This is a genomic window from Sphingomonas sp. P3_C6 (genome assembly GCF_056402595.1).
The window spans coordinates 1-55,273 of the sequence record NZ_JBFUHB010000026.1; the positions used below are offsets into that span (position 1 = coordinate 1).

A 55,273-nucleotide genomic window follows, 5' to 3' on the forward strand; every position below is an offset into this window, starting at 1 on the left:
GTCGTGTCCTGGATGGCAAGGATGCGCCGACCAGAAACCCTCTCCTGCGTACCCTCGCGTGCCGACCCGATCATCTCCGACGACGTCACGCGCGCGTTGCGCAAAAAACGCGTAATCCGCATCTCTCCAGCACGGCTCCCACCAAGCGAGCGTACCCGTACCCGCGCCGCGCCGGTGCCCACCAACCGACCCAGCAAAAACGCCCCCCTTTTTGAAGGCGCAGGTCCCCAAAACAGCCCAGCCCTGACTCCATCACTTGCCCTCCGATCAAACCCCTCAACGGAATCAGATCGAACACCGAACCGCAAGATGTGTGAACGTCCTAGGGCCTTCGCCGGGGAACAAGTTAGAGTACATGCTCGAACGAGATAACCACCGAACAAGTCCGGGGTGAAGGGCAGTATTTACTGCCGCACCGCCGTCACGAAATAATCCAGTTTCATGTCATCCGATACGACGAATCCCTTCGTCACCGAAAAGCTCAGCCCCCGCGTATCGACGACCGTCAGCCCGGCCGCCTCGACCAGCGGAATCAGTTCGTCCGGCGTCAGGAACTTGTCCCAGTCATGCGTGCCCCTGGGAATCCGGCCGGTGCCTTCGCCGATGGTGATCATCGCCAGCCGTGACAGCGCGGTGCGGTTGGGTGTCGACAGCACCATCAGCCCGCCGTCGGCCAGCGCGCTCGCGAGCCCGGCGATGAACGCCGCCGGGTCGGTGACATGCTCGATCACCTCCATGCTGGTCACCAGGTCGAAACGCGCAGTGCCAAGTCCCTCGATCCCGCCGGTGCGGTAATCGATGGTCAGTCCCGACTGTTGCGAATGGGCATAGGCAGCCGCGATATTCTCCGCCGCCGCGTCGATCCCGGTCACCGCCGCGCCCAGCCGGGCAAGCGGCTCGCACAACAGCCCGGCACCGCAGCCGACGTCGAGTGCCGTCTTGCCGGCCAGCGGCGTGAAGCCGGTCTCGTCCAGCCCCCAATGCGCGTCGATCCGTTCGCGCAGATAGCCGAGCCGTACCGGGTTCAGCCGGTGAAGCATCGCCGACGATCCCTTCGGATCCCACCAGTCGGCGGCCATCGCGCCGAAATGCGCTGCCTCGTCCGGATCGATCGTCGTTACGGGGCTGTTTGCGGTGCTTGCTATACTCATGGCTGCTTCCTATCAGGGCGCCCCGCTCACCCCAAGGAATTCTGCACCTCCATGGCTCGTATCGTGATGAAGTTCGGCGGCACCTCGATGGCCGGGATCGAGCGGATCCGGAGCGTCGCTGCGCGCATCAAACGCGAGGTCGAGGCTGGCAATCAGGTCGCGGTCGTCGTCTCGGCGATGGCTGGCGAGACCGACCGGCTGGTCAATTTCTGCCGCGAGGCGTCTTCGCTCTACGATCCGCACGAATATGACGTGGTGGTCTCGGCCGGCGAACAGATCACCAGCGGCCTGCTGGCCATCGCGCTCCAGGCGATCGGCGTGCCGGCGCGCAGCTGGCTCGGCTGGCAGTTGCCGATCCGCACCTCGGACGGCCATGGCTCGGCCCGCATTGCGGAGATCGACACCACGGCGCTCAACCTCTCGCTCGAAAAAGGCGAGGTCGCGGTGATCCCGGGCTTCCAGGGTGTTGCTTCCGGAGAGCGCGTCACGACGCTCGGCCGGGGCGGATCGGATACCTCGGCGGTCGCGATGGCGGCGGCGATGAAGGCCGATCGCTGCGACATCTATACGGACGTCGACGGCGTCTACACCACCGACCCCCGCATCGTGCCCCGTGCGCGCAAGCTGAAGCGGGTCACCTATGAAGAAATGCTCGAGCTCGCCAGCGTCGGAGCCAAGGTGCTCCAGACGCGCTCGGTGGGTCTTGCGATGAAGGAACAGGTCCGCGTTCAGGTGCTCTCGTCCTTCACGGGCGAGGACGCGCCGATGGCGGATACATTGCCCGGTACGATGATCGTGGGCGAAGAGGAGATCGACGATATGGAACGCCAGCTCATCACGGGCATCGCGCACGACAAGAACGAAGCGAAGATCACGCTGACCGCCGTTCCCGACCGACCCGGCTCGGTCGCCTCCATCTTCGTGCCCTTGGCCGATGCCAATATCAACGTCGACATGATCGTGCAGAACGTTGCGCATTCGACCGGCTCGACCGACGTGACGTTCACCGTGCCCGGCGCCGATCTCGCCCGGTCGCTCGAGGTGCTCGGCAATGCCCAGGGCGATATCGGCTATACCGGCCTCGTGCACGACACCCGCGTCGCGAAGATCTCGGTGGTCGGTGTCGGCATGCGCAGCCATGCCGGCGTCGCGGCGACGATGTTCAAGACGCTCGGCGAGCGCGGCATCAACATCCAGGCGATCACCACCTCGGAGATCAAGGTCTCGGTGCTGATCGAGGAAGATTATACCGAGCTGGCGGTGCGCGTGCTGCACACGGCATACGGACTTGATGCTGAGGACGCGGCGTAAGAACTTCTCCTAATCTACTTCTCTTAATCTCCCTCTCCCCTTGTGGGAGAGGGAAGGGGCCCATCGCACTTGCGATGGGAAGGGTGAGGGGGACGCTCGTTTAAGAGTGTCCCGAACCTCACTCCCCCTCATCCTTCCGTCGCTTCGCTCCTCCCTCCTTCTCCCACAAGGGGAGAAGGAATAGGTGCGCTCCGCACGACTTCGTCAGTTCTCCCGATTGCCGAACGCGCTCCGGACGGGCAAGGAACCGGACATGACTGAAAACACTTCCCCTACCGTAGGACAGGAACGCCTCGCCCGCCGCATGGCCCGCGGCGCGGCCTTTCTCGGCTCCGAAACCGCCATCCTCTGCGGCGCCATGTCCTGGGTGTCGGAACGCAACCTCGTCTCCGCCATCTCCAACGCCGGCGGCTTCGGCCTGATCGCCTGTGGGGCGATGACCCCCGAGCTGCTCGATGCGGAGATCGCCGGCACCAAGGCGCTCACCGACAAGCCGTTCGGTGTGAACCTCATCACCATGCACCCGATGCTGTTCGACCTGATCGAGGTCTGCAACAAACACGGCGTAAGCCATGTCGTGCTCGCGGGCGGCCTGCCGCCGACCGGGTCGATCGATGCGATCAAGGCGAATGGCGCGAAGCTGATCTGCTTCGCCCCCGCGCTTTCGCTTGCCAAGAAGCTGATCCGCTCGGGCGTCGATGCGCTCGTGGTCGAGGGCATGGAGGCCGGCGGCCATATCGGCCCGGTCTCGACCAGCGTGCTCGCGCAGGAGATCCTGCCCGAAGTGTCCGAGCAGGTGCCGGTGTTCGTCGCGGGCGGCATCGGCCGGGGTGAGGCGATCGCCGGCTATCTCGACATGGGTGCGGCGGGCGTCCAACTCGGCACGCGCTTCGTCTGTGCGACCGAATCGATCGCGCACGCCAATTTCAAGAAGGCGTTCCTGCGCGCCTCGGCCCGCGATGCGGTGGCGAGCGTGCAGATCGACCCGCGCCTGCCGGTTATCCCGGTGCGCGCGTTGAAGAATGCCGGCGGCGAGCTGTTCACGGCAAAGCAGCGCGAAGTCGCGCAGTTGCTCGACGAGGGCAAGGTCGAGATGGGCGAGGCGCAGCTCCAGATCGAGCATTACTGGGCCGGCGCGCTGCGCCGCGCGGTGATCGACGGCGATGTCGAGCATGGCAGCCTGATGGCCGGCCAGTCGGTCGGCATGGTCACCAAGGAAGAGCCGGTTGCCGAGATCATCGCCTCGCTGATGGCCGAGGCGGCGCACGCGCTGGAGAAGCGCGCGGCCTGACCTGCGCCGCTGCCGACTCCCGCGTCCGAGTCGACTGCGCTCGGGAACGCACGCGTGGGGCCGGAAAGAAAAACTGCGTGGGAATCAGGCTCTGGCAGGGTGAGACGGCGGCCTCTGCTTTGGACGAGAAACATAGGTGAGCTTCCGAATCTTCAAGCCGCTTCTGGCGGGCGCCCGGTTCGGCGACCGTATCGTCGCGAGCGTCGGCGCGGCGATCTGCCTGGCGCTGACCATTGTCGTGTGCGCGCAATTCCCGCTGGTCCTCAAGAACCTGCCCGTCATCGTCGCGCCGCTGGGCGCCTCCGCGGTGCTGGTCTTCGCCGTGCCGTCCAGCCCGCTGGCGCAGCCTTGGTCGGTCGTGGGCGGCAATACCCTTTCGGCGCTCGTCGGGGTGATCGCTTTCCAGAGCGTTCCCAATCCCACGATCGCCGCCGGCCTTGCGGTCGGCGGTGCGATCCTCGTCATGTCGCTCTGCCGATGCCTGCATCCCCCGGGCGGCGCGGCGGCGCTGACGGCGGTGATCGGGACCCAGGATATTCATGCCGCCGGTCTTTCCTTCGCCTTTGCGCCGGTGGCCATCAATTCGATCGCGCTCGTCTCGCTGGGCATGTTTTTCCACCGCGTGTCGGGGCACAGCTATCCGCATGTCGCGCCATCGGGAGGGGCGTTGCTCCCGGCGTCGGGCCTGCATCTCGAGGATATCGACCAGGCACTGGCCGAATTGCCCGACAGCTTCGACATCAGCCGCGAGGATCTCGACGTGCTGCTCTCGCGCGCCGAAGTCCACGCGATGGCGCGTCGCACCGGGCGAGTCTCATGACGTCGGAGCCGGCCGACCGCCAGTCGCCAGGCGGACTCCGTCCGGCATCTACCGGGCCGCTGGCGCTTGGGCTGTCCCGGCGACAATGCCGGTGTGCCATATCTCCCTGAAACGGCAACGCGGCTGCGTCGATTCAACCTGACTTCAGTCGCCGCCGTTTCTCGGGGGGCGAGTCGTCACCCCTTCGGCGTGCTGCCGATCGACCAGAGATGACCGAACGGATCGGTAAGCTGGCCATAGCGGTCGCCCCAAAACTGGTCGTCGACCGGCATGGTGACGGTGGCGCCCGCTGCGACCGCGCGCTCTGCCCAGGCATCGGCATCGTCGACCTGCAGGTGAAGCCCCACGCCCTTGGGCTCGGGCTCGTCATGGCCGCGCCACTCGGGGAACTCGTCGGACAGCATGATCCAGCCGCCATTGATCTTCAGGCCCGCCTGCATCAGTCGCTCGCCATCTTCGGCCAGGTTCCGCTCGGTCACTTCGGCACCGAACGCGCGGGTGTAGAAATCGAGGGCTTCCTGCCCGCGCCTGCCACGGATGGTGAGGAAAGGGGTTACGCCGTTGGTGGGCCGATCGACCATCGAAACTCTCCTGGAGCGTGAGTCGGATGGGGAATTCTACCCCGCCCGTCCGATCCGCGTCAGGCGAAAAATGCGCCACCGATTCAATGACTGGCTGATCATCGACCAGCCATCAGTCGCTCGGGGCCGCCCTCAGCCGACGGAATAGACCGAGATTGCCGCAAGACCGCCGAACACCGCGGCGACGAGTAGCGACAATATGCTGCCGACCACCGATCCCGATCGCCGGCGTGCGAAGCTGGCGCGCTTGCCCGGCTTGCCCAGCTTCAGCTCGATATAGCCCGATATGCTCCCGCCGATCGCGGTGCAGAGCAGGGTAGCCAGCGCGCCGAGCGGCGTCTGCCGCGCGATCACGATCGGCAGGATCACCGCGAACGATGCCGCCATGGCAAAGGCGGCCAGCAGCTTCACCCGGTCGATCGCGGCCTTGGAGACCGGCGCGACGGCAAGCAGGTCGGGCGCGTCCTCGGCCGAGACGGTCAGCCAGGCGAAGCTCCCGACAAGCTGGCCGGCGATCAGCACGCTGGCCAGTGCAAGGCCCGGCGCGATCGGCACGGCCTGGTTCCTCCCAAAGGCGAAAAACACCAGCGGCGCCAGGTAGATCAGCCGCAACAGGATCTGGAAGGCGAGCGCCGGATCCCGCACCAATAGCCGCCACTCCTTGGCGAAGACCGACCGGAACAGCGAGGCGTGGAACAGCCGGCCGGTTGCCCGGCCGGTCGGCTTCGCCCGGGAAAGGCGCGTGCCGCCGTCCTGATAGCCGGTCAGGAACATCCGCTGCAGCGTCGCGCCGGCCAGCGCGAACAGCAACAGCCCGATGCCGAGCAGGATGAACAGCGCGATCGGATCGCCAAAGGCGGCGCGGCCGGGCAGGGCGGAAAGGCCGATAGTACCCACGCCCCGCTCACTGAAACGCTCGAACAGGATCATCACGCTCGATTCGCGCCGACCGCTTTGGTTGGCGAGTTGCGATAAGATAAAGACGCCGCCGCCCATCAGCGCCGCGGCGATCTGCCCGACGGTGCGCGCCGACCGGGGGCCGGCCAGCCTGGCCAGCGCCAGGGTGATCGCCAGTCCGGTCGCGGCAGCGGCGAGCGCCAGCGCCGCCAGCAAGGCGACAAGGCCGAACAGCCGGGGATGGCCCATTACCGCGACCGGCACCGCCAGCGTCAGTAGTAGCACGGCATAGGTCAGCACGATCGTGCCGGCGATGCCGAGCAGCTTGGCCAGCAGCACCGTCCGCCCCCCGATCGGGGCGGAAAAGAGCAGGTCGAGATCGCCATTCTCGTACAAGGTGCGCTGGCTGCCGATGATTGCCTGGGTGGTCATGAAGCTGAAGGCGACGATGCTGCCGGCCAGGATCGCCGTCATCACCGCGGGCAGTGCCGGGATCGGTACGTCGCGCAAGGCCCAGCCAAGGAAGCAGCCGAACCCCAGCCAGGCCAGCATCAGCACATAGCCGATCCAGCGCGTGGCGCCCTTGCGCGGCCGCGCCCGCCACGCCAGTCGGATCTCGTGCAGGGCAAGCCAGGCGAAGCTGCCAGGCGCCGGCCCCCAGGCCCCGCTCGCGCTCACGCGCCGCTCGTCAGGCGGATGAAAATATCCTCCAGCGTCATCCCCTCGGTGCCGGCGCTGGTCCGCAGTTCCTCCAGCGTGCCCTCGACGAGCAGCCTGCCGCCGGCGATGATGCCGATCCTGTCGGCCATGCGCTCGGCCACTTCCAGGATATGCGTCGTCACGATCACCGTCTTGCCGGCATCGACCTGGGCGCGCAGCGCATCCTTCACCGCACGGGCCATGGCGGCATCCAGGCCGGTCAGCGGCTCGTCCAGGATCAGCAGCTTCGGGTCGTGGATCAGGGCGGCGGCCAGCGCGACCTTCTGCTTCATGCCGCGGGAAAAGCCTTCGCACCGCGTATCGCGCTCGTCCCACAGGTCGAGCCAGTGGAGCAGCCGTTCGGCCTCCTCCGCCGCGACCTGCGGGTCCATCCGCCACAGCCCGGCGACGAAGGCGAGATATTCGCCCGGCGTCAGCTTGTCGTAGAGCATCGGCTCGTCGGGCAGCCAGGCAGTGATCGCCTTGGCCGCGTTCGGCTCCTGCCGGGCATCGATGCCATAGATATGGATGGTGCCGGCATCGGGCCTGGTCAGGCCCGTCACCATGCGCAGGGTGGTGGTCTTTCCAGCGCCATTGGGGCCGAGCAGGGCGTAAAGCTGGCCCGCGCCGATCTCCAGGTCGAGCCCGGCGATCACCGGTTTGTCGAAACTCTTGGATAGGCCGCGAATCCTGAGGGCGGGTTCGGTCATAAGAGGTACCCTAGAACAAAGCCGGGCCTCGTCCAGAGGGCCTCGAGGCCCTCATTTTTGACCGTCATCGCCCTCAGTTGGTGCCCTTCATGCGTCGAACGGGGTTCCTTCTGGTGAATCGCTCGGTTAGGACGAACGGACATGGTGGCGCCACAACAGGATCAACCGGTCGAAGGCCGCTTCGACGGGGTCGAGCATCGATTCCCCGTCCGCGTCTATTTCGAGGATACCGATCTGTCGGGCGTGGTCTATCACGCCAATTACCTGCGCTACATGGAACGGGCCCGGTCCGACATGCTCCGCCTCGCCGGGATCGACCAGCGCGCGACGCAGGAGGCAGGCGAGGGCGCCTATGCCGTCAGCAGCCTGGCGATCCGGTACCGCCGCCCGGCAAGGCTCGACGATGCGTTGATCGTGGTGACCAGACTGAAACAGGTGCGCGCCGCATCGGTCGATATTCATCAGAGAGTCATGCGCGGTGCTGAGATACTGAGCGAGGCGGATGTGACCGCGGCGCTGGTCGGGGTATCGGGCAAGCCGAAACGGCAACCAAAGACATGGGTCGAGGCGTTTCAGCGTCTCGTTGACCAAAAGGACCAGGACGAGTGAGCAATTTGTTCTTCAATACCGATGCCGCCACGATGTCGCCGATCGCGCTGTTCCTCCAAGCCGATCTGGTGGTGAAGTTCGTGATGCTGGGCCTGTTGTTCGCCAGCATCTGGACCTGGGCGATCATCCTCACCTTCTGGCGGCGAATCGGCGGCACGCGCCGCAAGATCGAGAAGTTCGAACGCGATTTCTGGAAGGCCGAGGATATCGACGCCTTTCACCGCATCCAGGGCGACAGCGACCTGCCGATCGCGCAGGTCTTCTCGGCCGGCGTGAAGGAATGGCGCCGCTCCACCGCGAGCGGCGCGGTCGATCGCGAAGGCACGCGCGAACGGCTCGCCACGGCGATGGGCTCGATGGTCGCCAGCGAGATCGACAAGCTGTCGGACCGACTCAACATCCTCGCAACGGTCGGTTCGGTCGCGCCCTTCGTCGGGCTGTTCGGCACCGTCTGGGGCATCATGCGCAGCTTCACCGGCATCGCCTCGGCGCAGAACACGTCGCTCGCCGTGGTCGCGCCGGGCATCGCCGAGGCGCTGTTCGCGACGGCGATCGGCCTGTTCGCGGCCATCCCGGCGGTGATCGCCTACAACCGCTTCAGCCACGGCATCAACCGGGTCGAGGCGCGGCTCAACCGCTTCGCCGACGGCTTCCATGCAACCCTGAGCCGCCAGCTCGAGATGGACGGACGGAAGCTCTAGATGTCGATGCCGCTCCCCTCGCAGCGCAGCCGCGGCCGGCGGGCGCCGATGGCCGACATCAACGTCACGCCGCTGGTCGACGTGATGCTGGTGCTGCTGATCATCTTCATGGTGACCGCGCCGCTGCTGACCGCCGGCGTGCCGGTGAACCTGCCCGACAGCCGCGCCAAGCCGCTCGACCAGGACCAGAAGCCGGTCCAGATCTCGATGGAGGCCGATGGCAAGATCCATGTCGGCGACGACGAGGTGAGCCAGGATATCCTGCCCGACGTGCTGCAGCAGCTCGCCGCCAAGACCGAGGGCGGCCAGCCGCCGCAGATCTTCCTGCGCGCCGACAAGAGCCTCGACTATGGCCGCGTGATGCGGGTGATGGGTGAACTCAACCGCGCGGGCCTCAACCGCGTCGCACTGGTGACGATTGGCGACGACAGCAAATAATTTCCGCCTCGATGGCGACGAGAGCGCGATGCCGCGCTCCGAGGCGATTGCCCTTGGCGTCGCACTCGTCGGTCATGTCGTGCTGTTCGGATTGCTCTCGGTCGGTTTTCTCTCGTCGACGCCGCCGGTGGTGCCAAAACCCGCGCCGATCGACGTGTCTCTGGTCGACGAGGTCGCGCTCGAGGCCAAGGCGCCCCAGGCCGTGACGCCGCCGGCCGAAAGTAGGGCGCCCGATCCGGGCCCGCCCGAAGACGCCGCGCCGCCACCGCCCAAGCCCGAACCGAAGCCCGTGCCCGATCCGGCGCCGCCCAAGCCGCAGCCAAAGGCAGCGCTACCCCCCAAGCCGGCGCCCAAGGCGGTTCCCGAGCCGAAAAAGCCGGTCGCGCCACCTACGCCCGAAAAGGTGAAGAAGCCGCCCACGCGCGAGGCAGCGCCGGCTACCCGCACAACGCCCTCCAAAGCGCGGGGCACCGGCACCGACGCGAACGCCACCAAGCCGCGGCCGCGCGGCAACCGGCTCGGGGACGATTTCCTGAAAGGCCTGTCGGACAAGCCGACCCCGACCAAGTCGGTGGTGCCGCAGGCGGCGGTGATGAGCCAGCAGGCGGCGGCCGATATCGGCTCCGCGATCCGCCGTCAGGTGCAGCCCTGCGCCGATCGCCAGGTTCAGCCTGGCCCGGGCGCGGAGCGAATCATCGTGACGATCCGGCTGCGTCTCAATCGTGACGGGTCACTAGCGAGCAATCCGCAGGTGATTGATCATATCGGTGTTGACGCGGGGAACACCCGCTATCGAGACCGGGTCGATGACAACGCGATCGCCACCTTCAAGGGTTGCGCGCCACTGCGTGGATTGCCGGCGGAACTATACGACGTTCCCAATGGCTGGAGCAATTTCAGCCTGCGCTACAAACTTCCGGGATGAGGAACATCATGACAGCTTCCCCTATCGCCTTGTTGGCTGCTGCCTTTGCCCTGTTGTCGCCGCTCGCGGCCCAGGCTCAGAATGCTCCCGCGCCGCCGCCGGTGACCGCGACCCAGGCACCGCCCACGCAGGATGGCGGGCTGGTCGTCGACGTGGTCGGCGGCACCTCGGCGCCGCTGGGGATCGCCGTCCCGGTGATGCCGACGTCGGCGGTGGTCGATACGCCCGCCGGATCGACCGACAAGCTCGGCCGCGAACTCGCCCAGATCGTCACCAACGACCTGCGCAACAGCGGGCTGTTCAAGCCGATCCCACCCAACGCGCTGAAGGGCGTGGCCTATCCCGAGGTGACCGCGCCCTCGTTCGAATATTGGGGCGGCGCCGGCGCGCAGAATTTGGTGCAGGGTTTCGTCCGCGCCAATGGCGACGGCACGCTGACGGTCGGCTGCTATCTCTATGACGTGTTCGCCCGCAGCGAGCTGACCCGGCAGGGTTTCGTCGTCTCGCCCAGCGACTGGCGCCGCGCGGGGCATAAATGCGCCGACATGGTCTATGCCCGGCTGACGGGCGAGGGCCCCTATTTCGACAGCCGGATCATCTATGTCTCCGAAACCGGGCCCAAGGCGAAACGTTTCAAGCGGCTCGCGATCATGGACCAGGACGGCGCGAATCACCGGTTCCTGACCAATGGCCAGTCGACCGTGCTGACCCCGCGCTTCTCGCCGGACCAGCGCTCGATCGTCTATATGAGCTATCTGAACGACCGCCCGGCGATCTATGTCTATGACGTCGCGACGGCGCGGCAGCGGTTGCTGGTCAATAATCCCAGCCTCACCTTTGCGCCGCGCTATTCGCCGGACGGGCGCTGGATCGTCTTCTCGATGGCGGTCGCCGGCAACACCGATATCTACCGCGTGCAGGTCTCCGGCGGGTCGCCGCAGCGGCTGACCACCGCGCCGGGCATCGATACGGGCGGCAGCTATTCGCCCGACGGCGGCAAGATCGTCTTCGAGAGCGACCGTTCGGGCACCCAGCAGATCTATGTGATGAATGCCGACGGATCGAACCAGCAACGCATCAGCTTCGGCGGCGGTCGCTATGCGACCCCGGCGTGGAGCCCGCGCGGCGACCTGATCGCCTTCACCAAGATCTCGGGCGATTTCCGAATCGGGGTGATGAACCCGGGCGGCGGTGGCGAGCGCCTACTGACCAACGACTGGCAGGACGAAGGGCCGAGCTGGGCGCCCAACGGCCGCGCGCTGACCTTCTTCCGCTCGCATCGCGGCGGCGCCGGCAATGCCGATCTGTGGGCGGTCGACCTGACCGGGGTCAACGAGCGCAAGATTCCGACTCCCCTCGATGGATCCGATCCGTCCTGGGGACCGTTACGCCCCTGAAGCAATCTGTGCTTCGCATGACCATTTCCCCCCGCGTCGACTTCGGTTCATCGACGGGCAATACGGGTGGTGCGAGGCGCAAGCGAAACGACTTTCGATCGAAGGAGACGCCAGATGGCCAGACTGACGACCACGCTCATCGTTACCGCCGCGCTCGTCGCGACCGCTGCGTGCAGCCCCAAGCCGAAGCAGATTCCGCCGGCCCCCGGCGACTATAATCCCGGCCCCGGCAATCCGGGGACCAGCGACAATGTCGTTCCCGGCTCGCGCGCCGATTTCGAACGCTCGGTGACGAGCAACACGGTCAACTTCGCGCTCGATAAATACGACATCGACGCCCGCGCCCGCGAGATTCTCGACAGCCAGGCGGCCTGGCTTGCCAAATGGCCGAACGTGCCCGTCAGCCTCGAGGGGCATTGCGACGAGCGCGGCACCCGCGAATACAATCTTGCGCTCGGCGACCGCCGCGCCAATGCCGCGAAGAACTACCTCGCGGCACGCGGCATCAACCCGGCGCGTATCTCGACGATCAGCTACGGCAAGGAACGTCCGATCGCCCTCGGCTCGGACGAGCAGAGCTGGGCTCAGAACCGCCGCGCGGTGACCATCGTCCTCAACTAGCCCGCTTGCGGGCTACCCGGCGCAGGCCGGGATCCAGCCATTCCACACCGACGCCGCCGGATCGCCCGATCCGGCGGCGTCTTTGTTTTCGCTTGCCGCGACCGCAATATAGATATAAATATGATATCATATTAATGGGAGGGCCCAATGCCGGATTCGGTTGCCAGGAACACCGCGCTCACCCTGTCGAGCGAGCGCAACGCCGCTACGTCCAGCGGTTATGTCATGCTGATGGTGATGCTGCTCGCCATCGCGGCCGGGGTGTTCGCCACCAGCTTCATGCAGGACAATCCGGCGATGGGCGTCCTGATCATGACGATGTCGGTCATCGTCTTCGTGTTCGTCCTGTGCGGCTTCTATATGCAGCAGCCGAACCAGGCGACGGCGATCACCCTGTTCGGCGCGTATAAGGGCACTGACCGCACCACCGGACTGCGCTGGGTATTGCCCTGGCTCGGCCGCAAGAAGGTGTCCCTCCGCGCGAACAACATGATTTCGGAACGGCTGAAGGTGAACGACCAGCGCGGCAACCCGATCGAGATCGCGGCGCAAGTGGTGTGGCGCGTGACCGACACGGCGCAGGCGCTGTTCGACATCGACGACTACAAGGCCTTCGTGATCGTTCAGATCGAGGCGGCGGTCCGCACCATCGGCGCGCGCTACCCTTATGACGATTTCGAACATCAGGAAGTCACCCTGCGCGGCAATCACGATCAGGTAGGCGGCGAGCTGCGCACCGAGCTGATCGCGCGGCTCGCGGTCGCCGGCATCACGGTCGACGAATGCGGCTTCACGCACCTCGCTTATGCGCAGGAGATCGCCGGGGCGATGCTCCGCCGGCAACAGGCCCAGGCAGTGGTCGCCGCGCGCAGGACGCTGGTCGAGGGCGCAGTCGGCATGGTCGAGATGGCGCTGGAGATGCTGTCGGAAAAGAATGTCGTCGAACTGGACGACGAACGCCGCGCCGCCATGGTTTCGAACCTGATGGTCGTGCTGTGCGGCGAACGCGACACGCAGCCGGTGGTCAATACCGGCACACTCTACCAATAAGCACGCCCGTGTGAGCGCGCCCACGAAAAAGGCTTTCCCGCTGCGTCTCGACCCCGCGCTCTACGCGGCGGTCGAGCGGGCGGCGGCGGCCGACCTGAGGAGCGTCAATGCCGAGCTGGAATGCCTGCTCCGGGAGGCGCTGTCGAAGCGCGGGGTGAAGCTGGAAGCGCCGGTCCGTGCGAAACGCGGACGACCGGCGAAGACGCGGGATGAAGGAGAGAAGGAATGATCGGCATGGCTTCGCGGCGCGCAGGGCTCCCCAGGCTGACCTTGAGCTTGCTGGCGCCGACCGATCTCGTCCTTTCGATCCGGTTCGGTTGAAGGAGGCGATGATGGCGTTCGAAAATAGCAGGCGGTGGTACCACGTGCGCGACGGTTACTGGTTCGCGCCCAAGCGGTTTGGTTTCGGCGCGACGCCGGTGACCTGGCAGGGCTGGTTGCTGACTCTCGGCTTCTGTGCCGCGCTGCTGACCGACAGGCGCCTCATGCCCGGCATCGCGCCGAAGGTCATCGTCGGCCTGGCCCTGATCGCTGCATTCATCACCATCGCCGCGCGCAAGACCGATGGCGGCTGGCGCTGGCGGTGGGGATCGAACTAGGAGAAGGCCTGGTCGAGCAGCTTGGCGAGGCGCAGGCCGCCGCGCTCGACCTCCATCCGCGCGACCGGCACCAGCGATTCAATCTCGGCGTCGTCGAGCGTCACCAGCGCCGGTGTCGGCGCGCAGGGATCGCCCTTCATCGCGGTGGCGTAGACGCTGTCATGCGCGACCTGCCAGCTCTCCCGGCTCCAGTCGGTCACGGTTCCGGCGGCGACGGTCGCGCGATCGGCGGCCGAATAACGCCGCACCAATGGCGGCGGTGCCGAGATCGCGCGCTCGGCAAGGTAGCCGTCCCAGATCGAATGCAGGTTGAGCCGCGGCGTCGTCAGGATGCCATAGGTTGCCTTGGCGTCGTTGCCGCCCTTGTCGGTCTTGTCGCCGGCATGAAGCGGCTGGTGCAGGTCGCCGACGAAGTGGATCAGGAAGACGAGCGCCTGGACCCGGTCCTTCAGCGGCGTCGCCTTGTCGCGCAACAGCTTCACGTCGCGCTCGATCTGCGCCGATACGCAATTGCCGTCCTTGCACGGCTCGACCAGGCTGAACGGCTGGCAGATGCTCACGTTCTGGAAGTGCCAGTTATAGGCGAAGTCGAACGGGCGCTTGCCGTCCGGATTCTTGATCGTCTTGATGCAGTCGGCCCAGACGCTGGCATCCTCGATCGAGCGCGCCGGGCAGGTCGGCGTACCCAGCAGCTTCGACTGGCGCAGCAGCCTGTCGACCGCAACCCGGGTGCGTGGCTTCACATTCGCGCGCGCGATCTGGGCGATGGTCTGATGCCCATATTCCCAATAGGCGGCGGCGGGAGATGCGGTGGCGGCGAGCGCAACGGCGGCGAGAGCGGGGAGGAGGCGACTCATGCGCGTCGCTCTACTCTGTCGGGCGAGCCGGCGAAAGCTGAGCCGGGTTATTCGTCGCCATAGATCGCGACGGTCCGGGCGCGATCCGACCCCGCCATGCCGCGATACATGCCGGCGGTGTTGAAACTCCAAACCGCCTCGCCGTCCGGCGCGGCCACGATCACGCCGCCCCGCCCGCCAAGCGCCTTGACCTCCTCCATCACCGCATCGGCGGCGGCGCGGAGCGGCACGTCGGCGAGTCGGGCCCGGGCGCAAATCTCGTGCGCGACGCCTGCCCGGATGAAATATTCGCCCGATCCGGTGGCCGAGACGGCGCCCGCCCGATCGTCCGCGTAGGTGCCGGCACCGATCAGCGGCGAATCGCCGATCCGGCCCCAGCGCTTGCCGGTGACGCCGCCGGTCGAGGTAGCGGCAGCGACATGGCCGGCGGTATCGCGGGCGACCGCGCCGACTGTGCCATATTTCATGTCGACATCGAACGAATCGGCGCCGCGTGCCTGAAGCTCGTCGAGCTGGCGGCGACGCTCGGGCAGGACGAACCAATCCTGGCCTGCCTGTTCGAGCTGATGCTCTTGCGAGAACAGGTCGGCGCCGTCGCCGCCGAGCAGCACGTGCCGGCTCTGTTCCATCACGGCGCGGGCGAGGCTGACGGGGTTGCGCGTGGCGGTCACCCCGGCGACCGCGCCGGCATCGCGGCCGGTTCCCTCCATGATCGCCGCATCGAGTTCGGCGACGCCTTCATGAGTCAGCGCGGCGCCGCGCCCCGCGTTGAAATGCGGATCGTCCTCCAGCACGCGCACCGCCGCCTCGACCGCGTCGAGCGCGCTGCCGCCCGCCGACAGCACGACGGAGCCGGCATCAAGCGCATTGCTCAGCCCGGTTCGCGCGCCGGCATCCTGCTCCGGTGTGATGCTGTCCGGCGTCATCATGCCCGCGCCGCCATGGATCACCAACGTCCAGCCGGCATGGGTCATGAAAGTGTCTCCGCGGTCGAGAGGTTGGTGGGGCGGGGCGCATGCCGTGTCTTGATGAAGCCGCGCAAGCCGATCAGTGGCCGCAGCCAGCCGACCTTGCGCCCGATCAGGTAGAAGGCCCAGCAGCTGGCGATCGTCGCTGTGACGAGGATCGCGAATTCAGCGGTCGCAGGCAGGCCATAAGGCAGCAGGGCCCACTCCACCGCGACGATCACCGTCTGGTGGATAATGTAGAACGGGAACACAGCCTCGGTCAGCGTGTGGCGCCAGGGGTGGTCGTGGTTCCAGTATCGTTCGGCGATGCCGATCAGCGCGATGATCGCGCACCAGCCCTGGATCACACGAGCCGTGGCAAAGACATAGCCATAGGGCTGCGGCATCGCGCTGCCCGGCCAGCGCAATTCGATCGCGGCGACCGCCATATAGCTCAGCACAGCGACCACGCCTGCCGCCTTCCACCAGCGTCCGATCGCCGACATCGCGGGCTGTGAGCACGCAAGCGCGAAGCCGAACAGAAAGCCGGGCAGGTAATGTGCATGCGCGATGGCATCGTGCAGCAGGTCATGTGTTTCGGCGGCGCCAGGAAGCAGATACATGTCTGCGAAGAACAGCCAGGCCATCGGCAGCAGCACGACCGCGACGGTACCGAAGACCCGGTCAAACAACCATTGCAGGCTGCGCCCGCGCATCAGCCACACCGCCATCGCGAGCGCGACCGTGTAGAACCAGAGATAGCCGACGAACCACATATGCTGCCAGGTGGGCAGGACCAGGCTGCGGAAGGTGCCGAAGCGGAAATAATCGTGCAGCCAGAACCAGCCGAAGCCGCCGTCATAGCCATGCTGGGTGGTCAGCTCGACCCAGGGCTGGACCGGAATGACGATGGTCATGCCGAACAGAAGCGGGATCAGCAGACGCTTGTTGCGCGATGCGATGAAGGATCCGGGGCTATCGCTCTTCGCCAGCAGCGCGCGGCTGGCATAGCCTGATACGACGAACAGCAGCATCAGCCGCCAGCTGTTGGTCGCATGCATCGGGATTGCCACCCAGTCGATCGGGTGGGCTGTCTTCACATGGAAGTCCCATGGCACGAAGACCATGCCGACATGGTAGAAGATGAGTAGGCCGAAGGCACCGATGCGGAGCCAGTCCAGGCCGTAGTGCCGTTCCATGCGCGCGCATGTAGCGTTTCCTGAGCCGATGGCTAGTCAAGGGGGTACCCGGAACGGCAGGTGGTTGCCCGGGCGGGTCGATCGCGCCGCCCGGGATTCGTCGCCGATCAGGCCGCCTGGGGACCGGTGGAAATCGCCTCTACTTTCCGCGCGATTCTGTGCCGCAGGCCGATCAGCGGGCGCAACCAGCCGATCTCGCGGCCTATCAGGTAAAAGGCCCAGCAGCCTGTAACCGTGGCCGGAACCAGGATCGCGAACTCGGCGACCGGGCCGATATTCAGCGGTTTCAGCCAATATTCCACCAGGATGATCACCGTCTGGTGGATGATGTAGAAGGGGAACACCGCCTCGGTCAGCGTCTGCCGCCAGCGATGGTCGCGGTTCCAGAACCGCTCGGCCACGCCGATCAGCGCCGCGATGCTCGCCCAGCATTGCACCTCGCGCGCGACATGGAAGGCGCGGGCTATCCGGCGGGAAGGCATGGCGAAGCCGGGATAGGCGATCTCGACGGAGGCGACGACCGCATAGCCAGCCACCGCCAGCACCGCCGCCGGTATCCAGAAGCGCGCAAGCGCGCCCCGGGCCGGCCGCGATCCGGCCAGGCCGAAGCCGGACAGGAAGGCGGGGAGATATTGCAGATGGGCGACCCAGTCGGTGACCAGGTCGTGCGTTTCCTCGACATTGGGGAAGAGGCCGATGCGGAGCGCGAGCAGCCAGGCGATCGGTACCCACAGCACGCCGGCCCCGCCAAAAATCCGGTCGAACGTCGCCTGGACGCCGGACAGGCGTGCGCTCAGCAGCAGGGCGAGCACAAGCGTATAGGCCCAGAGATAGGCGACGAACCAGAGATGGTTCCAGGTCGGCAGGATGATACCGTCGAGCGTGCCGAAGCGGAAATAGTCGTGAGTGAGGAACCAGAGGAAGCCGTGCGCATAGCCATGCTGCGTGACCAGCTCGACCCAGCTTTGCGGGGGCACGATCGTGACGATGCCGAAGGCGAGCGGCAGCAGCAGGCGCGCGTTGCGATTGCCCAGGAAGTCGCCGATGCCGCGCGATTTGGCGAACAGCGCACGGCTGGCGAAGCCCGAAACGACGAACAACAGGGTCAGCCGCCAGGCATTGGTCACCAACATCGGCACCGCGACCCAGTCGGCGGGGTCGGCCGTCTTCACATGGAAACCCCAGGTCACGAAGACCATGCCGATATGATAGAAGATCAGCAGGCCGAACGCCCCGATCCTCAGCCAGTCCATGCCGTAATGTCGTTCCATCGCGTCTCTCCGTGATCGAATACGGGTCACGGCTAGCGAGCGGGCTTCCGGCCCGGTATCGGGGAGGGGCGGAACGCGGCATCACAGGGACGATGACGACAGCGATGGGGACGAGCGGCGGCGGATGCGGGATGGACGGTGCACAGCGCCGGCTCGCGCTCGTGCTCACCTGCGGTTTCGTGCTGACCCTGTTCGCGGTGATGCTGTCCAATGCCGAATCGACGCTGAGCGATTTCGCCCAGGCCGGGATCGAGGAAACCAAGCTTCACGTCTGGATCTGGCAGGTGAGCAGCGTGCTTGCCTGGCTGTCCACCGCGCTGGTGATCTGGTGGCTGGTGAAGCATGTCCGCCCGCCGCGCCTTTCCTGGCCGGTGACGGTGCTGCTGATCCTGCTCGCCAGCATACCGCTGTCGCTCTGGCATATCGGCCTGATGATCCTGCTGCGTAAGGCATGGTACGCGGCGGAAGGCAGTCAGTATGTGTTCCTGAGCCCGGGGTCCAACCGGATCCTCTACGAATATCGCAAGGACCTGGCCTCCTATCTCCAGTTTGCGGGCTTTTCCGCGGTCGCCCAGTGGCTGCTGGCGCGAGCGGCTGCCCCGGCGGAAGCAGCGCCGCCGCCGCCGCGGCTTATCAAGGTCGCGGACGGCGCGGTGACCCATCAGGTGCCGGCCGAGGAGATCGATCACGTCAACGCGGCCGGCAATTATGTCGAGCTCGCCTGGGGCGCGCGCACCCTGCTCCACCGCGCGACGCTGGCGGCGGTCGCGGCAGAGCTTGGGCCGGCCTTTGCCCAGATCCACCGCAGCCGACTGGTCCGGCGGGCTGCGGTGCGCCGGGTCGAGACCGACCGCAGCGGCGACTTCACCGTGACGCTTGCCGACGGTACCAGCCTGCGTGGCAGCCGGCGCTATCGGGATTCGGTGCAGGACTGAGGCTCGCGCTTTCACGACCGCCCGTGCGACGCTATATGGGCGGCGAAACGAGGAAATTGCATGTCCATCCGTCCCTGGCGCGACATCACGCGCCGCAAGAGCCGCCAGATCATGGTCGGTAACGTCCCCGTCGGCGGTGACGCGCCGGTCACCGTCCAGACGATGACCAATACGCTCACGTCCGATGCAAAGGCGACGATCGATCAGATCCGCCGTTGCGAGGATGCCGGCGTCGATATCATCCGCGTGTCCTGCCCCGATGTGGAGAGCACTGCGGCGCTGAAGCAGATCGTCCGCGCGAGTCGCGTGCCGATCGTCGCCGACATCCATTTCCACTATAAGCGCGCGCTCGAAGCTGCCGATGCCGGCGCTGCCTGCCTGCGCATCAACCCGGGCAATATCGGGTCGGCCGAGCGGGTGAAGGAAGTGGTCAATGCGGCCAAGGCCAATGGCTGCTCGATCCGCATCGGCGTGAACGCGGGCAGCCTGGAAAAGGATTTGCTGGAAAAATATGGCGAGCCTTGCCCGGAGGCGCTGGTCGAATCCGCGCTCGACCATATCAAGATCCTGCAGGACCATGATTTCCACGAGTACAAGGTCGCKGTGAAGGCGTCCGACCTGTTCCTCGCGGTCGCCGCCTATCAGCAGCTTGCCGAGGCGGTGGATTGTCCGCTGCATCTCGGCATCACCGAAGCGGGCGGGTTCGTCGGTGGTACGGTCAAGTCGTCGATCGGCATCGGCTCGCTGCTCTGGTACGGCATCGGTGACACGCTGCGCGTCTCGCTCTCCGCCGAGCCCGAGGAAGAGGTTCGCGTCGGGTTCGAGATCCTGAAGGCGCTCGGCATCCGCAATCGCGGCGTGCGCGTCGTCTCCTGCCCAAGCTGCGCACGCCAGGGGTTCGATGTGATCCGCACGGTGCAGGCGCTGGAGGAACGGCTCCAGCATATCCGCACGCCGATGTCGCTGTCGGTGCTCGGCTGCGTCGTCAACGGCCCCGGCGAGGCGCGCGAGACCGATATCGGCCTGACCGGGGGTGGTAACGGCAAGCACATGGTCTATCTGTCGGGCGTCACCGATCATACGGTCCAGAGCGAGGATATGATCGAGCATATCGTCAAGCTGGTCGAGGCGAAGGCGGCGGAGATCGATGCGGCGGACGAGGCACGCGCTGCGGCCTGATCCGTTCAGAACTTGTTTGCCAAGAGCGTTAGGATCGATCCAAGCCGTTCGCTGTAAAAGGCGGGCATGAAGATCCCGCTCCTCATCGTCACCATGGCAGGCATTGCGATCGGCCTCGCCATACCCGCGGTGAAGACTGCGGCACCGCCCGTGGCGGCTGCTGTGCCGGCACCGGTGACTCCATCGCCACCCGCCGCGCCGCCACCGGCCGAGGCTCCGCCGGTCGAGACGGTGCTCGATCGGAGCCCCGGCGGGCATTTCATCGCCGTTGCCGACGTCAATGGCGAGCCGACCCGATTCGTCGTCGATACCGGCGCCGATACGGTGGCGCTGACGATGGCCGATGCAACCCGCGCCCATATCGCGTTCGATCCGACACAGTTCAGGGTGGTCGGCCGCGGTGCGTCGGGCGACGTGCGCGGCCAGGAAGTGCAGATCGACAGAATCGTCCTCGATGGCAAGGAAGCGACCGCCCTGCGTGGCGTGGTGCTCGAGGGAAGCGACATATCGCTGCTCGGGCACAGCTATCTGCGCAGCATTTCCGACGTGCAGATCAAGGGCGACAAGATGATCCTGCGCTGACGCGCGGGGCCGCGTGACGGCCCGGCCGATGGCGGCTATGTCGCCCGGATGTTGCGCAGCCAGTCCTCTATCGCCTTCGCCGTCGCGACGCTCGGCATCGCGACCTATTCGGCGATGGACGCGGTGATGAAGGGGCTGAGCATCACCAGTGGTGCGTACAGCGCGGTACTGTGGCGCTCGCTCGCCGGGGCGGTGCTGACCGGCGCGATCTTCCTGCTTCGCGGCAATCGCTGGCCCGAACAGGCGGCGTTGAGGCTCCATATCGGTCGCGGCTTCGCGGCCGGGATGTCGGTGCTGCTGTTCTTCTGGGGGCTCGTTCGCGTGCCGATGGCGCAGGGGGTGGCGCTCACCTTCCTTGCGCCGCTGATCGCGCTGTATCTCGCGGCGGCGATGCTGGGTGAGCGGATCCGGCGTGCCGCCATCCTGGGGTCGGCGATCGCCAGCATCGGCGTGTTCGTGATAGCCTGGGGGCAGGCGCGAGCGGGCGCGAGCGACGATACGCTGATGGGGTCGGGTGCGATCATCCTTGCCTCGTTCCTCTACGGCTACAGCCTGATCCTGCTGCGCAAGCAGGCGCAGCTTGCCGATCCGATCGAGGTGACGCTGTTCACCGGCGGGGTCATCGGCGTGCTGCTGCTGGTCGGCGCGCCCTGGTTCGCGGTGATGCCGACCATCGGGCAATTGCCCTCGATCGGGGTCGCGACCCTGCTCGGCACCTTCTCGGCGGCGGCGCTCGCCTGGGCTTATGGCCGGGCCGAGGCGCAGGTGCTCGCGCCGGTCGAATATACCGCCTTCATCTGGGCCGCGATGCTCGGCTGGCTGGTTTTCCGCGAGCATGTCTCGCTCTATACCGTGGCGGGGGCCGGACTGATCATCGCCGGCTGTCTTTCCGCCATCCGCGGCACCGCCGCTCCCGCCCCGCAGACAGAGGCCGCCGCATGACCGAACTCCGATTCGCCACCCCCGACGACGTTCCCACCATCATGCGTTTCGTGCGCGAACTGGCCGAGTTCGAGCGCGAGGCCGACAAGGTCGTCGCGACCGAGGAACTGCTGCACGAGGCGATGTTCGGCGAGCGGCCCGCGGCCGAAGCCGTGATCGCCGAGCGCGATGGCGAGCCATTGGGCATGGCGCTGTTCTTCCACAATTTCTCGACCTGGACTGGCTGGCGGGGCCTGTATCTGGAGGATCTGTACGTGACGCCGGCGGCGCGGGGGCAGGGCGTGGGCGCCGCGTTGCTGCGCCATCTCGCCGGCATCGCGGTCGACCGGGGCTGCACCCGGTTCGAATGGGCGGTGCTCAACTGGAACACCAAGGCGATCGAGTTCTACAAGGCGATGGGCGCGGAGCCGATGGACGACTGGACGGTCAACCGCGTGTCCGGCCCGGCGCTGGCAAAGCTGGCGGGGCGCGGCTGAGATGGCCTGGATACTGCTGGCGATCGGTGGCCTGTTCGAGATCGGCTTCACCACCTGTCTTCGCCATGTCGACGGTTTCCGGAACCTGCCATGGACGCTTGGTTTCCTGGCCTCGGTCGCATTGTCGATGGCGCTGCTGGAGGTCGCGGCACGGTCGATCCCGATGGGCACGGCCTATATCATATGGGGTGGCATCGGTGCCCTGGGGACGGTGATCGTCGGCATCGCCTGGTATGGCGAGTCGGCTGGGCTGGTGCGGCTGCTGCTGATGCTCGGCGTCGTCATCTGCATCGCAGGGCTAAAGCTTACGGCGCAAAGCTGAAGGGAGAGGGCTGATGGCATTCGACCAGGGATTGGTCGACTGGATCGCCGAGGCGATGGAGCCGGTCGGTATCGTGACGATGCGCAAGATGATGGGCGGCGCGACGCTCTATTGCGATGGCACCATCTTCGCGATCGTCTCCGGTGAGGGGGCATGGTTCAAATCCGATTCGGTCAGCGATGCGGAATGGGATGCCGCCGGCTGCGAGCGTTTCTCTTATGAGATGAGCGAGGGCCGGGTTGAATCGATGAACTACCGCCGCGCGCCCGACGAGGTCTATGACGACGCCGACGAGCTCAGGCGCTGGGCGTCGCTCGGCCTGGCGGCGGGACAGCGCGCGCCGCGAAAAGCGAAGGCCAGAAAGAAGCGATAAGCGCAGCGACCAGCAGGGTGACCCAGGCCAGCAGGAATCCGCTCATCATCCAGCTGCTCGGCATCACGAGCAGCCCGGTAAGGGCGAGGAACCCGCCCAGCGCGATGACGCCGGCAGAGAGGCGCGGCAACCAGCGGCCATGGACGAGAATCTCGGCGATGCCGATCGTGCCAAGCGCCAGCAGCGCGAACTTCACATGAACCGGCCACCACAGCATGTCGAGCAGCGCCGGCGTGCCAGGCAGGTCGCGCAGGATCGCGTACATCAGCGCCCCTTCCATCTGGTCGCCGAGCGCCGCGATCAGGAGGATGACGATGAGCGCGCGTTTGATCCAGCTTTGTGCGTCGATGGCGACCACGGCAAGCATGAGGAACGCGGTGTAGAAGGGGATGAAGCCGAGCGCATCGAGCAGCAGCCCCGCCTTCTGCGCCGCGACCAGCGTCGAGGTGCACGGCTCGCTGCCGAACAGCGCCACCACATCGGCCGGCGTGCGGGCGAATTCGAAAGCGATGATCGGGCCGAGGCCGCCATCGGGGCCGCAGGTGGCCATGCCCGGGATACGCCCGAACGACGAGGAGCAGATGAACGCGACGATCCCCGCCGCTGCACATCCCCTCCAGGCCGTCCGGGGCATCATCCGGCCATCATGCCTTCTTGGTCTTCTTCGCCTTCTTGGCGGCCTTCGCCGCGGCGATCGCTTCGATCACGATGCGCTTGGCTTCCTCGGCATCGCCCCACTGGCCGATGCGAACCCACTTCTCCGACTCCAGGTCCTTGTAGTGCTTGAAGAAATGCTCGATCTGCTGGAGCACGATCGAGGGCAGATCGCCGCGCTCGCCCACATCCGAATAATAAGGGAAGGTGGTGTCGACCGGCACGCAGACCAGTTTCTCGTCGCCGCCGGCCTCATCCTCGAGCTTCAGGACGCCGATGGGCCGGGCGCGTACGACACAGCCGGGCACGAAGGGCGAGCGCGCAACGACCAGCGCGTCGAGCGGATCGCCGTCGGGCGATAGGGTGTGCGGCACGAAGCCGTAATTGGCCGGATAGCGCATCGGCGTGTGGAGGATGCGGTCCACGAACAGGGCGCCCGACTTCTTGTCGAACTCATATTTCACCGGTTCGCCGCCGACCGGCACCTCGATGATGACGTTGAGGCTGTTGGGGGGATCGTCGCCGATCGAGATCAAATCGATGTTCATATCTGTCCTGGGCTTTCATGGCCGTCCGCCCGCGCCCGCCGGGGCGCGAAAGCCCCCGGCAAGCCCGGATCGAGCGGTGTAGGGGTGCCCCTCTCCTTTATTTGGCCGTCAGCAGCTTATCGAGGCCACCCTCGCCGTTGCCGATCTTTTCGAGGCGCGGATAGCGCAGGCCGCCATGATAGTCGATGCTCACTGGAGCGATGCGGTCATTTGCCTTGACCAGCAGCACGATCGGCTCCTTGCCGGTCCTGGCCGCGGTGATCGCATCCTTGATCGCCTGGGCCGACCAGGCCTGGCCGTTGACCGCGACGATCGTGTCGCTGACCGTCAATCCGGCCTTGAACGCGGGGCTGTCCCAGATCACGCCTGTGACCGCGCCTTCGTTGCTGAGCGCGATGCCGAGCGAATAGCTGAGGTCGGTGCGCTTGCCCGTCGTCTCGGACTGCTTGAACGACGGCGTAGGCTCATCGGTGTAGATCAGCTTGTAGCCATTGTTGATGAAGCCCTGCAGCGGCGCAGGCTGGCCCGTCTCGGTGATGCGCTTCTTCAGGAAGCCGGCCCAGTCATAGGGCTGGATGCTGTTGAGCGTCGCCGCGACGTCGTCGAACGTATAGGTCACCTGGCCGAAATCGCCGTCGGTGCCGCGAAAGAAGGTGCCGGCGAAATCGTCGATCGACTTGGTCCCGCCCGACTGCTTGCGCAGGATCGAATCGACCTCCATCCAGATCAGCAGGCCCTCATTGTAATAATCCTCCGACCGCTGGTTGCTCAGCCAGCCCTTGGGCCGGCGCTGCGAGATGACCGGATCGTTGGTCGTGTCGACCATGTTGCGCCAGTTGCGCGCGGGACGATTGTCGAGCGCCGCCATGATCGAGGCATACATGTCGAGCGTGTCCTGCTTCGACACCAGGCCAGAGCGCGCCTGCAGCACATAGCCCCAGAACTGGGTCTGTCCTTCATAGACCCATAGCAGGGAGCCGCGCATCGGGGTGCGGTAGTCGGGCGTCCATAGATCGGCACCGCGGCGGTATTTGCCGTCCCAGCTATGGGTATATTCGTGCGGCAGCAGGTTGCGCGATCCGGGGCCGTCCTTCCATTTCAGGAAATAGCCGAGCTTCACCCCGTCCTCGGAACTGCGATGGTGCTCCAGGCCGATGCCGCCCATCTGGTCCGACAGCGACAGCAGGAATTCGTATTTGTCGTAATGCTGCGATCCGAACAGCTTCACTGCCTGGTCGACCAGCGCCTTGTGCGCATCGATCTGCTCGGGCGTCGCCGCAAGCTCGGCGGCGTTGTCGGCATAGACGTTCAGGTTGACGCGCGGGCTGAGCGGCCATTGCTTGTAATAGCGGCCGGCGAGGACCGGACTGTCGACCAGGACTTCGTAATTGGTGGGCTCATAGGTGTAGGTCGATCCGACCGCCCTGGACGGCAGGCCAGACGAGGCATGCCAGCCCTCCGGATATTTCACCGTCGCCTTTACCGGGATCTGCCGGGTGAAATAACCGGCGGGATAAAGGCTCATCGAGTTGAACTGCAGGCGCAGCATGTCGGGCGAGGCGACGATCGATCCCTGGTCGCTCGCGGTGGAGGACGCGAACTTCAGGCCGATGTCGAGCGTCTTCACGCCCGACGGCACGTCGATATGATAGGCGAACACGTCGACCGGGTCGCGCGTCCAATGGATTTCCTTGCCGTTGCCCATGATGTGCAGATCGACGACCTTGTCGAGCTCGCCGCGCGGCGAATGCGCGCCGGGCAGCCATTTCGGGAAGAGCAGGACCATATGGCCCGACCTGGCGACGGGCAGGGTCTCTTTGGTCGTGAAGATGCCGCGCTTCGTGTCGGTCGCGTCCACCTCCAGCGCCATCGTGCCCGGATAGGGAATGTCGCGGGCATCGGGGATGGTGTTCACATAGGGCACCGGCTGCGGCTTCGAATTCTCGGCGAAAGCAGGGATGGCGGCCGACGCGAGCAGGGACACGAAAAATACGCCACGGATCATCAAGGAAAGCCTTTCGGCAAGAGAGGAGATGCGGTGGCTTAATGGGGCAAGGCGGCGCGAGTCCAGCGCCCGGCATCGACGTTGAGGGCAATTTCGATAGTGTTCACAGCCCCGCCCGAAACGGGCGCAATTTTGTACGGCCAACAACCTGTTGCGTGATATTTTCAATGGCGGGCGAGGGCTCTCCACCAAGAGTAAAGGCCAAGAAATTCTGTCGGATTTCGCGTCACTGTGTCGCCACCCGTCCAGTAATCGTCGATTTATGCGAGGCGATTGCCTGTGGGGCGAAATTCGACGCTTCTTGGAGGTCGTCGTCGTTTTATTGAATAGGCCGATCCGGGCGCGCTGGAGTACTTCGCCTGGATGGCGCGGTCCGGTGACACGGATTTTCAGTTTATTGCAGATTTTCTTGCTGCATTTTGCAGGGGGTATCATTTTTTCATCGGGCTTTATTGTGGCCGAAAATATAATATTGTGCATGCCGGCTTCCATCGCGCGGAGGGGGCGGCGATACGAGCATGATCGCCGCGCCTGTTGAATCGCCAGCGTGCGTCGGTGAGCGCAGACCGGAGGAGCCGACACGGCGCGCATGGCCGACTCATCGGCCGGCTGCCGCTGGAATCCTGAATACGGTCTTCACCCATTTTTGTCGGGAACTTCCGGCCGTCTCGATCCTTTGCGCTCAAAACCAAAATAGGGTCGCCGGGTGGGAAGCAAGTTCGGGAGTGCGGATTCTGCCGCCTATATCATTGCTGTGCACGGGCGTGATGCAGCGAAGCACGTGCTCGATATGGCCTGGGCCGCGATCGAGGCGGATGCCGGACCCGATCCCGACGTGATCGGCCGGTTCGCCCGGCTGATGCGCGAGATCGAGGCGAGCCAGCGCCAGCAGATCAACCAGGTGGCGGCACGCTATTCAGCCTGAGGATCGATAGCGTCCCGATCGGCCCGCAGGGCAAAGGCTGGCACCTGCGACGTTCGGCGATGAGTTCGATCAGCGGATTGCGGCGGGCCCGTTCGCATGCCTGCAGAGAGCGGATCGTCCCGGAGCAAAGCAGCCCCGGGACGCTCTTCACCTAGGCCCCGAACGCGCCGTCGATCGTGTGCATCGCGCCTGTCACGAATCCTGCCTCAGGCCCGGCCAGCCATGCCACCATGCCCGCCACCTCTGCGGGGCGTCCGTGGCGCTTGATGGCCATGAAGCTGTGCATCAGGTCCTTCATCGGGCCGTCCGCCGGGTTCGCGTCCGTATCGATCGGCCCGGGCTGCACGATGTTGATCGTGATGCCGCGCGGCCCGAAATCCCGTGCGAGGCCACGTGCCAACCCTTGCAAGGCCGACTTGCTCAGCGCGTAGGACGCCATGCCCGGGACGGGCATCCGGTCGCCGTTCACCGAACCGATCACGATGATCCGTCCGCCGTCCGGCATCTGCCGGGCCGCTTCGACGGACGCATGATAAGGAGCATGGACGTTGACCCGGAACAGCCGGTCGATCTCGTCCGGGTCCTGCTCGAGGGCATCGCCGAAGATGGCGAAGCCGGAATTGACCACCAGCACGTCCAGCGGCCCGCTGTCGCGCACCCGAGCGATCACCGCGTCGCGGTCGGCACTGTCGGTCTGGACCGCGTTGCTGCCCGTCTCGGCCGCCAGTTGCTCCGCCGCCTCGCGCGACCCTGCATAGGTGAAGGTCACTGCGGCCCCCTCGGTCGCGAAGCGCCGCACGATCGCGGCGCCGATCCCCCGGCTGCCGCCGAGCACGAGAACGGATTTTCCTTGAAACATGGCCATCGGGGCCTCCTTGAGGTTTAATGTAGGACGCGCTACATAAAAGCTCGAACGGCTGGGTCAAGGGTTTGTGTAACAGTGACTACAAATATATCACGTCCACGAGGACGCCCCCGGCGCTTCGATCCGGACGAGGCGGTCGCCATCGCTGAGCATCTCTTCCACGCTCGCGGATATGATGCCGTCAGCGTCGCCGACGTCACCGAAGCGCTGGGTATCAACCCGCCAAGCTTCTATGCTGCCTTTGGCAACAAGGCCGGCCTTTACACCCGTGTTCTCGACCATTGGGCCGAGACCAGGGCCATTCCCCTCAACGATATCCTGCGCCCCGACCGCCCCGTCGCCGAAGCCCTTTCCGCCTTGCTGGAGGAGGCCGCCCGACATTATGTCGCCGATCCCGCTGCCGGCGGCTGCCTCGTGCTGGAAGGCACGCGCTGCAACGATGAACAGGCGCGTGAGGCGGCCCGCGCGTTCAACCTCGCCGCGGAGGAGGCGATCCGGCAGTATATCGCTGCCCGCCATCCGAAAGAGGCCGATCGCCTGGCGGATTTCGTCAGCACGGCGATGTCCGGCCTCTCCGCCAAGGCCAGGAACGGGCATGGCCTGGACCAGCTGCTGGCCACGGCCCGTCTCGCCGGCCTGGCCATCGCCCAGGCCCTCCCCGCCTGAACGCCGAACCGGGCGCCGCCTCCCTCAGTCGGCGCCCCACAGGCGCGACGGGACCATGATCTCCCCATCCTCGTAAAGGCTGGCGGCGAGCGGATCGTCGGCGAGGAACCAGGGGCCGTCGAGATCGACCACGTCGCAGAGCTGGGCCAGCACGAAGGCGGGCGCGGTCGACAGCGTCGCGCCGGCCATGTTGCCGACCATCACCTCGAGCCCGAGCCGGCGGGCGTGATCGGCCATCATCAGCGCCTCGGTAAGGCCGCCGCATTTGTCGAGCTTGATATTGACGACCTGGAAGCGGGTGCGGTGCTCGTCGATCTCGGCCAGGCACAGGACGCTTTCGTCGGCGGCGACCGGGATGGGGGAGCGCCAGCCATCGAGCAGCGCCTCGGCGCCGCGGCGGACCGGCTGTTCGAGCAGCGCGACCTTGTTGTCGACCAGCATCGCGACGAGCCCGTCGAGATCGTCGCCGCCATAGCCCTGGTTCGCATCGACCCCGAGCCAGACATGCGGGCGCGCCCTGCGCACCGCGCGGACACGCTCGGTATCCGCGGCGAGATCGCCTTCCAGCTTGAGCTTGATCGCGCGCGGCGTCGGCAATGCCGCGAGGCGCCTCAGGATCTCGGCAGGGTCTTCGGCGGGAAGGGTGAAGGTGGTGACGAGGGGTTTGGGCGGGCCGACACCGGCGAGTTTCCATACCGGGACGCCCGCACGGAGCGATTCGAGTTCCCACAGGGCGCAATCGAGCGCGTTGCGCGCGCCGCCCGGCGGCAGCAGGTCGCGCAGGCCCTCGCGATCGATGCCCGCCTCGATCGCGTCGCGGCAGCGCTCGATCTCGCTCTCCATATGGTCGGGGCCATCGTCGAGATAATAGACCCCGGCTGCCTCGCCCCGCCCGGCGTGGGTGCCGTCCGACAGTGTCGCGATCACCGCCGGCATCGATTCGAACAGATAGCCGGAAATGCGGAAAGGCTCGCGCATCAGCATCGCGTCGCAGCGATGGGTGAGCGTGAGTGGGCGGATTGCTGTGGCCGGGCTGTCCATGGCCGTCACATCACATGGATCGGCTCACGTTTCAATATAAGAAACAATGTTCTCCGATGGCGAACCGTCCTCGTTGGAGGAGACGAGATCCCAGCTTTTTCCGGCCGACTGTGCAACACGTTGCATGCCGGCCCCTGCACAGACAGCGAGCACACGGCACGGTCCGTCGCTGACGCGGGCATAGCCATGCGCCATACCCGAATCGAAATAGATCGAATCGCCCTGGTTGAGCAGCAGCGGCGCATAAAGATCGGAATGCAGCTCCATCGCGCCTTCGAGGATATAGAGATATTCCTCGCCCGAATGGCGGACCAGCCCGCCAAGCTCGTCGATGCTGCGCGCCTTCACCTCGATGATGATCGGCACCATCATCTTTCCCAGCAGGTCGGCGGCCGGATAATGATGGGTGTGGCGTTCCGAGCTGGCTTCGGGCCATTTCCCAGCGCGTTGCACGCTGCGGCGGCCGACCGCGGCGGGTGCATGATCGGTCGGCGCGGTGCCGGCGACCAGGCTGCCCATGTCGATGCCGAGGCCCTGCGCCAGGCGCACGAGCTTGTCATAGGTCATCGCCATCTTGCCGTTCTCGAGCTTCGACAGCGTGGAGAAGGGCATGTCGAGCCGGGCGGCCAGCGCCCGGAGCGTCAGCCCCTGTTCGAGTCGCGCGGCTCGCAGCGCAAGGCCGGGGTGCGGACTGTTGGTGGTGGTTTTCTTTGCCATATGCCCTCTCCTCACGACGCTAGCGCAAAGCAGGGCGTTAGGGAATTGTCGTCCCTCAATGAGAAAATAGTTGCTATAAGTGAAACACCCGTCATGATGACCCTATATTCTGGGAAGGATTGGGCGATGACGTTTCAATCGAGGGCCCTGTGGCTGGTAGCCACGGCGGTAGTGGCATGGATCCCGGCGGCGCAGGCTGAGGAAGTGGCGCAGGGTGCCCGGGCGCCGGCAGCGGAAGACCGCGAGGGTTGGGGCGAGGATATCGTGGTGACCGCCCAGAAGCGCAGCCAGAATCTGATCGATGTGCCGCAATCCATTTCGGTCGTGTCGAGCAAGGTGCTCGAGCAACGGCATGCGACCAGCCTGGTGGATTATGCGGCCCTCGTCCCCGGGCTGAGCCTGCAACAGCAGAATGCCGGCGAAACGCGCATCATCCTTCGCGGCATCAACACCGGCGGCGCCAGCCCCACCGTTGCCGTCTATATCGACGACACCCCTTTCGGATCGAGCACGAGCCAGACCAACGCCGCGCATCTCGCCGGGGATATCGACCCGTTCGATATCGAGCGGATCGAAGTGCTGCGGGGGCCGCAGGGTACGCTCTACGGGGCGAACTCGCTGGGTGGCCTGCTCAAATATGTGACCGCCGCGCCGAAGTTCGACCGTTTCTCGGTGCGCGGCCAGGCCGGTGTCGAAACCGTCGACGGCGGCGGCACCGGCTGGTCCGGCAACGGCGTGGTCAATGTGCCGCTGAGCGATACGCTGGCCGTCCGGGTCAGCGGCTTCTATCGCAAGACGCCCGGCTATATCGATGCCGTCGGCATCCGGGACCGCGATATCAACGATTCCGCCAGCTATGGCGGCCGCGCGTCGCTGCTGTTCAAACCCAGCGACAGCTTTTCGGTTCGCCTGACCGCGATCGCGCAGAATATCCGCGCGCATGGCCGCGATGCCGTCGATGCCGACCCGCAGACGCTCACGCCGATCACCGCCGATCCGTTCACGGGTGCGCCGGGGGAGGGCCTGCTCCGGTATCAGACTCTGCGGGAGAGCAACTCGGTCGATTACCGGCTCTATTCCGGCACGCTGGAGTATGATTTCGGACCGGTCAGCCTGACCTCCGTCACCAGCTACGCCACGTTGCGCCAGCACGAGGACATCGACGCGACCCCGTTGCTGGGCGACATTGGCCCGTTCTACGGGGCCACCACCCCTTATGGCACGGACCAGCCGTCCAATATCAGCCAGAAGAAGTTCGCGCAGGAAGTGCGGCTGACATCGGCCAAGTCGGATAGTTTCGAATGGTTGGTCGGCGGCTATTACACGCGCGAGCCGGGCCAGATCTACCAGCTCTACCGGCCGTTCGATCCCGCCACGGGCGCGTTCCTTCCCGAAGCCGGGACAATTCCGCAGGACCTGCTCGGGCCGGGCGTTCCTGCCGCGCCGTTTCCCTTCACGCATTTCCTGACGGCGCAGCTGGATTCGGTCTACAAGGAATATGCCGCTTTCGGCAGTGCGACCTGGCACGTCTCCCGGGCGTTCGATATCACGGGCGGCGTCCGGTACAGCCACAACGAGCAGCGGACGACCCAGAGCCTGGGCGGCGGATTCGTCGTGGTACAGGGCGCTGACGGGACGCTGCTCGGCAAGTCGTCCGAAGGCGTGTGGACCTGGTCGGTCTCGCCCCGGTACGAGATCAACGACCGGGTCGCGGTCTATGCGCGCGTCGCCAAGGGATATCGGCCGGGTGGGCCCAATGTCGTTCCGCCCGGGGCACCTGCGGATTATCCGGCGCAGTTCAGGGCCGATACGCTGATCAGCTATGAGGCCGGCGTGCGCGCGGAAACGGCCGACCGTACGTTCGGCATCGATGCCTCGGTCTATTATCTCGACTGGAAGGACACCCAGATCACGACCACCTTCGAGACAGCGATCGGCCCGGTGACGGCGGACGGGAATGGCGAAGGGGCAAAGAGCTATGGCGCGGAAGTGACCGCGACGCTCCGGCCGATCCGCGGTATGTCGGTGGTCGGTTCGGTCGCCTACAACCATACCGAGCTCAAGGGGAATATCCTGGTGGGCGGATCGGACGGCGACCAGCTTCCCTACGCGCCGCGCTGGAATGCCAGTGTGTCGGCCGACTATGACTGGGCGCTCAACGATCGGATGAATGCGTTCGTCGGTGGATCGATCATGCTGGTGAGCGATCGGCCCGCTGATTTCGATTCCGGCTATCAGGCCGCATTCGGGCGTCGTCTCGTGCTCGACGGCTATGACAATGTCGATCTGCGCGCCGGCATCGAGATGAAGCCGGTCACGCTGAGCGTCTACGCCAAGAACGTCACCAATTCGCGCGGACAGACCTACGCCGGTATCTATAGCGGTCGCTATGCCGGACTGATCGACCTCGCGATGATCCGGCCGCGCACCATCGGCCTCAGCCTGGGATTCGATTTCTGATGCATATTGGATTGATCGACTTCGCCACGCGCCTGCTCCGGCACGCGCTCCCGTCGCTATTGCTGGTGGCGGTGCCGATCGCGGCGCAGGCACCGACCCAGCTCGATCCCGTCAGGCCGCCCGCGTCCGAACAGCCTGCCGGCTCGACGTCCGGCGCCCCCCAGGCAGCGGGCGGCGCGGCGCTGACCGCGACCGATGTCGATGCCTGGCTCGACGGGCTGATGCCCTATGGCCTCGAATCGGGCGGGATTCCCGGGGCGGTGGTCGTGGTGGTCAAGGACGGCAAGGTCCTGACCCAGCGTGGTTTCGGCAAGGCCGATGTGAAGACGGGCAAGCCGGTCGATCCGGCGGGCACGCTGTTCAGGCCCGGCTCGATCTCGAAGCTGTTCACCTGGACGGCGGTGATGCAGCAGGTCCAGGCCGGCAAGCTCGACCTCGACAAGGACGTGAACACCTATCTCGATTTCAAGATTCCGCCCGCGTTCGGCAAGCCGATCACACTCAGGAACCTGATGACCCACACCTCGGGCTTCGAGGAGACGGCGAAATATCTGATCACGAACGACCCGGCGGCGGCCATCCCGCTCGGCGATGTGATGAAGCGCTGGATACCGCACCGCATCTATGCGCCGGGCACCACCGCCTCCTATTCCAACTATGGCGCGTCGCTGGCCGGCTATCTGGTCGAGCGGGTGTCGGGCGAGAAATTCGAGGAGTATGTGCAGCGCCACATCCTGACGCCGCTCGGCATGCGGCATTCGAGCTTCGTCCAGCCGCTGCCGGCCGCACTCGTGCCGGGCATGGCGCAAGGGTATGAGGTCGCCTCGGGCGAGCCGCAGAAGTTCGAGATCATCCCGATGGCACCGGCCGGCGCGCTGTCGGCGACGGGCGCCGACATGGCCTTGTTCATGATTGCGCATCTCGCCCAGGGCGGGCCGTTGCTCAACCCGCAGACTACCGCGCTGATGCATAAAACCGCCAACACGCCGATCCCCGGCCTGCCGGGCATGGCGCTCGGTTTCTATCATGAGGACATGAACGGGCTGAACATCGTCGGGCATGGCGGCGACACCAATTTCTTCCATTCCGACCTGCATCTCTATGTCGACAAGAATGTCGGCCTGTACGTGTCGTTCAACGCCAGTGGTAAAGCCGGGGCGGCGCATGTCCTGCGCGGCAAGCTATTTGACAGCTTCACCAACCGCTATTTTCCGGAAGCCAGGGCGCCGCTGCCGACCCTGGCCACGGCGGCCGAACATGGGCGGACGCTGGTCGGCCATTATGTCAGCAGCCGCGGGTCGCTAACCAACTGGCTGCGCATGGTGACGCTGCTCGGCGAGACGACGGTGGTGCTCAACGACGACAAGACGATCACCGTTGCCGCCCTGACCGATGCCGCCGGCACGCCGAAGCGCTGGCGCGAGGTGGCGCCGTGGCAGTGGCAGGAAGTGGGCGGCGAGGCCCGCCTCGCGGCGTTGGTCAAGGACGGCAAGGTCGTGGCGCTGTCTCCAGCCGAATTCGCGCCGATCATCCTGTTCCTGCCCGCGCCGGGCTCGCTGGATGCCGGCTGGATCATCCCGGTCCTGCTCGCGGCGCTGGCGGTGATGCTGGTGACGGCGTTGTCCTGGCCGATCGTGGCGCTGGTCCGCCGCCGCTACGGCTATCGCCCGCAGATCGCGGGGCGGCCGCTGATGCTACACCGCGCGACGCGGATCACCGCCTGGATCGCGGTGATCGTCGCGGGGGGCTGGATAGCGATGATCGGGGTGCTGAGCAGCGACCTCGGCGCGCTCGACGGGCGGCTCGATATCTGGATGCGGCTGCTGCAGCTCCTGACCCTCGCGGCCGTGGTAGGAACCGTGTTGACCGTCTGGAATGCCTGGACGATGGCGCGGAGCCCTGACCGGAAATGGCTGTCGACTGCCTGGACGGTGCTGGTTGCGGTCTCCGCGGTGCTGCTGGTCTGGTTCGCCTTCAGCCTGCGGACGATGACGCCCGGCCTGAACTTCTAGGCATGGACTCGGCGCGATCCGGCGGTTCAACGGGGGGATCGCCGGCCGGGCGGGGACGGACATTGTTCGGACACCCACCCGGCATGACCGTGCTGTTCATGACCCAGATGTGGGCCGAATTCTCCTATTTCGGCCTGCAGGCGCTGCTGGTCTATTACATGACCCAGCATCTCGACTTCAGCCAGGCCAAGTCGTCGCTGATCTACGGCACCTATGGGGCGGCTGCTTTCTTCAGCCCGTTCTTCGGCGGGATCATCGCCGACCGCTGGCTGGGCCGGAAGCGCAGCGTGGTGCTGGGCGGCGTGCTGATGATGCTCGGCCATTTCGCCATGGCGTTCGAGGCGCTGCTGTTTCCGGCGCTGGCGCTGGTCGCGATCGGCAATGGACTCTTCATCCCTCCTTTGGCCGTCCAGGTCGGCACCCTTTATGCCGACAAGGATCCGCGCCAGGCCCAGGCATTCAGCGCCTATTATATGGGGATCAACCTGGGCGGGCTGCTCGCGCCTCTGGTGTGCGGCACCCTGGGCGAAGTCTATGGCTGGCACTGGGGCTTTGCCGCCGCCGGGTTCGGCATGCTGATCGGGCTGGCGGTCTATCTCACATTCGGGAACCTGCTGCCGGCGGATCCGCCGACCCGGTCGCGGTCGCCGGGTGGTATCCCCGTCGCGCTCACCCGGCTGGAATGGGGCAATCTTCGCCTGCTGGTGGCGATCGTGGCGGTCGTCGTACTGTTCCGCATCGCCTATGAGCAGAGCGGCAATGTCATCGCGCTCTGGGTCGAGCATCAGACCGACCGGCATGTCGCATTGCTCGGGCCGGGCGTCGAGATTCCCGCGACCTGGTTCCAGTCGATCAACCCGCTGCTGATCATCCTAGCGACGCCGTTCCTGATCCGCTTCTGGGCGAAGCGGGCCGAGCGGCGCGGGCCGGCGAACCTGTTGCGGCGGATGAGCCTCGGCTGCCTGATCGCCACTTTTGCGATGATCGTGATGGTGGTTGCGGCGGCGCTGAATGCCGAGACCGGCCAGCGGGTCGGCGTCGAATGGGTCACCGCCTATTTCATTCTGCTGACGCTCGGCGAGCTGATGGTGATCCCGGTCGGCCTGACCCTGGTCGGCGCGCTGTCGCCGGTGCAGGTCGCGGCGATGGCGATGGGCGCCTGGTATATCGCGAAGTTCCTTGGCAGCCTGCTCGCCGGTGCGATGGGGGCCTGGTGGGGCGAGATTCCGGCGACTTTGTTCTTCGGTGCCGGGGCGCTCTCCGTCCTGCTCGCCGCGCTGGTGCTGTTCGTGATGAGCCGCAGGACGCCGATCGAGATCGGCTGACCTGCTTTGAAGGCAATCTCCGGGGTGTGTCGATCCGCGCGGCTGGCCATGTCATGGTCAGCAAGAACGGAGCGATGCCATGACCCATTCCTACAAGGCTTTCCCCTCGCCGGTCGGCGCGCTGACGCTCGTCGTGAGCGACAAGGGCCTATGCGCCATCCTGTGGGAGAATGACCGGCCGGGCCGGGTGCGGCTGGGCGAGATGATCGAGAATGACGACCATCCGATCCTCGCCGAGACCGCGAAGCAACTCGGGGCCTATTTCGCCGGTACGCTGACCGCCTTCACCGTGCCGCTCGATTTCGCTGGCACCGATTTCCAGAAGAGCGTGTGGCATGCGCTGCTGACCATTCCGTTCGGCGAGACGCGGAGCTATGCCGAGATCGCGCGCCAGATCGGCCGGCCGAGCGCGGTGCGCGCAGTGGGCGCGGCCAATGGCAGGAACCCGATCTCGATCATCGCGCCCTGTCACAGGGTGATCGGATCGAACGGTGCGCTGACCGGCTTTGCCGGCGGGCTAGAGGCGAAGCAATTGCTGCTCGGGCTCGAAAGCGGGCAGGCGGCGTGATCGCGATCGACCGGGAAGCGGTGCGGGCCGATCCGGACGGACAGGGCTGGGCGATGCTGCCCGGCCTGCTCCCGGCGGCCGAGTGCGGTGCGACCGCTGCGCTTTACGGGCCGGGGCCGGTGTTCCGCAGCCATGTAGTGATGGCGCGGCATGGTTTCGGCCAGGGCGAATATCGCTATTCGCCTATCCGCTGCCGCCGCTGGTCGGGAGGCTGCGCGCCGGGCTCTATCCGCAGCTCGCGCCGATCGCCAATCGCTGGAACGAGCGGATGGGCGTGGACGTGCGCTTCCCGGACGATCATGCCGCGTTCCTCGAACGATGCCATCAGGCGGGACAGGTCCGGCCGACGCCGCTGCTGCTTCGTTACGGGCCGGGCGACTATAACTGTCTGCATCAGGACCTGTATGGCGAACATGTCTTCCCGCTTCAGGTCGCGGTGCTGCTGTCGGCGCCGAACGAGGATTTCACCGGCGGCGAGTTCGTGCTGACCGAACAGCGCCCGCGCATGCAGTCGCGCGCCGAGGTGGTGCCGCTGGCGAAGGGCGATGCGGTGGTGTTCGCGGTCAACCAGCGGCCGCACCGTGGGGCGCGCGGCGACTACCGGGTGACGATGCGGCACGGCGTCAGCAGGCTTCGGTCGGGCCATCGCCATACGCTGGGGATCATCTTTCACGACGCGCACTGACGGGTGGGCCAGCCTAAACCAAGGTGTGGATTATATCGTCCGGCATGAAGCCTATCTGAGGAGCCGAAGGGGATGCCCCCGACTTCGAGGAGACGCATGATGACCAGCCCGACCATCGCCGAACGCTTCCTGGCCACCCCGACCGATCTCGGCGCGGACGCGACGCGCGATATCTCCGCGGGACTCGCGGGCCTGCTGGCCGACGTGTTCGCGCTCTACCTGAAGACCAAGAATTTCCACTGGCACATGAGCGGGCCGAACTTCCGCGACTATCATTTGCTGCTCGACGAGCAGGGCGACCAGATCTTCGCGATGACCGATGCGATCGCCGAGCGGGCGCGCAAGATCGGCGGGACGACGATCCGCTCGATCTCCGACATCGCCGGACGCCAGCGCATCCTCGACAACAATGCCGATTATGTCGATCCGCAGGACATGCTGGCCGAGCTGCACGGCGACAACAAGCAGCTCGTCGCCGAGATGCGCCGGGTACACGAGCTGTGCGACGAATATTCGGATGTCGCGACCGCCAGCGTGCTCGAAGTCTGGATCGACGAGACCGAGCGCCGCAGCTGGTTCCTGTATGAGAGTTGCCGGTCCCCAGTTTCCCGCTGAGGGACGGCCGCGGCGGCGCGTTCCTCCTCCCCCAGTCCGGGGCGCGTCGCCGCGATAGTATCGGATCGAAACGTGGTGGCGGCGGGCCTGGCTCGCCGCCGTTTTTCGTCTGGGCTGGGTGAACCTGGCCGGGAGAAACGCTTTCTCCCCGTTCGCCCTGAGCTTGTCGAAGGGCTGTCCTTCTTTTCGACGCTGGAAAGAAAGAACAGTGCTTCGACAAGCTCAGCACGAACGGGGAGAGGGATGCCCTTTAAACGGCAGCCCGCTCGATCGCATCCAGCAGCATGTCGGGGTCGATCGGCTTGGACAGGAATGCCGCCGCCCCCGCGCGAATTGCCTGGTCGCGCGCCGCGTCGGTCGGATAGGCGGTCATCACGATCAGCGGGTTCTGCCAGCCGCGACGGATGATCTCGGCCTGGAGCTCCAGACCGGTCATGCCGGGCATGTGCAGGTCGGTGACGATGCAGGCGATCCGGCGCTCAAGCCCGCAGTCAAGCAGTGCAGCACCGCTGGCAAAGGATTGCGGGACCAGCCCGGCCGAGCGCATCAGGCTGTCGAGGCTGCCCCGCACGCCCGGATCGTCGTCGACGATCGCGATGAGAGAGGCTGCGTTCACGATGATACTCCAGATACTGTAACGGCTTAACGGCCGGGGCTGCCCTTTAGATGCGCCTCGCCGGTGCCGCCCGCCATTATACTCAGGCGTTAAACCGGTGGATCGACTCGTCGCGCACGCCGAGTTGCTCGGCCATGCGCACCAGGTCGGCGAGCGACTGCGCCTCCATCTTGCGCATCACGTTGCCGCGGTGGATCTTCACCGTGATCTCCGACAATTCCATTCGGCCGGCGACCTGCTTGTTCATCAGGCCGGTGACGACAAGCCCCATGACCTCGCTCTCGCGCGGGGTGAGGGTCGCATAGAGCTGTTTCAGCCGCTCGGTGCCGGCCGATTCGGCGCGGCGGTCGCGGTCGCGCTCGACCGCGGCGGCGACCGCTTCGAGCATCTGGTCCTCGCTGAACGGCTTGGGCAGGAAGTCGACCGCGCCCGCCTTCATCGCGCGCACCGTCATCGGGATGTCGCCATGCCCGGTGATCAGGATGACGGGGAGATGGATCCCACGCGCGGCAAGACCTTCCTGGAAATCGAGCCCGTTCTCGCCCTTCAGCCTGATGTCGAGCACCAGGCAGGAGGGGAGGCCGGGTACGCCGGCGGCGAGGAAGGAGGCGGTCGTGTCATAGAGCGCGACCTGCCACCCGACCGAGCGGAACAGGCTGCCGAGCGAGCCCCGCACATCATCGTCATCGTCGATAACGCATACACAGCCCTGGTCGATGGTCATGCCGCTGCCCTTTCGTCTTCGGCGACTGGCAGGCGGAAGCGGAAGCTCGCGCCGCCCTCTGAATGGTTGCCGGCCGTCAAGGTGCCGCCATGCTGCTCGACGATCGAGCGGCAGATCGAGAGGCCCATGCCCATGCCGTCCTTCTTGGTAGTGAAAAAGGGGCGGAACAGCGCCTCTGGATCGTCGGCGATGCCGGGGCCGCAATCGCGCACCGAAACGGTCACGCCGGCGCCGTCGCTCAAGGCGTCGAGGCAGAGGTCGCGGCGGTCGTGCGGGTTCTGCGCCATCGCCTGTTCGGCATTGAGCATCAGGTTCATCAGCACCTGCTGGATCTGCACCCGGTCGCCCGTCACCTCGGGGAGGCCGGCCGGAATATCGGCGTGGACGACGACATGGTTCGCCTGGAAATCGCGGTCGAGGAGTGCGGTCGTCTCCTCGATCAGCGCGGCGAGATCGATCCGGCTATGGTTCGGCTCGGCGCGTCGGGCGAGGTTGCGGATACGCTCGATCACGTTCGCGGCGCGGGTGCCATTGGAGGCGATATGGTCGAGACAGTCCGACACTTCCGACGCGCCGGGCGCCTCGCGCGCCAGCCAGCGCTTGCCCGATTTGGCATAGGTAATGATCGCCGACAGCGGCTGGTTGACCTCATGCGCGATGGAGGCGGCGAGCTGGCCGAGCGTGGTGACGCGCGCGACATGGGTCAGCTCGGCCTGGGCCTGGGCGAAACTGGCCTGGGCGCGGTTCCGCTCGGTCACGTCGAGCGCCATCACCAGCACGCGCGACCAGCCCTGATTGTCCTGCGGCAGGGTCACGCGTAGCACGACGTCGACGATCTCGCCCGACAGGGTGCGGAATTGCGATTCTTCCTCGATCCACAGCTCTCCGCGCATCAGCGCATTGAAGATGCGGATCAGCGCGGCCTCGCCGACGGGCGTGTAATGCTGGAAAATGCCGCCGGCGATGAACGTGTCGCGGTCGGGCTGGCCGAACAGGAGCGCGGCGGCGAGATTGGCGTCGCGCAGCCGCGCGCCGCGGACCACGCGTTCCAATATCTCCTGATCGGCCTCGCGCCCACCCTGCAGCAGAGCAAAGGCAGGAGACCAGTCCGATTCCCAGATCGGGAAGCCGGCGGCGTTGAAGATGGTGCGATAGCGTTTCTCGGAACGCTGGCGTGCTTCGATGTCGGATAAATGCCGCGCCGACAGGATGGTGGTGATGCCGATCGCCACCAGGCTGACGGCGAGGCGCATGGCCGGGGAACCGAGCGGCTCGGCCCAATGGCTCACGACATAGCCGGTGATGGAGAGCTGCACGCCGATCAGGCCAGCGGCGATGACCAGTTTCCGGTCGTTGCTGCGCGCCGTGATCAGGATGACGGTGGTATAGAGCACGGCAACCGCGCCCTGGAGCGGGCTCAATATGTCGAGGGCGAAGATTGCGAAGGCCAGCAGCAGCGCTGCCGCCAGGCGCAGGCGGGCGGCCAGCCGCCTTCCCTCCCTGTCTCCGCGCATCATCGACTCCCGCCAGTGCCGTGGCCACCCCGACCAGACGGCGCCCACGCTGGACGAGAGGCTGGACGAGCGCAACACTTCCGTGGATCGGCAGCGGGTCATCGATTTCCGACGCAGAGCTCGAAGCAGGTGCCGGGTCGGGCGTCGAGCCATGCACGGTGCCCGCCGAGCCGGGTGGCCATCATGTCGACAAGACGGCCGCCGAGACCGGTGCCCCTGGCGGCGGCATTGGGGTCGCGCCCCTGGCCGCGGTCCTGCACTTCGAGCAGATAACCGCCGCGCGTCGTGGGGCGCAGCGTGACGCTGACCACGCCGGAAACACCTGGCGCATACGCATATTTGAAAGCGTTGGTGACGATCTCCGACACGATGATGCCGATCGAGGTGGCTTCATGGGCCGCCACCATCACGCCCGCCGCATGCACGATGACGAAGCGGCCGGCCTCAGTGTCGGCGACGCTCTGTTCGAGCTCGCTGCCGAGTTCGTCGAGATAGGTGGCCAGATTCACCAGCGCGTCTTCGTGCGACCGGTAGAGCTGACGATGGACGCCGGCGATCGCGCCGATGCGGCGGAGCGTCATGTCGAACGCCGCGGCAGCCGCCGGATCCTGAATGCCGCGCGCTTCGGCCGAGACCAGGGCGGAGAGCAGTTGCAGGCTGTTGGCGACGCGGTGGTTGATCTCGTCGGCGCTGCTCGGCTCGGGAGCTGGCGGCAGGACGGTCACTCGGGCGTTCTGCGCAACGCGGTCGATCGTCGTCATCATCATGGCTGTCCCTCCGTGCAGCCTGTTGCTGCCATGGATCGCAGTGATCACCGATCGCCGCCGGACGGGCCATCATACGGTGGTTTAGGGTTGGGCCACCCGTTTGTATGATGGCACCGGCCCTTTGCGCGGCAGATATCCGATCGCTCTTCATGCCAACAGGAGCGAAGCCATGATGGATCGCCGGACTTTCACCATGACCCTGGGTGCCGCCGTGGCGAGCGCTGTACTCGCGCCGGTCGCTCGTGCTGCCACACCCGAGGTCCGCAACGTCGTACTGGTGCACGGTGCCTATGCAGACGGATCGAGCTGGAGCGCGGTGATCCCGCTGCTCCAGGCGGCGGGCATGCGGGTGACCGCGGTGCAGAACCCGCTGACCTCGCTGGCCGACGATGTCGCCGCGACCCGGCGCGCCCTGGCGTTGCAGGATGGGCCGGTCATCCTGGCGGGGCATAGCTATGCCGGGATGGTGATCAGCGAAGCGGGTGTCGATCCCAAGGTCGCCGGCCTGGTCTATGTCGCGGCACGGGCGCCCGATGCGGGGGAGGATTATCCGGCACTGACGAAGAAATTCCCGACGGCACCGGCATCGCTCGGGCTGACCCATGCCGGCGGTTTCGCGCAGCTGAGCGAGGAGGCGTTCCTGCGCGACTTCGCCAATGGCGTCGATCCGGTGCGGGCTCGCGCGCTCTATGCGGTGCAGGGCCCGATCGCCGACACGCTGTTCGACAGCCGCACCACCCAGGCGGCATGGCGCAGCAAGCCGAGCTTCTATGCGGTGTCGCGGAACGACCGCACGACCAATCCCGACCTGGAGCGCTTTCTCGCGCGGCGGATGAAGGCGACGACCATCGAGCTCGATTCAGGTCATTTATCGCTCGTCACCCATCCGCGCGAGATTGCCGGACTGATCCTGCGCGCCGCCAGGGGCGGCGCGGCCTAACCCAGATTCGCCCAATCCCCGTCGTCACCCGGAAAAGGTCAGGCATGACGGAGGAGAGGGCAGGGCCTCATGATAGTCTCCCGATTTTGATGCCGGCGACGGCGGTTCAGAACCGCTCGCCGACCATTTCCTCGCTCTTCGCCCAGAGCGCCCGGGCATGGTCGGCGTCGAGCGCATAGGGACGCACGCCACCGCGAAGACCCTCGCCCTCGACGATCTCGGCGACGTGACAATCCTCGCAATAGGTGCCGCCGACCTCTTCGGGGCTGGCGACGATCGCCGCCCAGACCGAGGTTGCGGCACCCTGCGGGATGGTCTTGAAGCGGAAGGGGGCGCCGCCTGCTGCTTCCTGGTTTTCGTTGATCGACTTGATCAGCGCATCCATCGAGTCCTGGGTCATGTGACGGCCCAGTTCGGTCTGGATGCCGCCGGGATGGACGGCTGCCGCGCGGATGCCCTGTTCCTCGTGGCGCCGGTCGAACTCGACCGCGAACAGGATGTTTGCGGTCTTGGAGCGGCCATAGGCGACGAATTCGTCATAGGGGGTATGCTCGAAATTGGGGTCGTCGAGATCGACATCGGCGAAGCGATGGCCGGCCGAGGACAGGTTCACCAGCCGCCCGCCCGGATTGATCAGCGAGGCGATCCGGTTGACCAGCACGAAATGGCCGAGATGGTTGGTGCCGAACTGAGTCTCGAAGCCGTCGGCAGTGATGCCCTTGGGCGTTGCCATCACGCCGGCATTGGCGATCACGACGTCGAAGCGGCGGCCATCGGCGACCAGCGCATCGGCGCAGGCGCGCACGCTGGAAAGGCTGGCGAGGTCGAGCTCGACCAGTTCGAGGCCGCCGCCATTGGCCGCCTGCTCGCGGACGATTCCGGTTGCGCGCTGTGCCTTGTCGAGATCGCGGGCGGTGCCGATCACCTGCGCACCGTGCGCCGCGAGGACACGCGCCGTCTCGACGCCCAGACCGGCCGATACGCCCGTCACAAGGATACGCTTGCCGCGCAGGGATACGCCGTCGAGCACCTCGTCAGTGGTCGTGGTATCGTCGAAATTGCTGCTCATGGGGAATCTCCTCGATGGGGAAGGCTTGCGGCCCATCATCTGGTCGCGGCACTTGCGATCCGCGCGCCCGATCGTGTCGAGTTCTTGCCTGATACTATCAGCCGGCCGCATCCGGGCCTGGCCGGCGCTTGTTTCGCGCGGCGCGCGTGCCATCTTGCCGTCATGCAGGAACAGCTCGATCGGTTATGCGCCCTTGCGCTCAGGCATCATGACGACGGCCGGCGTGGCGGGGTGATCCCTGGCCTCGCCATGCATGTCAGCGGTGCGCCGACCGGCTCGATGCCCGGCATGTACGAACCGATGATCTGCATCGTGCTCCAGGGTGCTAAACAGGTCATGATCGGCGATCGCATGATTCATTACGGCGCGGGCGACCAGCTGATCGCGTCGATCGACCTGCCGGTGACAGGCTGCGTCGTCGAGGCGAGCGCGACCAGGCCCTATATCGTGGTCAGCATGATGCTGAACCGGGAAGCGGCGACCGCGCTCCTGTCCGAGATGCCGCCCCGCGCGGAGGAACAGACCATGGGATTTGCGGTCGGCACGGTGACGCCGCGCCTGCTCGACGGATGGGCCCGGCTGCTCGGATTGCTGGAGACGCCGGAGGATGTGCCGGTGCTCGCGCCGATGATGGAGCGGGAGATTCTCTATCGCATCCTGCAGGGCCCGCAGGGCGGCATGCTACGCCAGGCGGCGATGGCGGACAGTCGCCTGTCACAGGTGCGCGCCGCAATCAGCTGGATCCGGACGCATTTCGACAAGCCGCTCCGCATCGAGGCGGTGGCCGAGATCGCGGGCATGAGCCCGGCCTCGTTCCATCGCCATTTCAAGGCGGCGACGGCGATGAGCCCGCTGCAATATCAGAAATCGCTCCGCCTCCAACAGGCGCGGCGCCTGTTGATCGCGAGCGCCGATGCCTCGCGCGCCGCCTATTCGGTCGGCTATGAAAGCGCGTCGCAGTTCAGCCGGGAATATGCACGCATGTTCGGCTGTCCGCCGACTCGCGACGCGGAACGGCTGCGCGGGCAGGGCCTTATCGAGGTCGCCGACGCGGCATGAAAGTGGCATATCGGCAGAATAACGCGGCTATGGCGTCAGCCGTATCACCGCGCTAGGGTCAAGATTATATATCCTATAGGAGCGGTTTGGGTGATGATCAGCGTATATCGGTCGGCGGCGCTTTCGGCCGCTCTGGTTCTCGGCGGTGCCATGGCAGTGCCGGCGCAGGCGCAGGATTGCCGGTCGATCGCCGACCCTGCCCAGCGTCTCGCCTGTTATGACCGGCAGCAAGGTGCACCTGCTGCAACCCCCGCGCCCGCAGCCGAACCGGCCCCACCCGAGCCCAACCGTACCGGCCTGCGCGAGGCAAAGGCACCCAAGGTCAAGGCGCCCGAGACCAACACGACGAAGTCGGGCTTCAGCAGCACGATCACCAGCATCTCGCCGCTGAGCTTCGGCCTGTACGAGCTTCAGCTGGCGGACGGCAGCGTATGGAGCACGACCACCAGCAGCGGCCGCCGGCCCGTGGTGGGCGATGCCGTGACCTATCGCCGCAGCATGCTCGGCGCGCATTATTTCGACATCAAGGGCCAGCGCCCGGTATCGGTGCGCCGCGAGCGCTGAGAGGTTCGTTACTTCTCCTCGTTCGCCCTCAGCCCGAACGGTATGGGATTGGCCCCGATCGAACTGGCCTTGGAGCCCCTCACCCGCCGAGCACGTTGATCGAAAACGCCAGCACGCCGATGTTGAAGACAAAGGCGGCCAGGCAGTGGCCGATCACCACGCGCCGGATGCCGGGCGAGGTGATCTGGCAGTCCGATGTCTGGAAAGTCATGCCCAGCGTGAAGCTGAAATAGACGAAGTCCCAGTAATCGGGCTCTTTCGTCTCCGGAATGTCGATTCCGCCCGCATCGCGTCCGCCATCGGCGCGCGAATAGAACAGATGCGCATAGTGCAACGCATAGACGGTGTTGGAGAACAGCCAGGCCAGCACCAATGTGGTGACCAGCAGGGCGGTGGTGAGCGGGCTGCCCTTGCCGCTCATCATCTCGCTGGCGACGGAAACCAGCACGACAAGCGACACCAGGGCGGTCAGTGCGAGCAGCAGGGCGCGGTTGGCGTCATTGTCCTTCGCACGCTGGCGCATCTCGTCGGCCCGGTTGCGCAACAGGGGGGCGACGATCGCCAGGAACAGGGCGCTGGCGATGTCGAATGCGGCCATGGTGCCGCGGCCGCTGCCCAGGCGTGGGATCAGCAGCGCGAGGCCGGCCCCGAACACCAATACGAAGGCGACGAAACGGGCCGGCGCGATCTTCCTGCCGAGCTGCATGGCGTCATCCTCATTAAGACACGCGTGTGGTTCGACGCGCATTATCCAAAGGCTAGCGCTTGACGCCGCCCTCGCATAGATAGCGCGCCTTTATGGCCCGCATCGAAACCCCCAAACGCATCCGCGGCACGCAGGATATCTTCGGCGACGAACAACGGCGCTTCGCGCGCGTGCTCGCGGCATTCGATCATGTCCGGCGGCTCTATGCCTTTCAGCGCGTCGACGTACCGGTGTTCGAATCGACATCGGTGTTCGCCCGCTCGCTCGGCGAGACGACCGACGTCGTCTCCAAGGAGATGTACACGTTCGAGGATCGCGGCGGCGATTCCCTGACGCTGCGGCCCGAATTCACCGCGGGCATCGCGCGCGCCTATCTGACCGAGGGCTGGCAGCAATATGCGCCGCTGAAGCTGGCGACCGCGGGGCCGGTCTTTCGCTATGAGCGACCGCAAAAGGGGCGTTTCCGCCAGTTTCATCAGATCGATGCCGAGATCATCGGTGCGGCCGAACCGGCGGCGGATGTCGAGCTGCTGGTGCTCGCCGATCAGCTGCTGCACGAGCTGGGCATATCCGACGGGGTCACGCTTCAGCTCAACACGCTTGGGGACGCGGAAACGCGCGATGCCTGGCGGGCGGCGCTGATTACCCATTTTGGGCAGCATCGCGGCGATCTGTCTGCGGAAAGTCAAGATCGGCTTGAGCGCAATCCGCTACGTATCCTGGACAGCAAGGATCCCAAGGACCGACCGATCGCCGACGCAGCGCCCGATATCGACGCCTATCTCACGAGCGAGGCCGGTGCGTTCTTCGAGAGTGTGACCAGGGGCCTCGATGCGGCCGGCGTCGCCTGGACGCGCAATGCGCGGCTGGTGCGCGGCCTCGATTATTATCGGCACACCGCGTTCGAGTTCGTCACCGACCGGCTCGGCGCGCAGGGCACGGTGCTGGCCGGCGGGCGCTATGACGGGCTGATTGGCGCGCTCGGCGGCAACGAGACGCCGGGCGTGGGCTGGGCGGCTGGTGTCGAACGTCTGGCGATGCTGCTCGACGAGCCGGCGGCCGAGCGGATCGATGCCGTGATCGTGCCGATGGGCGAGGCCGCCGAAGGGCGCGCGACCGGCATCCTCGCCGATTTGCGCCGCGCGGGGATCGCCGCCGACATGGCCTTCAAGGGCAATATGAAGCGTCGCCTCGCCAAGGCCGATGCGCAGGGTGCGCGCTTTGCGATCATCATCGGCGACAACGAACTGGCCAAGGGCGCGGCAGCGGTGAAGTCGCTTGGCGACGGTTCGCAGCGTGAAGTGCCGTTCGGCGATCTTGCGCGGATGCTGGGCGCCTGATGTCGACGATCTCGCTGGAACGGATCGCGCAGATCGAGGCGCGACGCGACGAGTTGCAGGCGCTGATGGCGACCGGCGACCTCCCGTCCGACCGTTTCGTCGCCGTCTCCAAGGAATATGCCGAGCTCGAGCCCGTTGCGCGGGCGGCGGGCGAGGTGCGGCGGCTGCGTGCCGAGCTTCTGGTGCTGGCGAGTATGGAGACGGAAGCCGATCCGGAGATTCGCGTAATGGCGCGCGAGGAGATCGAGGCGATCCGCGAGACGCTGCCGCTTGCCGAGCGCGGCCTTGCCCTGTCGCTGCTGCCGCGCGACGCCGCCGACGAGCGCGCCGCGATGCTCGAAATCCGCGCCGGGACGGGCGGGGACGAAGCGGCGCTGTTCGCCGGCGACCTGTTCCGCATGTACCAGCGCTATGCCGAATCGCAGGGCTGGAAGGTCGACCTGATCTCGGCCTCGTCGTCCGAATCGGGCGGCTTCAAGGAAGCGATCGCCTCGGTCGAGGGCAAGGGCGTGTTCGCCAAGCTGAAGTTCGAAAGCGGCGTGCACCGCGTACAGCGCGTGCCGGTCACCGAGGCGGGCGGGCGCATCCACACCTCTGCCGCGACCGTTGCCGTGCTGCCCGAGGCGGAGGAGGTCGACGTCAAGATCGACGACAAGGACCTTCGCATCGACATCTACCGGTCGTCCGGGCCGGGGGGGCAATCGGTCAACACCACCGATTCGGCAGTGCGCATCGTGCATATCCCGACCGGCCTCGTCGTGATCCAGCAGGACGAGAAATCGCAGCACAAGAACAAGGCCAAGGCGATGAAGGTGCTGCGCACCCGCCTGTACGAGCTCGAGCGCGACCGCCTGCACACCGAACGGGCCGGCGCGCGCAAGTCGATGGTCGGATCGGGCGACCGTTCGGAGCGGATCCGCACCTATAATTTTCCGCAGGGGCGGGTGACCGATCACCGGATCAACCTGACGCTTCACCGCCTGCCTGAGATCCTGCAGGGTGAGCTGGACGAACTGATCGGCGCGCTGATCGCCGAGGACGAGGCTGAGAGACTGGCGTCGCTGGATGGCTAACTCCTTCTCCCTCTCCCGCTTGCGGGAGGGGGCSGGGGGGTGGGCGCCCGGCCAAACACGAGCGGACCGTTCGCGGTGAGCGCGAGCCCACCCCTCAATCCCCTCCCGCAAGCGGGAGGGGAGGTAAGAAGAGCGCTCGCTGAAGCCGCCACGTCCCTCGCCAGCGTTTCCCAAACCCCGCGCCTCGACGCTGAGCTCCTGATGGCCCATGCCCTAGGCATCGGCCGCGAAGCACTCCTGCTGAAGCGTCTCGACGACTCGGCGCCGGGCGGCTTCACCGCTCTCGTCGCCCGCCGCCTGAATCACGAGCCGATCGCCTACATCACCGGAACCCGTGCCTTCTGGACGATCGACCTGCAGGTCGGCCCCGGCGCGCTCGTTCCCCGTGCCGACAGCGAGACGCTGATCGAGGCGGCAGTCAAGCATTTCGGCAACCGCGCCCCAGCGACGATCCTGGACCTCGGAACCGGTCCGGGCACGCTGCTGCTGGCCGCGCTCGACCAATGGCCCGACGCGAGCGGGCTCGGCGTGGATGCGTCCGACGTTGCGCTTGGCATGGCGAAGGCCAATGCCGAGCGGCTCGGCATGGCTGAGCGTGCGCGTTTCGAGCCAGGCAACTGGGCCGACGGGATCGACGGTCAATTCGATCTGATCCTCGCCAATCCGCCCTATATCGGCACGAGCGAGATACTGCCCGCCGAAGTGCGCGACCATGAGCCGGTGTCGGCGCTGTTCGCCGGTCCCGATGGCCTTGACGATTATCGCCACATCGCGCCCCAGCTCCCGCGGCTGATGGCGCCCGGCGGTGCCGCGATCCTGGAGATCGGGTCGACCCAGGCCGGTGCCGTAACCGCCCTGCTCGTCGCGCAGGGCCTCTCGGTGTCGCTGCGTCACGACCTCGGGGACAACCCGCGGGCGCTCGTCGCGACTTGAATCAGCATAAAAACGTCACAATATTCTGCTTGGAGATTGGCCCGCCAGCCGCTATTGAACGGGGCAGGGGCACGCGTTTTCATCATAACCGGTTGAAAACGGGCTGTTGCCCGCCTCCTTCGTCATGAAGTCGCTGCCGTCCGGCGACCGTGGCAGGCTCGTTTCGCCGATGGGCGGCGCGCGAGCCAAGGGGCTTGCATCCACATTTCTGGGGCACGACCGGGTTGGTTACGAACGACAGGACACACAAGATTTGATCAATAATCGTCAGGCCGGCCGCCGTCGCGGCCGTGGCGGGCAGCAGCAGCGCCCGCAGGGAAATTCGGGCCGTCAGGATAACGGCAACCGCATCGACAATCGTGCGCGTGGCAATGCCGCGCAACTGCTAGAGAAATACAAGACTCTCGCACGCGACGCGCAGATGCAGGGTGATCGCGTCAACACCGAATATTATCTGCAGTTCGCTGATCATTATTTCCGCGTGCTTGCCGAGACCCGGTCGCGCTTCGAGGAGAACCGGCGCCAGAATGGCGGCGCGGCGTTCGACGAGGACGAGCAGGAATATGACGAGGACGGCGAGCCGATCGTCCGCGAGCAGAATGCGCGCGACCCCCGTCAGGGCAATGGCAATGGCAATGGCAATGGGCAGGACCGCGATCGTGATCGCGGCCAGGACCGTGGCAATGAAGGCCAGAACGGCAACCAGGCCGGCCAGTATGACGAGGAGCGTCCGCGCTCGCGTAACGGCAATGCTGACCGAGGGGCCGACCGGGCCGAGCGCAACGGCAATAGCAACGGCAACACCTATGGTGATGGCGGCAATGGCCGTTACGCCCGCGAGGATCGCGGCGACCGCCCCGAGCGCAACGGCCCCGAGCGCAACGGCAATGAGCGCAACGGCAACGACCGTGGCGATCGCGGCAACCGAGGCGAGGACCGCGGCAATCGCGCTGCCCCTGTCGCCGACGAGGAAGTCCGCCAGGAAGCACCGGCGCAGGAAGCGGCTCCCGTGGCCGAGGTCGTCGCCGAGCGTCCGCGCCGCGGCCGGCCGCCCCGTCGCCCGGTGGAGGAAGCTCCGGCGATGTTCGAGGCCAATCTGCTGCCGCCGTCGCTGACCATCTCCGCCGTGACGACCGAGGAAGAGCCGGTCGAAAAGCCCAAGCGCCGTCGTGGCCGCCCGCCAGCGAGCGAGACGACGACGGCCGGCTGATCCCGGTTCCGAGTGATATGGAGGCCGGTCCCGCGACAGTGGGGCCGGTCTTCTTCATTCCCTCCCCGTGCCGGGAAGGATTCGAGATTGACGCCACCCGGCGCTTGGTTAGAATGATACTTCATAACATGGGAGGACGGGGATGCGGTTCTGGACGTTGCTGGCGCTGACGGCGCTGCCCACCGCGGCGGTCGCGCAGACGACACCGGCCCCAACGCCAGTCTTGCCGACCGGGCCCACCGCGCAGGGCGACATATCGGTCACCATCTACCAGAACGGCCAGTCGCTGGTGCAGGATATCCGCCAGCTGGATCTGCCCGCGGGCCGTACGCGGCAGGAATTCCCCGACGTCTCGGCGCAGATCCGGTCGGAGACGGTGACGCTGGGCGGGCCGGGCATCGGTATCGTCGAGCAGAATTTCGATTTCGACCTGCTTTCCCCGGACAAGTTGATGGAGAAGGCGGTCGGATCGGTCGTCACCATCGTCCGTACCAACCCGGCGACAGGCGCCGAGACGCGCGAGCAGGCGAAGGTGCTCGCGGCCAATGGCGGCATCGTGCTGCAGATCGGCAACCGGATCGAGGTGCTGCGCGACGACGGGCTGCCGGTACGCGTGGTGTTCGACAAGGTGCCGGAGAATCTGCGCGCGCGGCCGACCCTGTCGGTCACGCTCCAGGCGGCGCGCGCCGGGCGGGTGCCCACGACGCTTTCCTATCTGACGCCGGGGCTCGGCTGGACCAGCGACTATGTCATGCTGTTCGACGAGGGGAAGGGTGCGATCGACGTGCAGGGCTGGGTCACGCTGACCAACAGCACCGGCACGACCTACAGCAATGCCAATGTGCTGCTGGTCGCAGGCAATCCCGATCGCGGTGCCGGCGGTTTCTCGCGGCTCACCCGCGGCGCGATCGAGGAAGCCGGCACCGAGACGGGCACGCGCGAACGGCTCGGCGACTATTATCTCTATCCGCTGAGCGAGCGCACGACGATCGCCAATGCGCAGCAGAAACAGGTCAGTTTCCTCGACGTGAAGGGGGCGCCGGCCCGCAAGGCCTATGAATGGACTAATGGCTGGCTGGCCACCTCCGCCGAACCACGCAGTGCGGCGACCGTGCTGAAATTCTCGACCTCGAAGAGTGGCGGGCTGGGCGATCAGCTCCCGGCCGGGGTGATCCGGGTCTATATGAAGGACGTGCGGGGCGATCCGCAGTTCATCGGCGAGAACCGCATCCCGGCGACGCCGATGGGATCGCAGATGTCGATCCGCACCGGCGACGCCTTCGACGTGAAGGGCACGGCGGCGGTCGTCGAGCGCAAGCGCCTGTCGTCGAGCCGCTGGCGCACGACGATGCGCTACGACTTCACCAATGCCCGGCCGGAACAGGTGACGGTCGACCTCGCGCAGGACGGGCTATGGGGTGACGTACGCCTGGTCGAACAGGCGATCATCGGGGAGCGCGTGTCGGCCGACCGGATGGAATGGAAGGTGCCGGTGCCGGCCAACGGCAAGGCGTCGCTGAGCGTGGTGTTCGACACCCGGTACTGACGATGCGGCGCATCGCCCTTCCGATGATGCTTATCGCCGGGTTGCCTTTAGCCGGGCCCGCGACGGCGCAGGCGATGGTGCAATCCGACCGGATCGATTCGGTGTCGGTGACGCTCTACCGCGAGCCGGGCCGGGGCGAGGGGGCGATCCGACCCGGCTGGCCCGGCGGCTATGCATTGATTACCGAGACGCGGACGATCAGCGTGCCGGCCGGCCGATCCGTCATCCGGTTCGAGGGTGTGGCCGAAGGCATGATGCCCGAAAGCGCGATCGTCACCGGGCTGCCCCGGCCGGCGAACGAGAAGAATCGCGATGCACGGCTCCTGTCGCCGGCCTCGCTGGTCGATGCCTATCTGAAGCGAAGGGTGACCATCACCCGGACCAGCCGCGCGACCGGCAAGGAGACGACCGAGGATGCCGTCATCCAGTCCGGCCCCGGCGGTGGCGTATTGCTGACCACCAAGGCCGGGGTCGAGGCGCTGTCCTGTTCCGGCCTGCCCGAGTCGCTATCCTACCCGGGCGTGCCCGACGGGCTTTCCGCCAAGCCCACTTTGTCGGTGACGACCGACACCGCCAAGGCGACGCGGGCGACGATCCAGCTTTCCTATCTGGCGCAGGGTTTCGACTGGTCGGCCAATTATGTCGCGCGCGTGGCCGATGACGGAAAGACGCTCGACCTGTTCGCCTGGCTGACGGTCGCGAATGGCGGCAGCCAGGGTTTTGCCGGTGCCCATACCCAGGCGGTCGCCGGCGGCCTTCACCGCGAAAATGCGGCGCCCCTTCCCGCGGGGCCGCCGCCCGAGCTGCGCCTGCAATGCTGGCCGATGGACATTACCAGCACCTATCCGAAATGGAGCATCGAGCGGCCGCCGCCGCCGCAGATGGTCATCGACGAAGGCTATACGGCGAATATCGTCGTCAAGGCATCGCGACGGGACAGGATGATGATGGCGCCGCCGATGATGGTAGCCCCAGCCCCGCCGCCCACACCGGAGCCGGTGATGATGGCGCAGCAGGAGGAACTGGGCGATCTGAAGCTCTACCGCGTCCCCGAACCGGTCACCGTCGCTGCGCTCAGCCGCAAGCAGGTGGCGATGATCGATCGCAAGGGCGTGACATTCGACCGCATCTATACGGGCTATTTCAACGGCTCGCTCTACAGCCCGCCTTTCTCCATGCCGAGCCAGCCGGCCGGGCTGGTCCTGCGCACCGAGAACAAGGAGGCGAAAGGGCTGGGGCTGCCACTGCCCGCAGGTGGCGTCGCGGTGTTCGAAACGGCCGGCGGTGCGTCGATGCTGGTCGGCGAGAGCGGCCTGAAGGATCTCGCGATCGGCGACGAGGTCGAACTCCGCGCCGGCGCCAGCCCCGATCTGCGTTATGTGACGACGGCTCTGCCGCGCGTCGCGGGCAAGGCGCCCTTCACGATCCGCGTCACCAATGCCCGGGCGACGCCCGAGACGTTCGAGCTTCCCCTGACTCTCAAGATAGGGACGTCGAGCGCGCCGCTGATCGAGCGCAAGGGCGGCAAGGTCTGGCGCACGACCGTGCCGGCCAATGGTAGCGCGGTGCTGGACGTGACCTTCGACACAAGGCCGTGATGCGGTCCGTCGGCGTCCTGATCGCGATGGCCGCCGCCTTTGCCGCGTCGTCTGCCGGAGCGCAGGCCATCGTCGAATCGGACCATGTCGAATCGGTGTCGGTCACCCTTTACCGCGATCCCGGCCGCAGTCAGGGCGCGATCACGCAGGCCTGGCCCGGCGGCTATGCGCTCATCACGGAGACACGCACCATCAATGTGCCCGCCGGCCGGTCGGTCATCCGGTTCGAGGGCGTGTCGGAAGGCATGCTGCCTGAAAGCGCGATCGTCACCGGCCTGCCACGCCAGGTGAACGAGAAGAATCGCGACGCCCGGTTGCTGTCGCCGGCGGCACTGGTCGACGCCTATCTCAAGCGCAGGGTGACCCTGCGTCGCACCAATCGCCGGACCGGGGTGAGCCGGACGGAGGAGGCGATCATCCAGTCGGGCCCCGGCAGCGGCGTGCTGCTGACCACAGCTGAAGGTGTCGAGGCGTTGTCCTGTTCGGGTCTGCCCGAATCGCTTTCCTATGCTGCCGTGCCCGCCGATCTCTCGGCGAAACCGACCCTGTCGGTCGTCACCGACAGCGCGGCGGCGGTGACCGCGACGGTGCAGCTTTCCTATCTGGCTCAGGGGTTCGACTGGACGACCAATTATGTCGCGCGGCTGAGCGAGGACGGGACATCGCTCGATCTGTTCGCCTGGCTGACCGTCGCCAATGGCGGCAGCCAGGGTTTCGCCGATGCCCATACCCAGGCGGTCGCAGGGGCGCCGAACAAGGTAGCCAATGCGATATTGCCCAAGGGGCCGCCGCCCGAGCTTCATCTGCAATGCTGGCCGATGGATATCACCAGCACCCATCCTCGTTTGGGCATCCGCCGCGGGGGCCAGCTCGGCTTGGTGGCTGAGTCGCTATCAGTGATGGACGCCCAGGACATCGTCGTGACCGGTTCGTCGCTGCGGCGCTCCTCCTTCAGTTCCCCGGTGGCAGTCAGCGTGGTGACGGCGGTGCAGGAGGAACTGGGCGACCTGAAGCTCTATCGGATTCCCGAACGGGTCACGGTCGCCGCGCGCAGCCGCAAGCAGGTGGCTATGATCAATCGCGAGGGCGTGCGCTTCGAGCGGATCCACACCGGCGCGTTCGAGGAATTCGACTATGACCGGGAGGATGAGCGCGAGAGCGAGCCGTCCGGGGTCGTGCTGCGGACGGAGAATCGCGAGGCGAAGGGACTCGGCCTGCCCTTGCCGGCCGGGGGTGTCGCGCTGTTCGAGCCCGTGGACGGCGCCCCTTTGCTCGTCGCCGAAAGCACCCTCAAGGACCGGGCGATCGGCGACGAGGTCGAGATAGGCGCCGGAGAGAGCCGCGACGTCCGCTACACGATCGTCGCGCGGCCATGGTCCGGGCGGCGCAAGCCCTATAGCGTCAGCGTGAGCAATGCCCGAGCCACACCGGAGATCTTCGAGCTGCCGATCCCCTACAAGATCGCCTCGGCGAGCGAGACGCTGATCGAGCGCAAGGGCGTGAAGACCTGGCGCGTGACGGTGCCGCCCAATGGCGCGGCGACGCTGAGGTTAGCGCTGGCGCTGGAAGCCGGGAATTAGGGCCGGTCGTGTTTCGGGCCGACGGGCTCTTCATAGTCGCGGGCATCGACCGATTCGTCATGGCC

The 55,273-nt window shown here is 66.2% G+C and carries 57 protein-coding genes and 1 pseudogene (1 of these 58 cut by a window edge); 37 read left to right on the forward strand and 21 right to left on the reverse strand.

The features are described 5' to 3' along the window. Window positions 1–404: 404 nt before the first annotated feature. Entirely contained in the window at window positions 405–1,151 is a 747-nt protein-coding gene (gene ubiG / locus AC1DT7_RS19365; protein WP_478037823.1) for a bifunctional 2-polyprenyl-6-hydroxyphenol methylase/3-demethylubiquinol 3-O-methyltransferase UbiG, read from the reverse strand. 51 nt (window positions 1,152–1,202) lie between these two features. Here ubiG and AC1DT7_RS19370 point away from each other — a divergent pair, with 51 nt between their 5' ends. The 3 genes from AC1DT7_RS19370 to AC1DT7_RS19380 all read left to right on the forward strand — a co-directional run bounded on the left by AC1DT7_RS19370 (window position 1,203) and on the right by AC1DT7_RS19380 (window position 4,573). Further along, the gene (locus AC1DT7_RS19370; protein ID WP_478037824.1) at window positions 1,203–2,462 is read left to right on the forward strand and encodes an aspartate kinase; all 1,260 of its coding nucleotides are present in this window, start codon (window positions 1,203–1,205) and stop codon (window positions 2,460–2,462) included. Between the two features lie 304 nt (window positions 2,463–2,766). Next, window positions 2,767–3,753: an NAD(P)H-dependent flavin oxidoreductase gene (locus AC1DT7_RS19375; RefSeq protein ID WP_478037879.1), complete on the forward strand. Its 987-nt coding sequence runs from the start codon at window positions 2,767–2,769 to the stop codon at window positions 3,751–3,753. Between the two features lie 136 nt (window positions 3,754–3,889). Then, a complete protein-coding gene (locus AC1DT7_RS19380; RefSeq protein ID WP_478037825.1) occupies window positions 3,890–4,573 on the forward strand; it encodes an HPP family protein in 684 nt (227 codons plus the stop codon). 176 nt (window positions 4,574–4,749) lie between these two features. Here AC1DT7_RS19380 and AC1DT7_RS19385 read toward each other — a convergent pair whose 3' ends face one another. From AC1DT7_RS19385 to AC1DT7_RS19395, 3 genes are all read right to left on the reverse strand, one after another. After that, complete coding sequence (locus tag AC1DT7_RS19385; RefSeq protein WP_478037826.1) at window positions 4,750–5,154, reverse strand: VOC family protein; 405 nt, start codon at window positions 5,152–5,154, stop codon at window positions 4,750–4,752. A 132-nt stretch (window positions 5,155–5,286) separates the two neighbouring features. Continuing rightward, window positions 5,287–6,729, reverse strand: coding sequence for a hypothetical protein (locus AC1DT7_RS19390; RefSeq protein WP_478037827.1), 1,443 nt, complete (start codon window positions 6,727–6,729; stop codon window positions 5,287–5,289). Beyond that, window positions 6,726–7,460 carry an ABC transporter ATP-binding protein gene (locus AC1DT7_RS19395; RefSeq protein ID WP_478037828.1) on the reverse strand — a complete coding sequence of 245 codons (735 nt, stop codon included), beginning with the start codon at window positions 7,458–7,460 and terminating at the stop codon, window positions 6,726–6,728. The genes AC1DT7_RS19390 and AC1DT7_RS19395 overlap by 4 nt, the downstream gene beginning before the upstream one ends. Window positions 7,461–7,601: 141 nt before the next feature. On the opposite strand from AC1DT7_RS19395, the gene ybgC reads away from it, so the two are divergent. The 9 genes from ybgC to AC1DT7_RS19440 all read left to right on the forward strand — a co-directional run bounded on the left by ybgC (window position 7,602) and on the right by AC1DT7_RS19440 (window position 13,800). Beyond that, window positions 7,602–8,069: a tol-pal system-associated acyl-CoA thioesterase gene (ybgC, locus tag AC1DT7_RS19400; RefSeq protein ID WP_478037829.1), complete on the forward strand. Its 468-nt coding sequence runs from the start codon at window positions 7,602–7,604 to the stop codon at window positions 8,067–8,069. Between the two features lie 32 nt (window positions 8,070–8,101). Continuing rightward, window positions 8,102–8,770 (forward strand): protein TolQ, encoded by a 669-nt coding sequence (gene tolQ / locus AC1DT7_RS19405; protein WP_478037880.1) that lies wholly within the window; start codon window positions 8,102–8,104, stop codon window positions 8,768–8,770. Further along, window positions 8,771–9,208, forward strand: a complete 438-nt coding sequence (gene tolR, locus AC1DT7_RS19410; RefSeq protein ID WP_478037830.1) for a protein TolR — start codon at window positions 8,771–8,773, stop codon at window positions 9,206–9,208. It begins immediately after the preceding gene. Next, on the forward strand, window positions 9,189–10,133 hold the full coding sequence (locus AC1DT7_RS19415; protein WP_478037831.1) for a cell envelope biogenesis protein TolA: 945 nt from the start codon (window positions 9,189–9,191) through the stop codon (window positions 10,131–10,133). Before tolR ends, AC1DT7_RS19415 begins: the two co-directional genes overlap by 20 nt. Before the next feature lie 8 nt (window positions 10,134–10,141). After that, a complete protein-coding gene (gene tolB / locus AC1DT7_RS19420; RefSeq protein ID WP_478037832.1) occupies window positions 10,142–11,530 on the forward strand; it encodes a Tol-Pal system beta propeller repeat protein TolB in 1,389 nt (462 codons plus the stop codon). A gap of 114 nt (window positions 11,531–11,644) precedes the next feature. After that, complete coding sequence (gene pal, locus AC1DT7_RS19425) at window positions 11,645–12,151, forward strand: peptidoglycan-associated lipoprotein Pal (protein WP_478037833.1); 507 nt, start codon at window positions 11,645–11,647, stop codon at window positions 12,149–12,151. Between the two features lie 147 nt (window positions 12,152–12,298). Beyond that, complete coding sequence (locus AC1DT7_RS19430; RefSeq protein WP_478037834.1) at window positions 12,299–13,201, forward strand: SPFH domain-containing protein; 903 nt, start codon at window positions 12,299–12,301, stop codon at window positions 13,199–13,201. 10 nt (window positions 13,202–13,211) lie between these two features. After that, window positions 13,212–13,430: a type II toxin-antitoxin system antitoxin gene (locus AC1DT7_RS19435; protein WP_478037835.1), complete on the forward strand. Its 219-nt coding sequence runs from the start codon at window positions 13,212–13,214 to the stop codon at window positions 13,428–13,430. Window positions 13,431–13,533: 103 nt separating this feature from the next. Further along, on the forward strand, window positions 13,534–13,800 hold the full coding sequence (locus AC1DT7_RS19440; RefSeq protein ID WP_478037836.1) for a hypothetical protein: 267 nt from the start codon (window positions 13,534–13,536) through the stop codon (window positions 13,798–13,800). On the opposite strand, the gene AC1DT7_RS19445 is transcribed toward AC1DT7_RS19440, so the two are convergent. The 4 genes from AC1DT7_RS19445 to AC1DT7_RS19460 form a co-directional block, all read right to left on the reverse strand. After that, a complete protein-coding gene (locus AC1DT7_RS19445; protein WP_478037837.1) occupies window positions 13,797–14,657 on the reverse strand; it encodes a S1/P1 nuclease in 861 nt (286 codons plus the stop codon). The genes AC1DT7_RS19440 and AC1DT7_RS19445 overlap by 4 nt on opposite strands. A 47-nt stretch (window positions 14,658–14,704) precedes the next feature. After that, complete coding sequence (locus AC1DT7_RS19450; RefSeq protein WP_478037838.1) at window positions 14,705–15,631, reverse strand: isoaspartyl peptidase/L-asparaginase family protein; 927 nt, start codon at window positions 15,629–15,631, stop codon at window positions 14,705–14,707. Further along, window positions 15,628–16,803 carry an acyltransferase family protein gene (locus AC1DT7_RS19455; RefSeq protein WP_478037839.1) on the reverse strand — a complete coding sequence of 392 codons (1,176 nt, stop codon included), beginning with the start codon at window positions 16,801–16,803 and terminating at the stop codon, window positions 15,628–15,630. The genes AC1DT7_RS19450 and AC1DT7_RS19455 overlap by 4 nt, the downstream gene beginning before the upstream one ends. Before the next feature lie 107 nt (window positions 16,804–16,910). After that, complete coding sequence (locus AC1DT7_RS19460; RefSeq protein ID WP_478037840.1) at window positions 16,911–18,074, reverse strand: acyltransferase family protein; 1,164 nt, start codon at window positions 18,072–18,074, stop codon at window positions 16,911–16,913. A gap of 131 nt (window positions 18,075–18,205) precedes the next feature. On the opposite strand from AC1DT7_RS19460, the gene AC1DT7_RS19465 reads away from it, so the two are divergent. From AC1DT7_RS19465 to AC1DT7_RS19495, 7 genes are all read left to right on the forward strand, one after another. Further along, complete coding sequence (locus tag AC1DT7_RS19465; RefSeq protein ID WP_478037841.1) at window positions 18,206–19,009, forward strand: LytTR family DNA-binding domain-containing protein; 804 nt, start codon at window positions 18,206–18,208, stop codon at window positions 19,007–19,009. 60 nt (window positions 19,010–19,069) lie between these two features. Then, window positions 19,070–20,188, forward strand: a complete 1,119-nt coding sequence (gene ispG / locus AC1DT7_RS19470; protein WP_478037842.1) for a flavodoxin-dependent (E)-4-hydroxy-3-methylbut-2-enyl-diphosphate synthase — start codon at window positions 19,070–19,072, stop codon at window positions 20,186–20,188. Window positions 20,189–20,254: 66 nt separating this feature from the next. After that, entirely contained in the window at window positions 20,255–20,770 is a 516-nt protein-coding gene (locus AC1DT7_RS19475; protein WP_478037843.1) for a retropepsin-like aspartic protease family protein, read from the forward strand. Between the two features lie 48 nt (window positions 20,771–20,818). Further along, window positions 20,819–21,712 (forward strand): DMT family transporter, encoded by an 894-nt coding sequence (locus AC1DT7_RS19480; RefSeq protein ID WP_478037844.1) that lies wholly within the window; start codon window positions 20,819–20,821, stop codon window positions 21,710–21,712. After that, window positions 21,709–22,188, forward strand: coding sequence for an N-acetyltransferase family protein (locus AC1DT7_RS19485; RefSeq protein WP_478037845.1), 480 nt, complete (start codon window positions 21,709–21,711; stop codon window positions 22,186–22,188). The genes AC1DT7_RS19480 and AC1DT7_RS19485 overlap by 4 nt, the downstream gene beginning before the upstream one ends. Window position 22,189: 1 nt before the next feature. Beyond that, a complete protein-coding gene (locus tag AC1DT7_RS19490; protein WP_478037846.1) occupies window positions 22,190–22,510 on the forward strand; it encodes a DMT family transporter in 321 nt (106 codons plus the stop codon). 13 nt (window positions 22,511–22,523) lie between these two features. After that, the gene (locus tag AC1DT7_RS19495; RefSeq protein ID WP_478037847.1) at window positions 22,524–22,883 is read left to right on the forward strand and encodes a TfoX/Sxy family protein; all 360 of its coding nucleotides are present in this window, start codon (window positions 22,524–22,526) and stop codon (window positions 22,881–22,883) included. Here AC1DT7_RS19495 and AC1DT7_RS19500 read toward each other — a convergent pair. From AC1DT7_RS19500 to AC1DT7_RS19510, 3 genes are all read right to left on the reverse strand, one after another. After that, entirely contained in the window at window positions 22,807–23,520 is a 714-nt protein-coding gene (locus AC1DT7_RS19500; protein WP_478037848.1) for a hypothetical protein, read from the reverse strand. The two genes, AC1DT7_RS19495 and AC1DT7_RS19500, sit on opposite strands and share 77 nt — an antisense overlap. Before the next feature lie 7 nt (window positions 23,521–23,527). Beyond that, the gene (gene ppa / locus AC1DT7_RS19505; protein ID WP_332720344.1) at window positions 23,528–24,085 is read right to left on the reverse strand and encodes an inorganic diphosphatase; all 558 of its coding nucleotides are present in this window, start codon (window positions 24,083–24,085) and stop codon (window positions 23,528–23,530) included. A gap of 97 nt (window positions 24,086–24,182) precedes the next feature. Continuing rightward, entirely contained in the window at window positions 24,183–26,090 is a 1,908-nt protein-coding gene (locus AC1DT7_RS19510; protein WP_478037849.1) for a M61 family metallopeptidase, read from the reverse strand. 706 nt (window positions 26,091–26,796) lie between these two features. Between AC1DT7_RS19510 and AC1DT7_RS19515 the strand changes: the two genes are divergently transcribed. After that, window positions 26,797–27,015 carry a hypothetical protein gene (locus AC1DT7_RS19515; RefSeq protein WP_478037850.1) on the forward strand — a complete coding sequence of 73 codons (219 nt, stop codon included), beginning with the start codon at window positions 26,797–26,799 and terminating at the stop codon, window positions 27,013–27,015. A gap of 151 nt (window positions 27,016–27,166) precedes the next feature. Here the strand turns inward: AC1DT7_RS19515 and bdcA are convergent, their stop codons facing one another. Then, entirely contained in the window at window positions 27,167–27,880 is a 714-nt protein-coding gene (gene bdcA, locus AC1DT7_RS19520; protein ID WP_478037851.1) for an SDR family oxidoreductase, read from the reverse strand. Window positions 27,881–27,955: 75 nt separating this feature from the next. On the opposite strand from bdcA, the gene AC1DT7_RS19525 reads away from it, so the two are divergent. Continuing rightward, window positions 27,956–28,546: a TetR/AcrR family transcriptional regulator gene (locus AC1DT7_RS19525; protein WP_478037852.1), complete on the forward strand. Its 591-nt coding sequence runs from the start codon at window positions 27,956–27,958 to the stop codon at window positions 28,544–28,546. 24 nt (window positions 28,547–28,570) lie between these two features. Here AC1DT7_RS19525 and AC1DT7_RS19530 read toward each other — a convergent pair whose 3' ends face one another. Together AC1DT7_RS19530 and AC1DT7_RS19535 are read right to left on the reverse strand one after the other, a co-directional pair. Beyond that, window positions 28,571–29,587, reverse strand: coding sequence for an enolase C-terminal domain-like protein (locus AC1DT7_RS19530; protein ID WP_478037853.1), 1,017 nt, complete (start codon window positions 29,585–29,587; stop codon window positions 28,571–28,573). 24 nt (window positions 29,588–29,611) lie between these two features. Further along, window positions 29,612–30,304: a helix-turn-helix domain-containing protein gene (locus AC1DT7_RS19535; protein WP_478037854.1), complete on the reverse strand. Its 693-nt coding sequence runs from the start codon at window positions 30,302–30,304 to the stop codon at window positions 29,612–29,614. Between the two features lie 126 nt (window positions 30,305–30,430). Between AC1DT7_RS19535 and AC1DT7_RS19540 the strand changes: the two genes are divergently transcribed. The 6 genes and pseudogenes from AC1DT7_RS19540 (at window position 30,431) to AC1DT7_RS19565 (ending at window position 37,969) form a co-directional block, all read left to right on the forward strand. Then, a complete protein-coding gene (locus tag AC1DT7_RS19540; RefSeq protein ID WP_478037855.1) occupies window positions 30,431–32,764 on the forward strand; it encodes a TonB-dependent receptor in 2,334 nt (777 codons plus the stop codon). Next, entirely contained in the window at window positions 32,764–34,776 is a 2,013-nt protein-coding gene (locus AC1DT7_RS19545) for a serine hydrolase domain-containing protein (RefSeq protein ID WP_478037856.1), read from the forward strand. Before AC1DT7_RS19540 ends, AC1DT7_RS19545 begins: the two co-directional genes overlap by 1 nt. A 2-nt stretch (window positions 34,777–34,778) precedes the next feature. Further along, window positions 34,779–36,101 (forward strand): peptide MFS transporter, encoded by a 1,323-nt coding sequence (locus tag AC1DT7_RS19550; RefSeq protein ID WP_478037857.1) that lies wholly within the window; start codon window positions 34,779–34,781, stop codon window positions 36,099–36,101. A 79-nt stretch (window positions 36,102–36,180) separates the two neighbouring features. Then, entirely contained in the window at window positions 36,181–36,669 is a 489-nt protein-coding gene (locus AC1DT7_RS19555) for a methylated-DNA--[protein]-cysteine S-methyltransferase (RefSeq protein WP_478037858.1), read from the forward strand. After that, a pseudogene (locus AC1DT7_RS19560) lies at window positions 36,666–37,354 on the forward strand (2OG-Fe(II) oxygenase). The gene AC1DT7_RS19555 and the pseudogene AC1DT7_RS19560 overlap by 4 nt, the downstream one beginning before the upstream one ends. 99 nt (window positions 37,355–37,453) lie before the next feature. Beyond that, window positions 37,454–37,969, forward strand: coding sequence for a Dps family protein (locus tag AC1DT7_RS19565; RefSeq protein ID WP_478037859.1), 516 nt, complete (start codon window positions 37,454–37,456; stop codon window positions 37,967–37,969). Between the two features lie 250 nt (window positions 37,970–38,219). Here the strand turns inward: AC1DT7_RS19565 and AC1DT7_RS19570 are convergent, their stop codons facing one another. From AC1DT7_RS19570 to AC1DT7_RS19585, 4 genes are all read right to left on the reverse strand, one after another. Continuing rightward, complete coding sequence (locus AC1DT7_RS19570; protein ID WP_478037860.1) at window positions 38,220–38,585, reverse strand: response regulator transcription factor; 366 nt, start codon at window positions 38,583–38,585, stop codon at window positions 38,220–38,222. A gap of 82 nt (window positions 38,586–38,667) precedes the next feature. Continuing rightward, window positions 38,668–39,309 carry a response regulator transcription factor gene (locus AC1DT7_RS19575; RefSeq protein WP_478037861.1) on the reverse strand — a complete coding sequence of 214 codons (642 nt, stop codon included), beginning with the start codon at window positions 39,307–39,309 and terminating at the stop codon, window positions 38,668–38,670. Beyond that, window positions 39,306–40,823, reverse strand: coding sequence for a sensor histidine kinase (locus AC1DT7_RS19580; RefSeq protein WP_478037862.1), 1,518 nt, complete (start codon window positions 40,821–40,823; stop codon window positions 39,306–39,308). Before AC1DT7_RS19580 ends, AC1DT7_RS19575 begins: the two co-directional genes overlap by 4 nt. Before the next feature lie 98 nt (window positions 40,824–40,921). Continuing rightward, on the reverse strand, window positions 40,922–41,590 hold the full coding sequence (locus AC1DT7_RS19585; RefSeq protein ID WP_478037863.1) for a sensor histidine kinase: 669 nt from the start codon (window positions 41,588–41,590) through the stop codon (window positions 40,922–40,924). Window positions 41,591–41,759: 169 nt separating this feature from the next. Between AC1DT7_RS19585 and AC1DT7_RS19590 the strand changes: the two genes are divergently transcribed. Then, window positions 41,760–42,530, forward strand: a complete 771-nt coding sequence (locus tag AC1DT7_RS19590) for an alpha/beta fold hydrolase (RefSeq protein ID WP_478037864.1) — start codon at window positions 41,760–41,762, stop codon at window positions 42,528–42,530. Between the two features lie 106 nt (window positions 42,531–42,636). Here AC1DT7_RS19590 and AC1DT7_RS19595 read toward each other — a convergent pair whose 3' ends face one another. Beyond that, entirely contained in the window at window positions 42,637–43,599 is a 963-nt protein-coding gene (locus AC1DT7_RS19595) for an SDR family NAD(P)-dependent oxidoreductase (RefSeq protein WP_478037865.1), read from the reverse strand. 84 nt (window positions 43,600–43,683) lie between these two features. Between AC1DT7_RS19595 and AC1DT7_RS19600 the strand changes: the two genes are divergently transcribed. Both AC1DT7_RS19600 and AC1DT7_RS19605 read left to right on the forward strand, forming a co-directional pair. Beyond that, the gene (locus AC1DT7_RS19600; protein WP_478037866.1) at window positions 43,684–44,658 is read left to right on the forward strand and encodes an AraC family transcriptional regulator; all 975 of its coding nucleotides are present in this window, start codon (window positions 43,684–43,686) and stop codon (window positions 44,656–44,658) included. Between the two features lie 93 nt (window positions 44,659–44,751). Further along, on the forward strand, window positions 44,752–45,222 hold the full coding sequence (locus tag AC1DT7_RS19605; RefSeq protein WP_478037867.1) for a hypothetical protein: 471 nt from the start codon (window positions 44,752–44,754) through the stop codon (window positions 45,220–45,222). Between the two features lie 79 nt (window positions 45,223–45,301). On the opposite strand, the gene AC1DT7_RS19610 is transcribed toward AC1DT7_RS19605, so the two are convergent. After that, a complete protein-coding gene (locus AC1DT7_RS19610) occupies window positions 45,302–45,928 on the reverse strand; it encodes a DUF1345 domain-containing protein (protein WP_478037868.1) in 627 nt (208 codons plus the stop codon). 92 nt (window positions 45,929–46,020) lie between these two features. Between AC1DT7_RS19610 and hisS the strand changes: the two genes are divergently transcribed. The 7 genes from hisS (at window position 46,021) to AC1DT7_RS19645 (ending at window position 55,208) form a co-directional block, all read left to right on the forward strand. Beyond that, window positions 46,021–47,268, forward strand: coding sequence for a histidine--tRNA ligase (gene hisS, locus AC1DT7_RS19615; protein ID WP_478037869.1), 1,248 nt, complete (start codon window positions 46,021–46,023; stop codon window positions 47,266–47,268). Beyond that, the gene (gene prfA / locus AC1DT7_RS19620) at window positions 47,268–48,341 is read left to right on the forward strand and encodes a peptide chain release factor 1 (RefSeq protein ID WP_478037870.1); all 1,074 of its coding nucleotides are present in this window, start codon (window positions 47,268–47,270) and stop codon (window positions 48,339–48,341) included. Before hisS ends, prfA begins: the two co-directional genes overlap by 1 nt. A gap of 75 nt (window positions 48,342–48,416) precedes the next feature. Continuing rightward, window positions 48,417–49,274, forward strand: coding sequence for a peptide chain release factor N(5)-glutamine methyltransferase (gene prmC / locus AC1DT7_RS19625; protein WP_478037871.1), 858 nt, complete (start codon window positions 48,417–48,419; stop codon window positions 49,272–49,274). Between the two features lie 253 nt (window positions 49,275–49,527). Continuing rightward, on the forward strand, window positions 49,528–50,484 hold the full coding sequence (locus tag AC1DT7_RS19630) for a DUF4167 domain-containing protein (protein ID WP_478037872.1): 957 nt from the start codon (window positions 49,528–49,530) through the stop codon (window positions 50,482–50,484). A 142-nt stretch (window positions 50,485–50,626) separates the two neighbouring features. Further along, window positions 50,627–52,030 carry a DUF4139 domain-containing protein gene (locus AC1DT7_RS19635; RefSeq protein ID WP_478037873.1) on the forward strand — a complete coding sequence of 468 codons (1,404 nt, stop codon included), beginning with the start codon at window positions 50,627–50,629 and terminating at the stop codon, window positions 52,028–52,030. Window positions 52,031–52,032: 2 nt separating this feature from the next. Next, the gene (locus AC1DT7_RS19640; RefSeq protein WP_478037874.1) at window positions 52,033–53,628 is read left to right on the forward strand and encodes a DUF4139 domain-containing protein; all 1,596 of its coding nucleotides are present in this window, start codon (window positions 52,033–52,035) and stop codon (window positions 53,626–53,628) included. Continuing rightward, a complete protein-coding gene (locus tag AC1DT7_RS19645; protein WP_478037875.1) occupies window positions 53,628–55,208 on the forward strand; it encodes a DUF4139 domain-containing protein in 1,581 nt (526 codons plus the stop codon). The genes AC1DT7_RS19640 and AC1DT7_RS19645 overlap by 1 nt, the downstream gene beginning before the upstream one ends. Here the strand turns inward: AC1DT7_RS19645 and AC1DT7_RS19650 are convergent. Then, on the reverse strand, window positions 55,205–55,273 hold the end of the coding sequence (locus tag AC1DT7_RS19650; protein WP_478037876.1) for a hypothetical protein. 246 nt of this gene lie beyond the right edge of the window; only the last 69 of its 315 coding nucleotides appear in the window; its start codon lies beyond the right edge, outside the window — the gene reads right to left on this strand; the stop codon is at window positions 55,205–55,207. The two genes, AC1DT7_RS19645 and AC1DT7_RS19650, sit on opposite strands and share 4 nt — an antisense overlap.

What these genes read in the sequence shown, in the direction of transcription:
- hisS (WP_478037869.1), top strand. Translation starts at nt 46,021, where the DNA reads ATGGCCCGCATCGAAACCCCCAAACGCATCCGCGGCACGCAGGATATC.
- AC1DT7_RS19550 (WP_478037857.1), top strand. Translation starts at nt 34,779, where the DNA reads ATGGACTCGGCGCGATCCGGCGGTTCAACGGGGGGATCGCCGGCCGGG.
- AC1DT7_RS19605 (WP_478037867.1), top strand. Translation starts at nt 44,752, where the DNA reads ATGATCAGCGTATATCGGTCGGCGGCGCTTTCGGCCGCTCTGGTTCTC.
- ppa (WP_332720344.1), bottom strand. Translation starts at nt 24,085, where the DNA reads ATGAACATCGATTTGATCTCGATCGGCGACGATCCCCCCAACAGCCTC.
- AC1DT7_RS19485 (WP_478037845.1), top strand. Translation starts at nt 21,709, where the DNA reads ATGACCGAACTCCGATTCGCCACCCCCGACGACGTTCCCACCATCATG.
- AC1DT7_RS19565 (WP_478037859.1), top strand. Translation starts at nt 37,454, where the DNA reads ATGACCAGCCCGACCATCGCCGAACGCTTCCTGGCCACCCCGACCGAT.
- AC1DT7_RS19530 (WP_478037853.1), bottom strand. Translation starts at nt 29,587, where the DNA reads ATGGACAGCCCGGCCACAGCAATCCGCCCACTCACGCTCACCCATCGC.
- AC1DT7_RS19500 (WP_478037848.1), bottom strand. Translation starts at nt 23,520, where the DNA reads ATGATGCCCCGGACGGCCTGGAGGGGATGTGCAGCGGCGGGGATCGTC.
- AC1DT7_RS19510 (WP_478037849.1), bottom strand. Translation starts at nt 26,090, where the DNA reads ATGATCCGTGGCGTATTTTTCGTGTCCCTGCTCGCGTCGGCCGCCATC.
- AC1DT7_RS19385 (WP_478037826.1), bottom strand. Translation starts at nt 5,154, where the DNA reads ATGGTCGATCGGCCCACCAACGGCGTAACCCCTTTCCTCACCATCCGT.
- AC1DT7_RS19535 (WP_478037854.1), bottom strand. Translation starts at nt 30,304, where the DNA reads ATGGCAAAGAAAACCACCACCAACAGTCCGCACCCCGGCCTTGCGCTG.
- prfA (WP_478037870.1), top strand. Translation starts at nt 47,268, where the DNA reads ATGTCGACGATCTCGCTGGAACGGATCGCGCAGATCGAGGCGCGACGC.
- AC1DT7_RS19445 (WP_478037837.1), bottom strand. Translation starts at nt 14,657, where the DNA reads ATGAGTCGCCTCCTCCCCGCTCTCGCCGCCGTTGCGCTCGCCGCCACC.
- ybgC (WP_478037829.1), top strand. Translation starts at nt 7,602, where the DNA reads ATGGTGGCGCCACAACAGGATCAACCGGTCGAAGGCCGCTTCGACGGG.
- AC1DT7_RS19595 (WP_478037865.1), bottom strand. Translation starts at nt 43,599, where the DNA reads ATGAGCAGCAATTTCGACGATACCACGACCACTGACGAGGTGCTCGAC.
- AC1DT7_RS19540 (WP_478037855.1), top strand. Translation starts at nt 30,431, where the DNA reads ATGACGTTTCAATCGAGGGCCCTGTGGCTGGTAGCCACGGCGGTAGTG.
- tolR (WP_478037830.1), top strand. Translation starts at nt 8,771, where the DNA reads ATGTCGATGCCGCTCCCCTCGCAGCGCAGCCGCGGCCGGCGGGCGCCG.
- AC1DT7_RS19580 (WP_478037862.1), bottom strand. Translation starts at nt 40,823, where the DNA reads ATGCGCGGAGACAGGGAGGGAAGGCGGCTGGCCGCCCGCCTGCGCCTG.
- AC1DT7_RS19450 (WP_478037838.1), bottom strand. Translation starts at nt 15,631, where the DNA reads ATGACCCATGCCGGCTGGACGTTGGTGATCCATGGCGGCGCGGGCATG.
- AC1DT7_RS19645 (WP_478037875.1), top strand. Translation starts at nt 53,628, where the DNA reads ATGCGGTCCGTCGGCGTCCTGATCGCGATGGCCGCCGCCTTTGCCGCG.
- tolQ (WP_478037880.1), top strand. Translation starts at nt 8,102, where the DNA reads ATGTCGCCGATCGCGCTGTTCCTCCAAGCCGATCTGGTGGTGAAGTTC.
- pal (WP_478037833.1), top strand. Translation starts at nt 11,645, where the DNA reads ATGGCCAGACTGACGACCACGCTCATCGTTACCGCCGCGCTCGTCGCG.
- AC1DT7_RS19555 (WP_478037858.1), top strand. Translation starts at nt 36,181, where the DNA reads ATGACCCATTCCTACAAGGCTTTCCCCTCGCCGGTCGGCGCGCTGACG.
- AC1DT7_RS19590 (WP_478037864.1), top strand. Translation starts at nt 41,760, where the DNA reads ATGATGGATCGCCGGACTTTCACCATGACCCTGGGTGCCGCCGTGGCG.
- AC1DT7_RS19640 (WP_478037874.1), top strand. Translation starts at nt 52,033, where the DNA reads ATGCGGCGCATCGCCCTTCCGATGATGCTTATCGCCGGGTTGCCTTTA.
- ubiG (WP_478037823.1), bottom strand. Translation starts at nt 1,151, where the DNA reads ATGAGTATAGCAAGCACCGCAAACAGCCCCGTAACGACGATCGATCCG.
- AC1DT7_RS19455 (WP_478037839.1), bottom strand. Translation starts at nt 16,803, where the DNA reads ATGGAACGGCACTACGGCCTGGACTGGCTCCGCATCGGTGCCTTCGGC.
- AC1DT7_RS19635 (WP_478037873.1), top strand. Translation starts at nt 50,627, where the DNA reads ATGCGGTTCTGGACGTTGCTGGCGCTGACGGCGCTGCCCACCGCGGCG.
- AC1DT7_RS19585 (WP_478037863.1), bottom strand. Translation starts at nt 41,590, where the DNA reads ATGATGATGACGACGATCGACCGCGTTGCGCAGAACGCCCGAGTGACC.
- AC1DT7_RS19545 (WP_478037856.1), top strand. Translation starts at nt 32,764, where the DNA reads ATGCATATTGGATTGATCGACTTCGCCACGCGCCTGCTCCGGCACGCG.
- AC1DT7_RS19395 (WP_478037828.1), bottom strand. Translation starts at nt 7,460, where the DNA reads ATGACCGAACCCGCCCTCAGGATTCGCGGCCTATCCAAGAGTTTCGAC.
- AC1DT7_RS19490 (WP_478037846.1), top strand. Translation starts at nt 22,190, where the DNA reads ATGGCCTGGATACTGCTGGCGATCGGTGGCCTGTTCGAGATCGGCTTC.
- AC1DT7_RS19610 (WP_478037868.1), bottom strand. Translation starts at nt 45,928, where the DNA reads ATGCAGCTCGGCAGGAAGATCGCGCCGGCCCGTTTCGTCGCCTTCGTA.
- AC1DT7_RS19430 (WP_478037834.1), top strand. Translation starts at nt 12,299, where the DNA reads ATGCCGGATTCGGTTGCCAGGAACACCGCGCTCACCCTGTCGAGCGAG.
- AC1DT7_RS19495 (WP_478037847.1), top strand. Translation starts at nt 22,524, where the DNA reads ATGGCATTCGACCAGGGATTGGTCGACTGGATCGCCGAGGCGATGGAG.
- bdcA (WP_478037851.1), bottom strand. Translation starts at nt 27,880, where the DNA reads ATGGCCATGTTTCAAGGAAAATCCGTTCTCGTGCTCGGCGGCAGCCGG.
- AC1DT7_RS19575 (WP_478037861.1), bottom strand. Translation starts at nt 39,309, where the DNA reads ATGACCATCGACCAGGGCTGTGTATGCGTTATCGACGATGACGATGAT.
- AC1DT7_RS19475 (WP_478037843.1), top strand. Translation starts at nt 20,255, where the DNA reads ATGAAGATCCCGCTCCTCATCGTCACCATGGCAGGCATTGCGATCGGC.
- AC1DT7_RS19370 (WP_478037824.1), top strand. Translation starts at nt 1,203, where the DNA reads ATGGCTCGTATCGTGATGAAGTTCGGCGGCACCTCGATGGCCGGGATC.
- AC1DT7_RS19375 (WP_478037879.1), top strand. Translation starts at nt 2,767, where the DNA reads ATGGCCCGCGGCGCGGCCTTTCTCGGCTCCGAAACCGCCATCCTCTGC.
- AC1DT7_RS19440 (WP_478037836.1), top strand. Translation starts at nt 13,534, where the DNA reads ATGGCGTTCGAAAATAGCAGGCGGTGGTACCACGTGCGCGACGGTTAC.
- AC1DT7_RS19465 (WP_478037841.1), top strand. Translation starts at nt 18,206, where the DNA reads ATGGACGGTGCACAGCGCCGGCTCGCGCTCGTGCTCACCTGCGGTTTC.
- AC1DT7_RS19480 (WP_478037844.1), top strand. Translation starts at nt 20,819, where the DNA reads ATGTTGCGCAGCCAGTCCTCTATCGCCTTCGCCGTCGCGACGCTCGGC.
- tolB (WP_478037832.1), top strand. Translation starts at nt 10,142, where the DNA reads ATGACAGCTTCCCCTATCGCCTTGTTGGCTGCTGCCTTTGCCCTGTTG.
- AC1DT7_RS19460 (WP_478037840.1), bottom strand. Translation starts at nt 18,074, where the DNA reads ATGGAACGACATTACGGCATGGACTGGCTGAGGATCGGGGCGTTCGGC.